Consider the following 57,671-nt stretch of genomic DNA (forward strand, 5'->3'; position numbering starts at 1 on the left):
GGGTTGGGAGGGGTCTTATAACAACATTTCGTGGCTTGGAGGTTGGGGAACGCCTTTTTACAGCTATCCTGCGATCAACCCAGAAGCGACCATTGAAAATAGAAGACACAATGTCGCTTTTCTTGATACAGAGAATGAGTTTCTAGTGCTTGGTTTTGAGGATATCTATCGACCGAGCGGAGACAATGATTTCAATGATTTGATCTTCACGGTTGATGTTACCCCGTTTTCTGCTGTTGATGGGGTCAATGAAGATGGCACAACAGACTCAAAATATGAGGTGCTTGTTCAAGAGAACAATGAAGATGTGACAGTGACAACTGTCTACCCAAGTTCCAATAGCTACGCAACGATTGCTTTTGAGGATAACTGGCCACTAAAAGGTGACTACGACTTCAATGATGTGGTTTGGCGTTATCAAGTCACGGAGCAGCTCAATGGACAGCGAGCACTTAAAAATTTGACCGTAGACTACACACTCCAAGCCATGGGAGCAGGCTACTCTAATGGCTATGCCGTTAAGCTACCGAACGTTCTGCCTGCCAATGTGGCATCTATAACCTTGACTCGAAATGGTGTGGCGGTTGCTCATACTATTCTCAAGGAAGGGGACAGTGAGACGATTCTGATGGTATCTGAGGATCTAAGGGCGGACCTCGATAACCTAGGAGAACTTTCAGAAAGTTGCGTTTTCTACCGAACCCAAAGTGCGTGTTCTGATCAGCAAAATGCTGATGTTCTCAACTATCAGTTGTATGTGGAGTTTACGACTCCTGTGTCTCGTGATGACATCGGTTATCCGCCTTATGATTCATTCATTTTTGCCGCTGACGGAATTTATCACGGTGACTTTGTTGGAACGCCACCGGGCATGACTTGGCAAACTCACCTCAAAACATTTTCTGGTACCAGTGACATGAATAACACCTTATTCAACAGCCATGATGATAGCTCTTCAGGTTCTGAGTCCTTCAAAACCAGCAACAACATGCCATGGGTTATTAATATTCGTGACGAATGGGATCACCCTGTAGAACTGGTTGATATCAGTGATGCGTATACATCATTCCCTACATGGGTAACCAGCAGCGGTGAGACTGAGGGTGAATGGTACAAAGCATCAACCACCAACAAAGTTATATCAGCGACGGATGAGTAGGAGAGTACCATGAATAAGATAAGTAAATTAATCACCATGACATCCTTCTCACTCATACTTGGTGCTTGTGGCGGTGGAGGAGGAGGTGGCGGTGGTAACACCAGTGCATCACCTGCGCAGACTCCAGCTGTTACCCCAACGCCGGTTCAATCACCCGCAACGCCCTCTCAACCTGTTGCGGCTGCGGCAATCAACACCTCGGATATTGTAGCCCCTGTCGGCTTCTCGTTTGATATCGGTGAGAAAATCAGTTTGTCGATAGATTACACCGGTGTGACGCTCGGTGCCTTGCACTTGTACTCTGAATCAGCATTCGTCATGAGTAATGGCGATGTGGTGGCAGAACCCACTTCCAGAATTACCACGGTTTACCCAACTCATACTGATGTCGTGGAGTTGGAGGTCAATGGTAATTGGGAGCAAATCTATGCCCGTTGGGTACCGATGAGCAGCAAAGTACAAGAGCAGAGTTGGGTAATTAAACTGGACCAAGCGAGCAACAGTTACCACCTAGCGTTTTAGATGTTTTGAGTCAGTCAATCATTGCCTATTGATGGCGCACTTAGAGCTATTGCATCCGAATAAGTGAGGGTGCTCTAGTTCTTTTTATTCTACTTCTCCTATCTGTTCTCATTCTTGTTGTTTGGTCTTCAATTCCTACCCTAAAAGCCAGTTGTACATCACTCACCCCAAGTTTTTCGGGAGTAGGTGTGGTTGAATTTTGTGCTTATTGAGTAAAAACATTTGACCAATAACTATCACACCTCAAATCTTTAATTGTTTTCGTTAGTGCTCTAAATGATATTTAATTTATTGTTTTATAATGATTTTTGTTGTTTTGAATGCTGTGTTGTTACGAGTTTGTTTTAAATAATCATTTGAACCCTAACTAAATTTCTGTCATTTTATATTTAACTGAACGTTCAATATAAAATAAAAGGACTAAGAAATGCCGAAGGTTGGGATGCCTGATATACGTAAACCACAGCTTGTTCAAGCCACCATGACGGTGATTGATCGAGTGGGTTTGCATGCCGCGAGTATTGCGTTGATCAGCAAAGAAGCGGGAGTCTCCACTGGCATTATTAATCACTATTTTGGTGGAAAGCATGGGCTGCTCGAAGAGACCATGCGTGAAATCCTTCGCCAACTTTCCAATACCATCACCACTTCACTAAAAGCACTTCCTGTTGATGCTCACCAACAGAGAATTAACGCGATCATCGATGGTAACTTCGAAGGTTACCAAGCAGAAAATAAGGTCGCGAAGGCGTGGTTGGCATTTTGGTCATATTCAATGCATGACGAGCAACTGAAAAGACTGCAGCGTGTGAATGAAAAACGTTTGATTTCACACTTACGTCTTGAGTTGAAAGGTATTTTGAATTATGAACAAGCGGATCTCGTTGCTCACGGGATTGCGTCTCTGATTGATGGTTTGTGGCTGAGAGGCACACTAAACCCAGATGGTATCGATGCTCAAAAGGCGCGTGCCATCATCAATGATTATCTAGATAAACAACTTACGTTCTACTCGTGTCACAGCAAATAGATCGCAGTGGTAGCGTTAGACCTAGATCAAGATAAAGAACTAGAACGACCACTATTCGCACCTAATACTCACATATAGACCAGTAGAGTCTAATAACAATAATTAAGTCAGAATCTCAAATGGAAATGAACTCGTTATACATCGATGGCGCAGCGGTTAAAGCAACCTCTGGTGAAACCTTTGATAGCATTAACCCTGCAAACGGCGAACCTATCGCGACGTTAGGCCAAGCATCTTCAGCGGATGTCGACAGTGCTATTGAATCTGCGAAGCGCGGATTTGCGGTATGGTCAGCAATGACCGCTGTGGAACGCAGCCGCATTCTTTTGAAGGCAGTGGAAATACTTAGAGCTCGAAATAATGACCTTGCAAATCTTGAGGTTGTTGATACGGGCAAGCCGCTGCAAGAAGCGATTGAAGTGGATGTGGCGTCTGGCGCTGATGTTATTGAATACTTTGCTGGTTTGGCTCCAACGCTACAAGGCGACCAACAGCCGCTGAGCGAATCTCAATTTTTCTACACTCGCCGCGAGCCGCTAGGCATTTGTGCGGGCATTGGCGCGTGGAACTACCCCATTCAAATCGCGATGTGGAAATCGGCTCCGGCATTGGCCGCGGGTAACGCGATGATTTTCAAACCTTCAGAAGAAACGCCGCTAACGGCGCTCAAGCTTGCAGAAATCTTTACTGAAGCTGGTCTTCCTGATGGCGTGTTTAACGTGGTTCAGGGCGATTACCGTGTTGGTCAGATGCTAACGGCTCACCCAGACATCGCGAAAGTGTCGTTCACGGGCGAAACCGGTACCGGTAAAGCGGTAATGGCAGACAGCGCTGAGACGCTGAAATCAGTCACAATGGAACTTGGCGGCAAGTCACCAATGATCGTGTTTGATGATGCGAAATTGGACGATGCGGTTTCCGCTTCGATGGTTGCTAACTTCTACACCCAAGGCGAAGTGTGTACTAACGGTACTCGTGTCTATGTACACGAAAACATCTACGACGCATTTATCGACCAACTCAAAACACGCACTGAGAAGCTGATCATTGGTGACCCGATGGATATGGAGACTCAGATCGGCGCGTTGATTTCTAAAGAACACCTTTCAAAAGTTCTTGAAGCAATTGAGCTGGCTAAACAGTCTGGCGCTACATTGCTGACTGGCGGTTATCAAGTGGCGGACAACGGCTTAGCAAACGGCAACTTTGTTATTCCTACGGTATTCACAGATTGCCATGACGACATGCCTCACGTTCAACAAGAGATCTTTGGCCCTGTCATGTCAGTGTTGAAGTTTACGGACGAAGACGATGTGATTCGTCGTGCTAACGATACTAAGTACGGCCTCGCTGCTGGTGTGTTCACGCAAAACCTTTCTCGCGCTCACCGTGTTATTCATCAAATGCAGGCGGGTATTTGTTGGGTTAATACATGGGGTGACTCACCTGCAGAAATGCCTGTTGGTGGCTACAAACTTTCAGGGGTTGGCCGTGAAAACGGGCCAGAGACTCTACTCCACTATACGCAGACTAAGAGCATTCTTATTGAACTTGGCGACTACGCCAGCCCTTATGCCTAACGCGTAACACTCAATTTTATGGGTTAGCTTAACAGAGCTAGCCCTACTGACTCATCTCAGGGAAATCAAAACATGGAACAACGCTACGATTATATTATCGTCGGCGCGGGTTCGGCCGGCTGTGTGTTAGCGGATAGGCTAACGGAAAGCGGTGAACATAGCGTTTTATTACTGGAAGCTGGTGGCACGGATAAGAGCATTTTTATCCAGATGCCAACCGCACTTTCTTACCCAATGAATACTGAAAAGTACGCTTGGCAATTTGAAACAGAGCAAGAACCGGGCCTTGATGGACGTGAACTGCATTGCCCACGTGGCAAGGTATTAGGTGGTAGTTCATCAATCAATGGCATGGTTTATGTGCGAGGCCACGCTTGTGACTTCGACCAATGGGAAGAAGAGGGCGCTGCTGGTTGGAATTACCAAGCTTGCTTGCCTTACTTCCGCCGCGCTGAATCATGGAATAAAGGTGGTGACGAATATCGTGGTGACAATGGCCCTGTAGGTACTTGTAATGGTAACGATATGGAGCTTAACCCGCTTTACCAAGCATTCATAGATGCAGGTAAAGATGCCGGTTACCCAGAAACACAAGACTATAACGGCTACCAGCAAGAAGGCTTCGGCACCATGCATATGACGGTAGACAAGGGTGTTAGAGCCTCAACCTCTAACGCTTACCTACGCCGTGCATTGAAGCGTTCAAACCTAACATTGAAGAAAGGCATCGTGGCGCGTCGTTTCTTACTTGAAGCACAAAACTCAACAGGCCAATCAGGCTTGAAAGCCGTTGGTGTCGAGTTTGAAAAGTCAGGCAATACCCAAGTGGCGGTAGCGAACAAAGAAGTGATCTCTTCTGCGGGCTCTATCGGTTCTGTTCAACTGCTTCAATTATCTGGTATCGGCCCGAAAGCGGTGCTTGAAAAGGCGGGTGTTGAGCTGAAACACGAACTGAGCGGCGTCGGTGAAAACCTACAAGATCACTTAGAAGTGTACTTCCAATATCACTGTAACGAACCCATCACGCTCAACAGCAAGCTGGGCTTAGTCAGCAAGGGCATGATTGGCGCAGAGTGGATTCTGACTCGCAAAGGTTTGGGTGCCACTAACCACTTTGAATCGTGCGCGTTCATTCGTTCTCGCAAAGGATTGAAGTGGCCAAACATTCAATATCACTTCCTGCCAGCAGCGATGCGTTACGACGGACAAGCAGCCTTTGATGGCCATGGCTTCCAAGTACACGTTGGACCTAACAAGCCAGAGAGTCGCGGTACGGTGGCGATCACTTCGGCTGATCCGCATGCCAAGCCAGAGATCATTTTCAACTACATCTCGACTGAGCAAGACCGCCAAGATTGGCGCGATTGTATTCGTCTTACGCGTGAGATTTTGTCGCAACCTGCGATGGATGTTTACCGTGGCGAAGAGATTCAGCCGGGTCTGAGTGTAACTTCTGATGAGGCGATCGACGAATGGGTTAAGCAAAATGTTGAAAGTGCTTATCACCCTTCTTGTGGCTGCAAAATGGGCGCTGATGATGACCCTATGGCTGTACTTGATGAAGAGTGTCGTGTTCGCGGCATTGATAGCCTGCGTGTTGTCGACTCGTCTGTTTTCCCTGTTATTCCAAACGGCAACCTTAACGCACCGACCATCATGGTTGCCGAGCGCGCATCCGATTTGATTTTGGGTAAACCAATGCTCAAAGCGCAAGACGTTCCAGTGTGGATTGCACCTGAGTGGGAAGAGAAGCAAAGAATAAATAAACCAGCAAGAGATGCGTAAGCCTCTGTTATTGAGATAAAAATAGCAAAATTAGTCAAAAGTCAGCAAAACAGCCCCGATGAGTATGAGTTAGGGCAGAAAAAGGAAAGATAAAAAGGAATCATTATGACGACTCAACATAAACAAACCGCTACAAAAAAGGCGCTCGCAACGCTAGCAATCAGTTCATTCGCGTTCAGTGCTTACGCCAACGCTTCAGTAGAACCACAGCAATGTGAAAACGTTCGCTTCGCTGATGTAGGCTGGACTGACATTACCGCAACAACCGCCGTTACTTCAGAACTATTAAAAGGCCTTGGTTACCAAACCAAAACCGACCTACTTTCAGTACCGGTGACTTACTCTTCAATGGCGAACGGCGATATTGACGTATTCCTAGGTAACTGGATGCCAACTATGGAAGGCGACATCGCTAAGTACCGCGAAGCGGGAACGGTTGAGACAGTGCGTGCCAACCTTGAAGGGGCAAAATACACACTAGCCGTACCAAAATACGTGTACGACTCTGGCGTGAAAAGCTTCGCAGACCTAGCAAAACATGCCGACAAATTTAAAGACCGCATCTACGGCATCGAACCGGGTAACGACGGTAACCGCTTAATCCAATCAATGATTGATTCTGACGCGTTTGGCTTGAAAGATTTCAGCCTAGTGGAATCAAGTGAAGCGGGCATGGTATCGCAAGTATCTCGCGCTGCTCGTCGTAGCCAGTGGATTGTTTACCTTGGTTGGGCACCGCACCCAATGAACAGCAATGTTGAGATGGAATACCTATCAGGTGGTGACGATTTCTTTGGCCCTAACTACGGTGGCGCGAATGTTTACACTAACGTTCGTTCAAACTACCTGTCTGAGTGTGCAAACGTCGGTCAACTTCTACAAAACTTAGAATTCACTCTAGAGATGGAAAACCAGTTGATGGAAGAGATTCTTAACCAAAAAGTGAAGCCAGAAAAAGCGGCTCAACAATGGTTGAACAATAACCCTCAACAAGTTGAAGCTTGGTTAGACAATGTAAAAACACATAAAGGTGAATCAGCAACTCAAGCCGTTACTGAATACCTAAAGCAAGTAAAAGCTTAGTTCTACCTATCTCAACAGCTACATAAATAATAAAGGTGGGCTTGCCAACTTATCGATTGGTTTGAAGTAGCCCACCCATAATAAAAGGCAATATTGTGAATTTTATTACGGAAAACAAAATCCCTGTCGGACAATGGATGGAAGCGGGTGTTGATTGGCTAACAATCAATGCAGCAGGCTTTTTTGATGCTATTTCTATCTTTTTAGAAACCGTCATTATGTTTTTAGTCGATGTATTTAAGTGGATGCCGCCTGCACTGCCAATCGTGATGACTGCTGCGATTGCATGGTACTTACACCGTAAACCTTCGCTAGTGATCTTTGTGGTTGCAGCACTGCTGACTATTCTTAACCTTGGCTATTGGCAAGAAATGCTGGAAACCTTTGTTCTCGTCTTTGCGGCGACAACGATTTCCGTATTAATTGGCGTACCGGTTGGCATCATGGCTGCTCACCGTCCTTGGCTCTATACAGTTTTGCGTCCAATCCTTGATTTGATGCAGACAGTCCCAACTTTCGTTTATCTGATTCCAACTCTGGTTCTATTTGGCTTGGGCATCGTTCCTGGCTTAATCTCGACCATTATTTTCGCGATAGCTGCTCCGATTCGTTTGACCTACTTAGGGGTAACGAAAGTCCCTGAAGAGTTGATTGAAGCGGGTAAAGCCTTTGGTGCAAGTCGCATGAAGTTACTGCTCAAAGTTGAATTACCTGCCGCTCTGCCAAGCATCATGGCGGGTGTAACCCAATGTATTATGTTGTCGCTTTCGATGGTGGTTATCGCCGCTCTTGTCGGTGCTGACGGACTTGGTAAACCTGTTGTTCGTGCATTGAATACAGTGAATATCTCACAAGGTTTTGAAGCCGGATTAGCGATTGTTTTAGTCGCAATCATCCTTGACCGCTTGTGCAAAACACCAAACCAGAAGGAAGCTTAATCATGTCTACCTCTCAAGAACAAAAGCCAATGGACGCGATTACCATTAAAAACCTTGATGTTGTGTTCGGTAACAAAGCCAATCAAGCGCTTGATCTACTCGACCAAGGTAAAACTCGCCAAGAGATCATCGATGAAACTGGGCAAGTTGTTGGTGTGGATAATGTGTCGCTGACGGTGGAAGAAGGCGAGATCTGTGTATTGATGGGTTTGTCTGGTTCTGGTAAATCATCTTTGCTTCGCGCAGTTAACGGTTTGAATGAGATCAGCCGTGGTTCACTAACAATCAAAGACGGTGACCAGCAAGTCGATTTAGCGCAATGTGATGAAGCGACTCTGCGTCACCTTCGTACTCACCGCGTATCTATGGTGTTCCAAAAGTTTGCTTTGATGCCATGGCTTAACGTATTAGACAACGTGGCATTTGGTCTTGAAATGCAGGGCGTGGCGAAAGATATTCGTCGTGCCAAAGCGCGTGAACAATTAGAAATGGTCGGCCTAGCAGAGTGGGAAACCAAATTTCCACATGAGCTTTCTGGCGGTATGCAGCAACGTGTTGGTTTGGCGCGTGCGTTTGCAATGGACACCGATATCCTGTTGATGGATGAACCATTTTCGGCGCTTGACCCATTGATTCGAGCTCAACTGCAAGATGAACTGATCACGCTGCAAAACAAACTCAACAAGACGATTCTGTTCGTGAGTCACGACCTAGATGAAGCTCTGAAGATTGGCAATAACATTGCGATCATGGAGTCAGGCAAACTGATTCAACACGGTAAGCCTGAAGAGATCGTACTGACGCCAAAAACCGAATACGTAAAAGACTTCGTTGCTCACACCAATCCATTGAATGTGCTTAAAGGTCGTTCTTTAATGCAGCCTCTTGATTCACTGACACAAGAGAATGAAAGCTGGAAGATCTGCGATTCTAAAGACCTCTGGATTGAACAGAGTGAAGGTGCTTTATCAGTAAAAGGTGAATCTACTTTGGCGCTTGTCGAGTGGAGCGAGTCAGATGGCTTAGCTGCGATCAGCGCGTCGAGTGTGGTCGTGGCAAGCCCGGAAATTGGCATGCGTGATGCGATTAAGCTCAAGCAGATCAGTAACCACCCAATTCTTCTCGTTGAAGACAACCAATTGGTGGGCATTCTGGATAACAGCGAGTTTTACAACGCGCTAACGGGTAATTTTCAACTCAATAATGCCGCTTAGTGGTTTGAACTGAAATAATTCGTTCTCTAACGAATAAAATAGGTAGTGAGGTGTTCAAATCTCGCTACCTAGATGAATCTATACTCTTCATACTTGAAGCTACAGCGTTGTAACTGCTTAAGTGCACCCTAATCACATAGAACTTCTATGCTCATAAGGATGAACTTACTTGTTGCCTAGCAGCAAATCCAATTATTTTGAGTATGCGGCTTTTTATTTACCGACAATATCTCGCTTTTTCTTGCCTTGTTTGCCACTTTAAGACTGAAGATCGCTACTCATTGTACAAAAGTGTTGCCATGCGCAAATTCAGAGGCATATAAAAGATTGAGAATAGTATGAACATCAGTACAATGCGGAAAAATCAATGAAGTAATTTATCAATTTACAGTGTAATCCGAGCTCACCTGACGTAAATAATCAGGATATTTCATCGCTTCGACGCTGTAAAACCATTCACAGTATATTAGTACAAAGGTCTGCATCTTGGACAAACATGACGAAATCCTGGTCGCTATTCGCCAAATTATTCGCGCTATCGATTTACACTCGAAAAAGCTGAGTAAAGAGTATGGTTTGACTGGCCCTCAATTAATCTTAATGAGAGCAATCCAAGAAATGGGTAATGTGACGATCAAAGAATTGTCTAATCACACCAATGTAAGCCAAGCCACCACAACCACGATCATCGATCGCTTGGAACTGAACGGCTATGTACAACGTGTTCGCAGCTCGTCAGATCGCCGCAAAGTACACGCAAATCTGACTGAAAAAGGCCAAGAGCTGCTAAACAATGCGCCACCGCCGCTGCAAGATAACTTCGTTAAAAAATTCCAAAACCTAGAGCCGTGGGAACAAAGCCTACTGCTTTCTTCGATGCAACGCGTGTCGTCAATGATGAATGCAGAAGACATCGACGCAGCCCCAGTACTTCAGCTTGAAGGCATTGCAAACGTAGCCAAGAGCTAACGTTATTTTTAAATTGTTTACTTATAACAACAACTTAAATAATTATTAAATGGTCGCATTAAGCGGCCATTTTTGATCTTGGCCTCCCTACTGCTCAGATTTTACTGGTACAAATCACCTTTTAGTTGTGGCCTGTCGATAAAAATTGGGACTGAGAAAGACCGATTATCAGCGAGAGTATCTGTATAGGGTATTGCATCAAGTTTATGCTGACATATGATGATTATCTTCTCGTTGTGTCTCATATTATATACTCCTTCTAAGCGACAAAACTTTTTTCAAGATAAGCGCATGCTATAAAATGAAAATAACACCCTTAAAGAGCTTGTTTGATGCCTTAAATTGGCCAAAATAGGGTGTTTTAAGTTGCTGTTTTTGTTGGTTTTTAATTTGGTGTTTTCTTAAGATCGCAATGGTAGTCTTAGCTTGATTTCTTTAGGGGGCTAAATGGACACCAATAACAGCACTTATCATCACCACAGTTTTGCTCAGCAAGACTTATCAGAGTTTACATTTACAGCCTGCACGTTTATCCGTTGTGATTTCAGACGTTCGAACTTACGTGATGCAACGTTCATTAACTGTAAGTTTATTGAGCAAGGCGATCTTGAGGGATGCCACTTTGATATTGCCGACTTACGAGATGCAAGCTTCCAGAATTGCCAGTTGGCGATGGCGAATTTTAGCAACGCGAATTGTTACGGTATTGAGTTACGTGATTGCGACTTAAAAGGGGCGAACTTCACTCGTGCTAACTTTGCCAATCAGGTAAGCAATAGAATGTATTTTTGCTCTGCGTATATCACGGGCTGCAACCTGTCATACGCCAATTTTGAACAAGCTTGTTTAGAGAAGTGCGAGCTGTTTGAGAACCGTTGGATAGGGACTTACCTTGGCGGCGCGTCACTGAAAGAGTCTGATCTCAGCCGAGGCGTGTTCTCGGAAGATGTATGGGGGCAATTCAGTATGCAAGGTGCTAATTTATGCCATGCTGAATTAGAAGGGTTAGATCCTCGCAAGGTAGATACATCGGGGATTAAAATCGTCGCGTGGCAGCAAGAGCAACTGCTTGAAAGTATGGGTATTGTTGTAATGCCTGATTGATTCTTATCATTCGGTTGGAATCAAACACAGTCGCTAGAAGAAAAGCCCAAAGCTAATAACTTTGGGCTTTTCCGTATTTGGAGTTTCGTCTGACTTTTTTATGCAGGTCGTTTGCATGTTGTGAGGCTGGATGAGTGAGTTAGCAGTTTGTTATGTCGTAAACTTTCAGTTGAGTGGTGTTTGGATTTCACACGCGATCTAGGTCACTCATTTTGACGTGCTACATTTAATTATCATTAGATATAAACCTAATCATCATCACGTTTAATTTATGGTCAACAGGGTTAATTTGAGTTTTGTCACGTTTTATGGATTTTTAAATAATATCAAATTTGAGGGCTATATCTAATTAAGATTATTGACTTGTTGTTAATGTTAAATTTGTAATTAAATAACATGTGATTACCGTGATGTTCAGCGTTAATTGGTGATTGACTCGATATTTTTAGTGACCCCTGTCTACATTATTGGTCATTTCTCTAATTCTATACTTCCATTGATAATAAACCCAACAACAACGAAGATGAATAACTGGGATTTATTATGCTTTATGACCTTATTGACCATGACTTAATTGACGTCATTAACCACTCAGAATATCAGTGGGAAGATGCAGTTAAAGAAACGACACGTTATTTGCAGGATAAAGGTTATGTAACCGATAAGTATGCAGACGCGATCATTCAGTCAACGCATGATAATGGACCTTATTACGTTCTTTGTCCAGGTATTGCTATGCCTCATGCCCGCCCGGAAGCCGGAGTATTAAAGACAGGTCTTGGTATTCATGTCTTTTCTAACCCTGTGGATTTCGGCTCTGATATGGGACCGGCCAATGTTCTATTAACATTAGCTGCAAAGGATTCAGATACACACATTGAGGTTATTCAAGCGCTGAGCGAAATGCTGGTCGATGAAGAAAATATTGCCAAACTGGCAGCCTCTTCTTCAAAAGCTGAAGTGCTTGAAATTATTAAAAGTTACTAATAATAACCTTTGAAAATAAGGAATATAACGTGTCTACAAATATAAGAGCCAAAGTGCAAGCTTTTGGTGGTCACTTGACTGCCATGGTATTGCCAAATATCGGAGCCTTCATTGCTTGGGGCTTTATTACCGCATTATTTATCCCAACAGGTTGGATGCCGAATGAATATTTCGGTGAGCTTGTTGGGCCAATGATCACTTATTTGTTGCCATTATTGATTGGTTACACTGGTGGTCAGATTGTCGGTGACAAGCGTGGCGCCGTAGCTGGTGCCATCGGTACTATGGGTGTTATCGCTGGTGCGGAAATACCAATGTTTGTTGGTGCAATGATCATGGGTCCATTGAGTGGCTGGGTGATTGTACAAATCGATAAACGCCTGCAAGACAAGATCCCTTCTGGCTTTGAGATGGTGGTAAACAACTTCTCGCTAGGTATCTTCGGCATGTTGATGTGTCTGTTTGCTTACGCGATTGTTGGCCCTGCGGTTACTGCAGCAAACCTATTCGTAAAATCGGGCATCGAAGCGCTTGTAGCGACTGGTTTCCTCCCTTTGCTTGCGATTATTAACGAGCCAGCAAAAGTTCTCTTCCTGAATAACGCAATCGACCAAGGTATTTATTACCCACTAGGCCTGCAAGCAGCAGCTGAAACGGGCAAATCTATCTTCTTTATGGTGGCGTCTAACCCTGGTCCTGGTCTAGGTATGCTTTTGGCTTACGCTAAGTTTGGTCAAGGTCTAAGTAAGAAATCAGCACCAAGTGCAATCATCATCCACTTCTTCGGTGGTATTCATGAGCTGTACTTCCCATACGTGCTAATGAAGCCAATCATGATTCTAGCGATGATTGCAGGTGCAGCGACAGGTATTGCAACGTTCAACCTGCTTGACGGTGGTCTGGTTGCGGGTCCAAGCCCGGGCTCAATCTTCTCTTACCTAGCATTAACACCAAAAGGCAGCTTCTTCGCAACCATCGCAGGTGTAGCAACAGCAACGATTGTGTCTTTCCTAGTGGCAAGTGCAATCCTGAAAGTGAGCAAGAAGACAGAATCTGAAGATGAGTTTGAGCAATCCGTGACTGACATGAAGGACATGAAAGCAGAAGGCGTAGTGGCTAAAGCTCCAACAGCAGCGGTAAAAGCAGAAGCAAAAGACATCAAATTTGTAGCCTTTGCATGTGATGCAGGCATGGGGTCAAGCGCGATGGGGGCATCAACCTTCAAGCGTAAACTCGAAAAAGCCGGCTTTAATGTTGAAGTAAAGAACTTCGCAATCGAGAAAGTTCCAAGTAACGCAGATGTGGTTGTGACCCACGAAAGCCTAGAAAGTCGAGCAATCAAAGCAACAGGCCTTCCTGTGGTGACTATCAAGAACTTCCTACATGACCCTGCATTAGACAACCTAATGGACACCATCGGTCAGCAAGCTTAATCAATATTCAGGGGTCAGATACTGGCCCCACTTTTCGGAGAAAAAATCATGGTTCAAACAACTGCAGCAGTAATTTGTGGTGAGAAAGACGTTCAACTGAGAACCTTCGATCTACCAAAGATTTCAGATGATGAACTGCTGGTTAAAAACGTTTCAAACAGCATCTGTCTATCTACTTACAAAGCGGCGTTACTTGGTAGCAACCACAAGCGTGTACCAGAGAACATTGCAGAAGTTCCTGTGATGACGGGGCATGAATATGCAGGCGTGATTGTAGAAGTGGGCGCTAACTTACAAGACCGTTTTAAACCAGGTGAACCATTCGTACTGCAGCCAGCAATGGGCCTACCTACAGGCTATTCAGCAGGCTACAGCTACGAAACATTTGGTGGTAACGCGACCTACTCAATCATCCCTAAAGTTGCGATTGATTTAGACTGTGTGCTGCCATATAAGAGTTCTTACTACGCAAATGCATCACTTGCTGAGCCAATGTCTTGCATCATCGGTGCCTTCCATGCGAGCTACCACACCACGCCTTACGTGTACGAGCACCAAATGGGTATTAAAGAAGGCGGCGCTCTCGCTCTTCTAGCGTGTGCTGGCCCTATGGGTATTGGCGCGATTGATTACGCGATTAATGGACCTGTGAAACCAAGCTTGATTGTAGTGACTGACATTGATGAAGCACGTCTAGCGCGCGCTGAAAGCCTTATTCCAGTATCAAAAGCTGCGGAAAACGGTATTGAATTACATTATGTGAATACTGCTAAAGTTGATGACCCGGTTACCTACCTAAAAAGTTTGAATAAAGATAAAGGCTATGACGATGTCATGGTATACGCTGCAGTTGCACAGGTGCTAGAGCAAGCCGATGAGCTACTCGGTAATGATGGCTGTTTAAACTTCTTTGCTGGTCCTACGGATAAACAATTCAAAGTACCGTTTAATTTCTACAACGTTCACTATGAATCAACTCATATTGTCGGAACATCTGGCGGTTCAACGGGGGATATGGTTGAATCCATTGAACTTTCTGAAGCGGGTAAGATCAACCCATCATTTATGTTAACTCATGTTGGTGGTCTAGAAGCGGCACCTCACACTATCCTAAATCAATTGGATATCCCTGGTGGTAAAAAGTTAATCTACCCGCACATTGACCTGCCACTGACGGCAATTGATGAATTCCACAAGCTAGCAGACCAAGACCCGTTCTTCGGTGAACTAGATCGAATTTTGAAAGACAACAACTACGTTTGGAATGAATTGGCAGAGAAAGCGCTGCTTGAGTTCTACGGCGTTAGCCTAACGGCTTAATCGATGATTTCGTGGCAGCGTGACTGCTGCCACGACAAATAAGGAACATGTTATTACGGTGCAAGACGAATTATTAGATGCCTTAGAAGAGTGCGAAACTGCCACTTGTTTTATCCAAGCGTCTCATAAGCTGATTAGCGTTAGATTAAAGCATTTGTTACCAAGGGTATTTGTTCAAGATCCTTTGGTGATTGAGTATGCCGTGACTCCTCTACTCAAAGAAGATGGTCCTTTGGTCGAGATAGATGTGGTCTCAAAGCTGATGTTTGCGATGGGTAAGATCTCACTAGAGAGTTACGCTGATATTAACTTGTTTGACCAAATGTACGGTTTCGTGGCTCAGCAACAACAGCCGATTTCGTTTAGTGATGATGTCATTTATGACTTTATCAACAACCAATCAACGCTCTCAAAGTCAGATGGCAGCATCTATCTTGATTCGATTAACCAATTAAAATTTTCATCATTCGACTCCTTTTCTCAAGCTCGCTACGAGTCACTGGTCAAAACCGTGTTGAAACTTGCTTGTGAGGGTTTGCTAGAAACCGTGGAGAACGAAATTTTAAATTAAGGCTTTTCACATGAAAGTTTCCCTAAATGTCAGTGGCTTTGAGACTGAAGCTGTATTCCCAGATAACAACATCGAACAAATTCATAAGCCATTGGTTGAAAAATTTTCTCGCCTTTACCAAGAAAAAAACGAACGAACGGTGATATTCTTGGCTGCGCCTCCCGGCAGCGGGAAATCGACCTTAGCGGCATTTTGGGAGCATCTATCCCAAACCATTCCTAATGCCGTGCCATTACAGGTTTTACCTTTTGATGGTTTCCACTACCCAAATGAGATTCTTGATTCGAATTACACGATACGCGGCGACGAGAAGATAAAGCTGCGTAGTATTAAAGGTGCCCACGAGACTTTTAATCTCACATCTCTGATAGACAAGCTAAAAAAGCTCAAAGTCCAAGATCCGAAATGGCCATACTACGACCGTAACCTACATGATCCGGTTGATGATGCTATTACGGTAGAGAAAGAAATTGTCGTGATTGAAGGTAACTGGTTACTGCTCAATGAGCCTGTATGGAATGGGCTTAATGAACTTGCTGATTTCACCATCTTCATCGATACCGATCCTAAATTTTTAGAAGAGCGTTTGGTGAACCGAAAGATCCGCGGTGGTTCAACACCAGAAGAGGCACTCGCGTTTTATCAAAGCTCCGATTCTAAGAATGTAGACATGGTTTTGAATCACTCCGTAAAAGCAGATCTGACACTGTACATGAACCAAGATGGTTCTTTTGACATTAATTGATTTTAGGAGGTCGCTATGAAGATCGTCGTCGACAGCCATACTCATACTCTTGCTAGCGGCCATGCTTACAGCACTATTATAGAGAATGCGAAAGCAGCTCAGGAGAAGGGGCTAAAACTTCTTTGCACAACGGATCATGCTCCAGAAATGCCGGGAGCCCCCCACTACTGGTTTTTCAATAACCAAAGAATTTTGCCCCGTTTCCTTCACTGTGTTGGAATCCTGCGTGGAGTGGAAGCTAACACCCTGAATATTGAAGGTGACTTAGATCTAGCCCCTTCAACCTATCAGCACCTTGATTGGACCATTACTAGCTTCCATGAACCTGTGTTTCCACCCTCAACTGAAGAGGTACATACTCAAGCGCTAATCAATGTGATTAAAAGAGGGAAAGTCGATGTGCTTGGACACCTTGGCAACCCGAATTACCCATTTGATATTCGTGCCGTGCTTGAGTGTGCCAAAGAACACAATGTGGCAATAGAAGTGAACAATACCTCTTTGACGGGAAAAAGCCGTAAAGGCAGTGATGTTCGCTGCAGTAACATTGTGGAAATCGGTAAAGAAGTAGGCGTTTACTTCTCGACAGGATCTGATGCTCACTTCTGTGAGGAGATCGCGCGCTTAGAGCTCGCCATTGCACTACTTGAAAAGCACGGAGTTGCTGAAGATAAAGTGATAACGACATCTACATCGCGATTTCTTAACTTTCTGTTGTTGAGAGGAAAGAATCGAATTGAAGAGTTTAGAGATTTCTATTGAGTACTATTTCTGATGTCATGTGTCGCTAAAGCAAAAACGCCCAAAGTGAATAACGCTGGGCGTTTTTCTTTAAATTCTCTAAAGGCTTAAAAGTAACCAGTATCTGAAATTAATGCATACCTGAACGCATTTTGTCGGCAAGAGCAAAGAAGACAAACAGCACGAAACAGACTAAAGCGATACATAGTGAAACTAAGATCGTAGTCGCGTCTTTTGAAATCAATGGAACAACGATAGAAGCTAACGCTACCAACATAACAAAGATATGAACGATTCGTCCGGGAATTGGGTTTTTATGACAGAATGAAGCCCATAGATAACGCATTTTTAACACCAGTATAATATTAGTGGGTTTATTCTATTTTCTTAGTGAGTGTTTTGTAAATAATGTTTTGTTACAGGTTTCTGTAAATATGATCTGAGTCGTTTTAGTATAAAACTGATTAAATAACAGAAGCTTATTGCTCTTTTATAGAATGTGTATCATTTTAATGGTAATCATAGTATTCCGTATCCTTTGGAATGATAAGTCAAAAATTGTTCGGTTTTTAGTTTCTTGACTGAGGATCTCATTTATTGAGTATTCTATTAAGAAATCGTTTGCTTATTGCTATTCATTTAGAAAATATTAATTAGATTGGAATTGGCTTTAGATAGGTGATTCGTTTTATTGTATTTATCCAAATAGAGTTTTCGAATTGAGATCGCGGTAATCTTGTGTAAGATTCTGTTTGATATACTCAATATTCACTCGATAAAGATGATGGAGATGACATGTCGAAAACCGCAAAAATCATTAATGAAGATAAGCTGGTAAAAAAAGCAGTTGAAGTCGGTTTTAAGATGGCAAAACTACAAGGTTTTGATTTGCCGAATTCATCTCAACCGATAAAGGTTAAAGCGGTGTACTTGTTCCTTGTTGAGGTTAATCAGATCACTCCTCTCCCGGAGAGCAAGCTTGATGGGGCCAATATTAAGAAGCGACTAGCGTTATGGCTACACAATGCATTACCCGATAACGACCCTCTGAAGTAAGCTGACAATATCTCGTTTTTATTATTGAAACCTAGCGACTATTCGCTAGGTTTTTTGTTTTATGGTGCGGCCATTTACTATTTGAGCGTCAGCCAATGTTCTAAGTGTAGTCAATAGTAATATCTACCTTCTGTTTGCGGTTATTCCTGATGTTGAGCGGTGTTCACTCTACGTAAAACGGCGTGTTATTTGCTTCATTGAGTAGGGACAGCGATCTGTTAGTTACGAGAACTTGACAGTTTGGAGCTTACTAACAAGTATTAAGTTGATGATTTTAAATCCGTAATCCATAGATTTGCTGATGTTGAATGCTTTAGGGCGTAGGTGTGGATATTCATTCTGACGTTCAATATGACTGAACTTGATAAATAGCGAGGGAATACCTCTTATGATGTCTTTACTGTTTCTACTATTACTCGTGGCGATGTTATGCGCTTTTTTCGAAAAGAAGACCGCGGCTTATGGCTTTTTTGCGGGCTCCGTGATCCTTGGGTTGTATTGGTTTAATCACCATGCGACTGATTCACTACCTATCTTATTGTAAGGAGCTAACATGAATCGAAATCAGTTAACGCTCCTAAATACGCTTGGCCTACTCGGCATGACAGCCGTTCTGTTGATAGGCTTTATCCTTCAGTTTGTTCTTCATGAGTTGCCTTGCCCACTGTGTTTATTGCAACGTATCGGTTTTGTAATGGTTGCATTTGGTTTTATGTTGAATGTGGTTTATGGACCTCAATCTCGGCACTATGGCATTGTTTTGATTGGCGCCTTATACGGTGTCGCTACCTCGCTAAGACAGGTCTCATTACATGTGATTCCAGGCACGCCCGGCTATGGTAGTCCTATCTTTGGCATGCACTACTACACGTGGGCTTTCGTATTATTTGCCGCGACCATATTAGCGGTTGCCGTCATTTTAATATTGACCAACAAAGAGCAGTCGCAAGAAGCTTATAAGATGAGTAACTTGGGGCGTGTGGCGTGCTTATTAGCCATCGTTGTGGTTGCACTCAATGCTATCGCTACCTTTGTTGAGTGTGGGCCTTATCAGTGCCCTGATAACCCCGTGAGCTATTGGATGCTCAACTAATTGATTCGTCAGTTCATAGCAAAAACAAAAGCCACAGCAATTGCTGTGGCTTTGTTGTTCTAATATTTGCCTTTAATGGTGTAGGTGAAAGGTTCGATGTGGCTTTATGCTACACGACTTGCACTGGTTTTGTTGGCTCCGAAGTTTCTCCAGTGCTTGAGCCACCATTTGTAACGTGGTCGTATTTCTCGGTTAAGTGATCTTGAATTTTTTGATGGTAAGCACCGTTCAACTTGTAGAAGCGGAAGTAGATGATTAACGCGATGGCAAAGAAGAAAGCAGGTAGGCCGACCATGATGCATTGCATGCCGAATACGGTTTCAGGGCTTTGCGTTACGTTGGGCACATAGTCAACAGCGGTGAGTGCGATACCGATAAAGAAAGCGGCAAATGCAGAACCTGCTTTCACAACCAGTGTTTGCACGGAGTAGGCGATACTTTCACAGCGAGCCCCCAGTTTGAACTCACCGTAATCGACCGTGTCAGCGACCATGATGACGTTAAGCACCCAGAATAGAGCTGTACCAATTTGTAGGAAGACGCCTGCCGTTGATATCAGGAGAATGCTTTGTGTGTCATACATGCCAACGTAGATGAGTACCGCACTACCTAAGATAGGGAAAGTGGATGCACATGCCCACAGAACTCGGCGTGAAAACATCTGAGCAAGTTTAGGGAACAACACTAGCGTGATTAGGTTAGCAATACCCGCATAAGCCATGTAGTAAGGGAATAGTTCTTCATTACCAACAACATAAGTGAAGTAGTAAACAGCAAAGGCGGTAATAATGTTGGTCGCGAGGTTATAAGACAACGCCATGCACAGAACGCTAGTCAATTGGTCGTTTTTGTAGATAAGCGCGAGAAGCTTTTTCAGTGAAACCTTTTCTTCCGGTTGTGTTGTGTCGAGGTTAGCCGTTGAATAGCGCTCTTTCACATTGCGTAAAGTAATGAAAGTAGAGACTAAGAAACAAGCGATCAACAAGAGGGTGAAAATCTGGAAGCCGAACCCTTTATCGTCCCCACCTACGTAGTTCACGAAAGGCATAGCGATAGCTGCGGTTACTATCCATGCAAGGCTCGCGAAAAATCGAGGGTATGGCACAAGCTCTTCACGTTCACGCTTGTCCAAAGTCAGTGTTGGGACCAGTGACCAAAAAGGGATATCCATTAGTGTGTAAGTCATGCCCCACAAGATATAGGTGACAGCGGCGTATGCGATTAACCAAGGACCTTCGATGTAATGCGCACTAAACACCATCAGAAGAACCACGGAGTTAGCGAGTGTGCCAATTAAAATCCAAGGTTTGAACTTGCCCCATCGAGTACGTGTATTGTTGACCAACCACCCCATAATAGGGTCATTGACGGCATCCCAGATGCGTGCGACGAGGAAAATAGTTCCGACTGTAGCAGCAGAAATACCGACTACATCCGTGTAGTAAAACATTAGGTACATATAGACGATGGTGATTGCGAAGTCCTTACCAAATGCGCCAAAGCCATAACTTAGCTTGGTATTCATTGAGATACTCATTATCACTCCTTACGCCTCCTCACTGAGAAGGCGTTAATATTCACGTTATTGTATGTTTTTATTAGTATGAAATTACTTGTTAACCCACTCTGGTAACCAACCCTGATGGGCTTCAATCAAGTCATCAACCAGCGCGTATATCTCTTCTATTCCAAGTACAGCTGCAGTATGAGGGTCAAGCATCGCAGCATGATAGATACGGTCACGGTTTTCGGTGAGAATCGCTTCTGTGAGTAGAGTCTGAACATTAATGTTGGTTTGCATCAATGCAGCTAAGTGGTTTGGTAGACGCCCTGCTTTGATTGGTTGAACACCATTAGCATCCACTAAACAGGCGACTTCAACACAGCAACCTTGAGGTAAATTGTCGATTAAGGCTTCGTTTTTAACGTTTCCATAAATGACGCTCGGTATACCTGTCCAGATAGAGTTCATGATGGTACTAGCGTATTCATGAGACTCCTCAACAGTGATCTTGTCCGCTGTTTTAAACTCTTGAAGGTCGCGCTTCCAATCTGCAATTTGTTCGACACAACGTTTAGGGTATTCATCAAGTGGCACTTTATAACGTTCGATTAAATCTGGACGATTTGGCTTGATAAAATAGGGGGTGTATTCAGAAAAATGTTCAGAAGACTCTGTCACGAAGTAACCAAGCTTCTTAAACATTTCATAGCGAACTAAGTTAGTGCAGCGACCATTGTGATAGATGCCTGGTTTAGGCGCTTTGCCACTCTCAAAAGCTTCAAGTAGGTCTGGATAAATGTCGACGTACTCACCGCTTTCTGTCTTCTTCTCGAGGGTTAGGTAATAAGCCATGTGGTTGATGCCTGCGCAGGTATAGCGAAGATCTGCGTAATCTAAGTCTAGGTCGCGTGCGAGCTCTTCAGCTGTGCCTTGTACTGAGTGACACAAACCGACTTGTTTAATGTGCGGATACTTCTCGTACATTGCCCATGTGTTCATTGCCATTGGGTTAACATAGTTGAGCATGGTGGCATTCGGGCAAACTTCGGTCATGTCTTCACAGACACTCCAAAGGTGCGGTACCGTGCGTAGTGAACGCATAATGCCGCCCGGGCCGAGTGTGTCTGCGATGGTTTGTTCCAGACCGTGGCGCTTACACACTTCAAAATCTGTGACAGTGCATGGCTCGTAGCCACCGATTTGAAAGGCAATGACAACAAAATCTGCGCCTTGCAGTGCCTCTTTTTGATTTAAATGGCATGAAATCGAGCCAGTCGCACCGGATGATTCCATCAATTTACTGACGACAAGGTGAGACTCTTCCAGTCGAACCTCATCAATGTCCATTAACGCGACATGAGCGTTTTTTAAAGCTGGACGGTGGAAAACATCACCAAGAATGTTTTTTACAAAAATGGTGGAGCCTGCACCAATGAATGTGATTTTAGGGCTTTGCATAGTGGAATCCTTTATCTCTCTGAGTTCTTTGTTGATGCAGATAAATTACACCTAGAACCCATGTCGATTCGTCTCAGATAACTTAATAGCTCTCCTGTTTTCTAATATTTTTAAATTAGTGAATGGAAATCTTAGGAAATGGGATAATTTCTTGGGTTTTAAGGAGAGGTGTCGTGCAATGAAGGCAGTTTTACACTTAAGGTTTGAACTCTAATCACAGAGTTCTGATCTTATGAAATGGGCTATTACGGCTCTATGATCGCCTTCTGAGTTTTATTATCGAGGAGCTGATAAAAGTCTGGTATACGATTTCCTAAGGAGCGAGACATGCCGCAATCAGCCCCAGATACGGTGAGAATTATCACTTTAGACAAGTACTCGTCCGAGACCGTGTCGGTAAGCCCGCTGTCTCTATATTCTTCCTATGAGAAAATCGATATCGAACTCAGAGCCCCTCACTCCATGCCTGGCTATCATTGGCATGGTCAAATTGAGGTGAATATACCCTTTGGGGATGATGTGGAGTACATTATTAACGGCAGTCCGGTTGTGGTTAAAAGCGGATCGATTGGCTTGTTTTGGGCATCGGTACCGCATCGACTTACGAATCCAGGCCAATGCCATAATATGGGGATCATTAACATACCGATTCACCATTTTATGTCGTGGGCTCTCAGTCGGGATTTAGTTAACCAGATCACTCACGGCAGTGTGTTGCAATCGAATTCTTGTTCGCTGATCAGTGAGTTTGAAATCTCCCGTTGGGCACAAGAGATAAAGCATTCGTCCGAAAGTCGTCAACAGTTGGCTATGGATGAAATTGGCTTGATGCTTAAACGAATCTGCCTTGATGGCTGGCAACAACTGTTGGTAAATCGACAAGATAAGTCGACTAAGAAAGGGGTATCGAAACACTCCCAATTCTATGTCAGCCAGATGTTGGAATATATTGCGACTCACCATAATCAGCCATTGACCGTTAAAGATATCGCTGAACATATCGGGTTACACAGCAACTACGCGATGAACGTATTTCAGCGCACGATGCAGATGACCATTAAGCAGTACATTACTGCGATGCGTATCAACCACGCTCGTGCTTTGCTGAGTGATACGGATAGAACCATTCTCGATATATCACTCACGGTGGGCTTTAATTCGAGCAGCCGATTCTATGAAACCTTCCAAACGTACATTGGTGTCACGCCGACTCAATATAGAAAATTAGCTAGAGAAGATCACCGATGGAGCAGCCACGGAGCCAGCCCGTTATACGACCTTGAGAAAGGGGCGTGTGACGGTAAAAGGCCATTAACGACGACGGACAGTTAGCGATATTGATACAACCCGATAAAGAAAAGCCACAGCTTCTGCTGTGGCTTTGTTGCTATGGAATCAAGAGAATTTGTGCTCTCTAGATCGTTATCGACTAGCGATTCACTTGCTCAACAATCTCGCGTGTTAGGCGGGCAATTTCGTCCCACTCTCCATTTGCAACGAGTTTCTTGTCGACCATCCATGTGCCACCGCAGGCTAATACCTGAGGTACAGCCAAGTAATTATCGATGTTTGATGACGTAATGCCGCCTGTAGGCATTAGCCGAATATCGCCGTATGGGCCAACTAACGACTTAACCATACTGATGCCGCCCGATGCTTCTGCTGGGAAGAACTTGAGAGTCGTTAATCCCATTTCTAATGCCGCTTCAACGGTGCTTGGATTGTTCACACCTGGAATGATATCGATGCCGATTTCCTGGCATGCTTTAACTGTGTTTGGATTGAATCCTGGTGATACCACAAACGTTGCGCCCGCTTCTTTTGCTGCGAGTGCTTGCTCACGGTTCAAAATCGTTCCGGCACCAATCAGCATGTTAGGCTGAGCTTCTCGTAGAAGTCGGATAGCTTCAACAGCGGCGTCTGAACGGAACGTAATTTCAGCCGCTGGAAGCCCATTCTCAGCCAATACTTTGCCTAGAGGGATAATATCCTCTGCGTTATCAATGGCGATAACAGGGATAACTTTAAGTGCTTTTAGCTGTTCGTTAATTGTAGACATGTGTGCTTCTTAATATCAGTTTGAAAGAGTGTCGGTGATGTATTTTGGGATGATTGCGCCATGATGTTGAATCACCAATCTGGCTAATGCATTACCTTGGTGGCAAGCTTCTTCAATAGAACCTCCAGCGAGATAGCAAGATAAGAAACCGCCGTTAAAAGAGTCGCCAGCAGAGGTGCTATCAACCACAGTCTCGACAGGTGTCGTTGTGATTATTACGGGATCATTTTCGGGTTTTTCGCTGATCAAGCAGCCTTCAGCACCCAGCTTGACAACAACGGTTTTGACACCGAGTGCATGCAGCCTTCTTATAGTGTCTTGTGGCGTTTGATCGCTCCACAACAGTTGTTCATCATCGAACGTGACTAGGGCTATATCGGTCGTTTTATAGCCCAATAGATAGCATTCTTTAGTTGCGGCCTCTGAGCTCCACAACTTTGGTCGATAGTTACTATCAAAGGCGATAGTAACGCCACGTTCACGTAGGCCTTCGATGATAGTGAGCAACTTTAGCTGATCGCTGTGTGGCAGTATCGCGAGGGAAATGCCACTCAGAAACACCATATCAACATCACGAAGTTGGTTGGCTATCTTATCGAAATCGGGGTGCTGTACCATGTAGCGAGCCGCTGAATCGTTGCGCCAGTACAGGAAGGTGCGCTCACCAACATCGTCGAGTTGAATGAGATAGAGTCCGGGTGAACGCTGCTCGTCAATCAGCACGAAATCGGTTGATAGTCCTTCATCTTGCCATCGGTTAAGCATCTGCTGACTGATAGCGTCTGAGCCTAGAGCTGAGACGTAACTGGTGCGTACCGCAGAAGTGCCTGTTTGGTTAGCATAGCTGGTGGCACTTCGGTTCAAGTAAACAGCGGCGTTGAGCGTGTCTCCGCCATAGCTTTGCTGCATGGTGCCAAATGGAGCGCCGTTCAGTTCAATCATGCACTCGCCGATAATCGCAATGTGGCTCATAATGTGCCCTTACAGAAAGTTTGGTATTGCTAGGTATAAATGATGGAACGTGGCTACAAGGAAGGTAGCCACGTTGCTTCTTTTCCCATTAGCTTGGGAGGAAGTGTTACTTGTTGTCTAGCTTTACGAATAACAGTGTTAATACGTAAGACAGTACAAACACACCAACCACACCCATAATCGCTTGGATAAAGTTTTGTGTACCGCCTGCAAGATAAGCCGGCAAGCTGAAGACAGAAGAAAGAATGTAGCTTGTTAGGTGCGTATCGATTGTTACCGAGATTGCACCGAATACACCAGCAGCCAAACTCGCGGTCATCATCGCTTTGGTGTACTTCGTTAGTACACCAAATAGAGCTGGCTCCGTGATGCCTAAGATAGCGGTAACACTTGAGCCCATCGTAATTGAAGATTGCTCTTTAGAAACTGTCTTACGTTGCTTATGCCAGATAGCCATTGTCGCGCCTGCAATTGCCATGTTACCCAAGCACATGATCGGCATAAGTAAATCCTTACCATACAGTGCAAAGTTGTTCAGGCTGATTGGTGTCATGCTGTGGTGAATACCAAACACAATCGTAATCGGGCGAGTTAGACCAAACACAAAGCCCGTTAACGTCGGAGAGATTTCCAGTAGTGAACTCATTACCCAACCCGCGCCGTTACTTAGCCAGATACCAGCAGGGCCAACAAATGATAGCGTGATGGTCGAAGTTACCGTAAAAGCAAGCAGTGGTGTAAATACAGGCTTCGCAGAAGAAGGAACTAGACGGTCAACTAACGGAGTCACTTTGGACAATAACCAGATTGCTAGAATCGCAGGAACAATTGCGCCGCCGTAGTTGAGCAGTTCAATCGGAACTACGCCAAGAACCGTCAGCTCAGGAGCAGCGCCAGCATCTTTTAGCATCGCCGCTTTATCTACTAGTTTGGGTGCTAACATTGCGGAGGAAACAGCAAGCGCAATGTATTCGTTTACTTTGAATACTTTAGCTGCAGAGAAAGAAACCAGCATAGGTAAGAAGAAGAACACAGCAACAGAGATTGAGCGGAAGAAATAAACTGTGTCTGAGGTTTCAGAGATAACATTGGTCGCAATAAGACCAGACAACAGACCCATCAACATACCAGCGCCAGCAATTGCAGGCACGACAGGGCCAAAGATGCCTGCGACAATGCGCATTACGCCCTGGAACAGCTTGCCTTTCTCTAGCTCATCAGCCGGATTAGCGTCAGCTTGTTGAGTGTTTGATAGCGCGTTGAACCACTTCTCGACCTCAACACCGATGATGACTTGGGTTTGGCCTTGTTGAAGTACCACACCTTTCACACCAGCGATCTGCTTGATAGCCTCTTCGTCTACCAGAGACTCGTCGGCTAATTTGAATCTCAGCCTTGTCATACAGTGCGTGATACTCACGATATTGTCTTCACCACCAAGTGCAGTGATTAATAACTGTATATTTTCTTTGAAATTTTTCTTCTTCGATGATGACTTCGAGTTATTAATAACGGCATCATTCTTTTCTACCATTTGCATACTACACCTGTTATTGGAATATATTTAACTCGAGCAATCATAACGACAACCAATTTAAATCCAACGGAGTAAAAAGAGATCTCAATCACACTTAAAATCCGAAAAATTATTTTTTCACCGTTTTTGGCCAATTGGTATGTTTTGTTTATCAAAAAAAATCACTTAACGTACCAATTATTTTTACGCAAAATTAGCGCTTGAAATGTGGTTTTTAAAGCGGTTAGATAATAGGAGTTGACTTAAGTTTAGGTTATTTAATTGTGAAAGAAACTATTATATCTGATATCCACTGTATTATTACTAAACCAGACAGGCACAATCTCATTACCGTGGTAGTTGAAACGAATGAAGGCGTGACTGGGTTTGGTTGTGCGACATTCCAACAAAGACCGCTTGCTGTAAAAACAATGGTCGATGAATATTTAAAACCTATTCTTATTGGTAAAAACGCCAATAATATTGAAGACTTATGGCAAATGATGATGGTCAACGCTTATTGGCGAAATGGCCCTGTTATCAATAATGCAATTTCCGGTGTTGATATGGCACTGTGGGATATTAAAGCCAAATTGGCGGGTATGCCGTTACATCAATTATTTGGTGGTAAGTCTCGTGATGCTATTCCTGTATACACACACGCGACTAGCGACACGATGGAAGGCATTTATGAGCTGGTGGAATCTTTCCTAGACAAAGGCTACAAGCACATTCGTTGTCAGCTTGGTTTCTATGGCGGTGTTCCAACCGATTTGCATACCACTGAAAATCCGACTGAAGGTTCGTACTACGATCAAGATCAGTACATGGACAATACTCTAACGATGTTTAAGTCGCTGAGAGAGAAATATGGTAATCAATTCCATATTCTTCACGATGTGCATGAGCGCCTTTTCCCAAATCAGGCAATACAATTTGCGAAGGAAGTCGAGCAATATAAGCCGTACTTCATTGAAGATATTCTGCCGCCAAATCAAACGGAATGGTTGGATAACATTCGTAGCCAAAGCTCGGTATCATTAGGTTTAGGTGAGTTATTTAATAACCCTGAAGAGTGGAAATCTCTGATCGCGAATCGTCGTATCGACTTTATCCGCTGCCATGTTTCACAAATCGGTGGTATTACGCCAGCTCTGAAACTTGGCCATCTATGTCAGAACTTTGGTGTTCGTATTGCATGGCATTGCCCACCAGATATGACGCCAATTGGTGCAGCGGTAAACACGCATTTGAATGTGCATTTACACAATGCCGCCATTCAAGAACATGTCGAGTACAACGAGAATACGCACAAGGTATTCCCGAACGCTGCAGAGCCAATTAATGGCTACTTATACGCGTCGGAAATCGCAGGTATTGGTGTTGAAATCGACCGAGAGGTTGCTGCCGAGTTCCCTGTTATGTATCGCCCCCACGAGTGGACTCAAAGTCGCCTTCCTGATGGCGCGATTCACACTCCATAACTCATTGAGTTAACCAAAATGGCCGCAGATAGCGGCCATTTTTTTTGTCTGAAACTTATCGTTAGTTTTAGCTTCTTTGTCAGTCTTCGTTCCCGATGTGTTGCTGTTTCTGGCCTAGCTAATCAATCAGCAAGTAATCAGAATTTTCATATCCAAACTATTAGTATTACCTCTCACATGCCTTCAATTAACTGACTTTAAATAGTTCAGTAATAATAAGCTGACTATCATGAAAATACTTCATTATAAGTGCACATTAATTTACCCACTTACTAGGGTTTTCTTTTCGATAAAAGTTTAAGTTTAAGTTTAAGTTTTATTTGATCGGTTCATGGAAAAGTAATGATGTACATTAATTATCACTGTTAATATTTATAATATGGCTTCGTTAACCTTTAATTAATTTARATAAATAGCCTGATAGTTATTAAAACGGTTTAATATGATTTTAAATTAAGTAGTTGAGCGTATTGCTATAAATTCATCCAAGTTTGACTGTTATTTAACCTGTGTTGTGCAATAGAGGTTATTTTAGCTTTTAACTTTGCGTTTTACATTTAAAGTGTTGAATTTAAAGGTTATTTTAATAAATATAAAACAGTGATTTAGGTCTGCAATTCCAGATGGATAATATTGTGAGTGAGGAGTTAATTAGTCAATATATGCCCTAGAAATCGAGTCGAATACTGTCCATATATTTCAACTTGAAATTCAAAAAGTTGCTATGCAACTAATAACAATAAAATAATATTAGGGTTTATATGAAAAGCACATTCAAACTGTCTTTAGCTGCTGTTTTAGTTTCTTCTGCAATGGGGGCTCATGCAGGCATTGCCATTGTTGATACAGAAGAAGGTAACTTCTCTGTTGGTGGTAACGTTGAGCTGAACTTCAACTACCAAGATAGAGAGTCGAATGATAATGGTAACGCAGAGTTCAACCAAGATGGTCGAGTTCTGATTGAGTTCGCTGGCGAAAAGTACACCAGTAATGGTCACTATGTTGGGGTTAAAGCGCAGCCTCTATTTGAAAGCACAGGCAATGTCGCACTCGATGATGCCTACTTTGAGTTCGGCAAAAAAGACGGGTGGGCGATCAAAGCGGGTCGTTTTGAAGCCTACGATATGTTCCCTGTAGGCCTCGATGTTTTCCTAGAGTATTCAGGTGATACCTCAAATGAGCTTTATACGGGTGGCAGCGCTTATGTGTACCAGGTGAAAGAAGCTCGCGGTCGTGGTTCTGATGGTCAGTTGATGTATAGCCAAAGTTTTGGGGATCTGTATGTCGAAGTAGGAACGATGATCGGCGATCGCTCTGACTTGTTCTCTGATAGTTACCATGGTGTGGACGTAGACCACGACAACGCCAAAGATGCCTTCCTTGTTCGCCCGGTTGTGTCATATAAAATGGGTGATTTTACTGTTGCAGCCTCAATGGAAACTAACTTAGTTAGCGATGCAGTTGTCGACACCTCGGGTAAAGATATCTCTGACCGAACTGGCTACGGTCTAACAGGTAATTGGTCTAATGATTCTTGGAGCGTTAACGCTAACTTTGCTTACTTAGATGCTGTCGATGAAACCAATGCAACTGCGGGTTTGAACGCGCTTTATAACAACTTCGGTATCGGTTACATCTATGGTGCGAACGAATATGATTCCACATGGGCGAAAGGTGATGTGACGGTTAACACGGGTTACGCATCTTATGAGTTCCAGAATGTGCTCGAAGTACAAGACTTCTCTGTTCTTCTTGGTACTTACTACACGACGGTCGACAACAAAACGACCAATACATCTGCGTTCTCTGAAGACGATGATTTTGGTGCTCGCGTACGTTTGTACTACGAATTCTAATAACAGTTGATTCAATTCTCCTGACAACCCGCCACTGTGCGGGTTGTTGTTTTTAGGGAGATACGGAAACTAGAGAAATTAAACGTGGGAAGACAAAGTAGCTGAATACAAATCAAACTGTTACTTTTTGTCTCGGAAGCTCATGCTCTCATTGTTAAAAGGCGTGTGGTAGGTGCATTGGTAGTTGATGTCAATGATATCGCTGACGATGAACAGCTCACCCGATGCTAAGAAACCTCGGTTGGTGATATTCATCGCTGCCGCATTTTTTTTGCAGCCGAGCAACTCTGCATCTTCTTTAGAAACGTTGATCGCTTGATACGTTGTTAAGTAGCTATCGATCTGAAGGCCTTTCGCCAATGCATGTTTCTGGATTGAACTTTCAATGATCTCGGCATTCATTTCTGGAAAGACGCTAACAGGGATCTTGGCTTCTTCTATCTGAACTACTTTGTTGTTAATCAATCGAAGCCGTCTAATTTTCCAAATGTAGTCATTGTCGTCTAAAGAGAAAATCTGCTGTTCGTGGTTATCGGGTAGCGCTTTATTTAGCTGGAGCTTTTTATAAGAGATCTCTTCAAAACTGTTTTCAGTAATGGAGTTGTACACCAGTGGTGTGCCAATGAGAGAAGTGTTGACGAAGTAACCAGAACCCACTTTAGATTTCACCATGCCAATAGCTTCTAGCTTGGCTAGTGCTTTACGAATCGTGAAACGAGATAATCCATATATTTCAGACAGTTCTCTTTCTGCAGGAAGCTTATGGCTGATACTGTTTTGACAAATTTTGCTCACAATATCTTGAACAACTAATTCATATTTTTTCATTCTAAAAACTTAAAAAAGCACTCATGGTGATTAAATTATAGTTAACTAAATCAGAGACTCAGCGCATTCCGAACTAGCCGATAATTCTAACATAGAAGGCTGATTAGATGATGAGAAATAGGGTGTTTTGGAGGGTGAATTCGAGGGTTATATCTAGGGGTGTGACTTCATTCTCTTTCTCGATTAGATAAGGGGGAGATAGAGGTATTAGGCAAGCAGATAATAAAAAGCCACAGCATTTACTGTGACTTTTAAACCTGACTTGAAGAGGCTTAAGCGGTTGCAGATGCTAGGGGGATCATCTGCAACGCCTAATATCTAATGAGTGTGGCTGCTATTTGCCCACGAAACCGTTGTACAACATGTAAAGGTGCGCTGCACTCCAAGAGAAGTTATTCGCGCCCTGAACCTCACCCGTTTCTGGGTTGTAGTTTTCCTGAATCGGGGTAGCCTCTGTTAGGCCTTGCGCATTTTGGAATAGCTTGTCGACCATTTGACGCGCTTCTACACCGTACCCATAGTTGTCCATACCGCGCACACCAAAGTAGAACTGATCTAGCCACACGCGACCACGCCAGTAAATATCTGGGCCGTAAGCCGGGTTGTCCATTGATGCCGTACCTAGCGGAATCTTAGGTGAGTTAAACTTGCTAGTATTTAGCATGTTTTCCACGACTTTGTCCGCGTGTTCTTGCGTCGCTGCGTTGTTGAATAGCGGTGACCAACCTTCAGGGCCCATACCGCGTTTCACCAACACCGGACCTGCACATTGATTAGGGAGTCCATTTGGTATTACTTCGATATCGTAGTAGAAGCCCGTTGACTCATCGTACATACAACGGTTGATGTACTCTTTGGTGTCAGCAGCTTTTTCTGCAAACCCAGCGGCTTTGTCTGCTTTACCCAGTACGTCGGCGATTTGCGATAGGTATAGGTTGTCTGAGTACCAGTAAGACGCTTGGTCTACCGACTCTTGCATCAATGAGTAACCAGATAAGCTGTTTGAATCATCCGTGTTTTCGTTGAACTTCACCTCCCAGTCTTTCTTCGCCTGAGCCAGCTTGTTCATATTCTCAACTGAATCATCGAGGTAAGTCACCACTGAACCGTCTGTGCCCATAGTGATGTCATACGTATTGTCGAAACCATTAGTGTCATGAGCGTAACGACCCATTTGGTCTATCTCTTCCGCTTTTTCTTGTGTCGGTTGTTCAGATAATCCTTGTAGGTTATCGATAGTGTCGATAAAGCCGAATACGCCTGCGTTATCACGCCCTGATTCCCAACCCGCTGCAACTTTCGCAGGTATGCTCATTGCTGTGTAATCACCAGAAGTCAGTAATTCATTGTACTTCTCGATACTCGTTTCTTTGATCCACGTATCGCCATTCGCTTCGTCTTTATATTGGAACTTCATGTCGTCCACAGACGCATCTGGTCCCCAAGAACCGTCATTCACATCATCTTCGAAAACGGTATGAATTGGATCTTTCGCTGCGCCATATTCCGGTATTCCGTTCTTGTTGGTATCACGAGCGCGTAACCACCAATCGTGGAATGCCACTAGCTTCGGATACATTTCTTCTAGCCACTTTTGTGCTTCTTCGGGACGGTTATGTTCGTCTTTCAGTGCCGTATACACTTCCCAAACAGCCCATGCAGCCAGTGATGGCTTAGTATTACGCTCGTTCCAGTTCAGGCCATCGGTCGCTTGAGGGAACACTTTTTTGTATTCTGCAGACATGCCTTCCCAGCGTTCAGCTGGTAGGTTGTAAGTCACGACATCAAGTAGGTAGCCCTCATCCCAAGGACGGACTGGGTCATCAGACTGCACTTGGTATTGGAATACAGTGCGAATGTTTTCCATCGCTACATCTGGGTTGAAGTGTGACATTGCGTAAGCTTGTTTCCACGTATCCCATGGCCATGTCATGTTGCCTGAGAAGTAAGGGGCCGTAACGGAAGGCGTAACTGTGTCGTGGTCAATCGCACCCGCAGCACCACGCCAGTTCGCGTTCAATGTTTCCATTGCTTTTACTGCAACAAACTCATGCTCTTTTGAAGCCGCATCGTTGGTGAGACCGTTTTCTAGGTATTCTTCCCAGCGCATTGCTGAATCGTGCATGTAACCTTTTGGATCGGCCATCACTTTATCCAGTTTTGCAAACTCAGACGCTTGTTCTTTGGTGTTTTGAACGTGAGTGTAAGCCGTGTATAACGTGATCTCTTCGCCATCACCTAGAGAGGCCGTTTGCACGAAACCTTTCTTGTCGTCATTGATGGTAGAAGTTTCTGGTTTGATAGAACGCGTTACTTCGAACTTTGAATCGCCAGATGTCAACAATGACCATGAATCACGAACTGCGCCAAAAGAGACTTCTACACCACTGTCTGTCGCTGCAATTTCACGGGAGTAAGTTGGGTAAGCTTCTTCAACACTACGGACTGTGCTGTCTTCATTCTTGTATGCCGTGCCATCATCCGCACGATAGTTTTGCATCAACTCACCATCCCATTCACCTTGAATATCTAGCTTATTTGGGTTTTTGATGGTGGTTTTTACAAGAGAAGTACGATTAGTCACAAAACGCATTTCTAGCTCGGCTTCGATACCGTTATCGCCTGTATACGTTTGAATCAACGCACCTGGTTGTGAGTATGCGTTTGTCAGTTCTAGCGGCATTGGCTGGCCGTCGACAGTCAGAGCCAAACGGTCAAAACGTGCAGCCATGAATGATACGTATTCTTCGGTCAATAGCGCTGTACCACCTAGCGTGATTTCACCACCTTTGGTGTCTAACGTGTGGCCATGCCATGAGCCGTTATCGAACATTGGAATGTAGCGCAGGTGGCCGCCGTGCAAATCACGTAACGCCACTGGTACACCTGCACGATCGATGGTGTTGTGGAATTCGGTTGCTTTAAGTGGAGCATCCACATTCGAGCTATTATCACTACTGTTGCATCCGCTTAGTGTTAGAGCAACCCCGACAGCAATCGCACATAAAGACGTTTTAAACTGCATGTTATATCCTTTATTTATTGGTTTTTGAATCTGATCAGGCGAAAAAAGGTCGAGACATGCCCTGCCGAGTTTCGTGAAGAAGATTCAGCCTTATTTATTTCACTTATTGGTATGAGAAAAGAGCGCTATTTGCGTCTATTCTTTCTTTATTCAACTTGTTTAAATAACAAGTTATTAATTATTGAATAATATTGTAGCCTTGATGGATTACGACTAGATTCTTTCTCAATCAAATATAATTTGTTATTAGTGCGTGTTAATCATTATTCGTTTGCCATCGATATGGCTTTTAATAATTCACCGTCAATATTTGGAATCGTATCAGAAAGAAATATCTGATTGCCTGGTGTGTAGGTCATTAACACATTTCTGAGCCGTTCACTGCCTTCTCCATTCTTGTTTTGTACATCAAACTCAATCAGTTTGTTGTACACCTCGTTCGCCAGCTTCTCTTCTTGTTCTTCAGTAATAGCAATGCGTCCTATACAGATCGGAGGGCGCACGTCATGGCTGAATACTTCATCTCTAAAGCGCTTAGCAAACAACGTATCAAGCTTAGAACCTTCTTCAAAAATAAAACGGCCTTGATCTTTGAAGCGGTATTGATCTTCGCCTTTTAATTCTACGTAGTCCATCATTTCTAATGCTCGAAAATATATGGCTACTGACGTATGACTCAGTTGATATTTATTGGCAATATCTTGTGGTGACCATTTTTTTCGTCGCAATAGATACAAAAAATCAAACAAGTACGGATATTGATGGAATATTTCACTATTTATATCAGTAATAAACTGTTCGTTCTCTTGCTGTAACTGTTTGCCTCGCATAGATAATTCTACTAAGTCAGTATCTAAATGAGTCGCGTACGAGAGTATTTTATCCAGCCCTAAAGACGTGTTGTGCAGTTGTCTTTTAATGGTTGAGAGAGGAATTCCCATCCCAGCAGAGAGATCGGAATAACAAATCCCCTTCTCTTTGATTTTTTCTCGTAAAGCAGCAAGTAAATACGTTGCAGAATTATTCATCTAACAATGCCTGTTCTATTTTTGTCAGCATCCCTGATAATAAATTCAAGAGAATCCTACCCTTGTGATTTTGGTTCCAAATATTTTCAATATTAACTATGAGTTGAGTTTTGCAAATTTGAGAATTTTACTTGTTGTTTATTGAACAAGTTTTACTCAATGTTACTAACGTTTAACTCATTATCAGTATGGGGGTGAGTATAATTGTTTTGATGCGTAAAATTAAGTTCATATCGGTTTTTAGTAAAAATTTTCTTACGAGAGATTAATTTGTTGGGTGGGAAGTATCAATAAGTTGTACTTGGGAATTTAGTCTAGATTGATATCACAAAGTATTCTTGATTAACTGGTATTTTATTGAGGAGGTGACCAGTAAAAATATTGTTATAAGGAGTAAGGAGGTTAGTTAAATGGAGAGTGTAATTATTGAAGCGTAATCATATTATATAGTTATTCCCCAAACTTCCTATATATTTATCCTATTTATTACTCGATCTTAAAATTATTTGGTATCTCACCTTTCTCTCTTTGCTTGATAGGCGGAAGGGCGAAATTGTCTGCAAGCAGATAAGAAAAAAGCACATCCAATAGGACGTGCTTTGAGTGTTTGAGCTTTCTTAGTCGCGAGCTACATGGCTAAGTTTTCATTTCTTAACTTGGTGAGTTCTTTAAGGCGTTTTGCATACTCTTTTTGGAATTCGTCAGGGTCTGCGCCTTCAGATACCTGAGCATAAACTCGCATCTTGTTGCCGCCGTAGATCTTAGCAAGATCATCGTTGCTGTAACCACGTTTCCACAGTTCATCAGTAATCGCCGCTAGGATTTTCGACAGCTCACCATTACCGGTAGCACCTTTGTTGAACGCTTCAATCATGTAGCCGCCATCGTCGTACATTTTCGCGTTCTTGGTTGCGAAATCCACAACCATTGCTGTAGAGAACATATCATCAGTGGCGATACCTACGTGGTCAACGCCTACCAATTTCACGTAGTAATCGATCATATCCGCAGCTTGAACAGGAGATATATCTTCAGGCCACACGCCATCCATCATCCATTCAGTGAAGGTTGGAGCAACGTAACCACCAGATTTAGCCGCGCGTATCGCTTCATCATCGGGAATAGCACGATAGCAACCTTGTGGCGTTGCATCGGGCTCACTCTTATAAAGCCCAGCAGGCACTGAGTGCGTGTAAACAAATGGGGTCCCAGGATACTTCTCTTCCATGTAATCCATTGCGTCATTTGCTGTCTTTGAGCCTGTGTGGCTGAGATCGAGAATGACCTGATACTCGACCATCGAATCAATAACAGACTCTCCCCAAGGTGTTAGGCCAATATCTCTACCGTTAAATGCTGCTAACTGTCCTGAACCTGTTCTGAAAATGTCGTTATACGCCAAGATCATGCTTTTTAAGCCCATGTCTTTGAGAATCGCCATCTTAGTGACATCTTCTTCCAAAATCGTTGCAGTTTGGCTGTTCCAAAGCACGGCGGTTTTGCCTTCAGTGTGCGCTTTTTCAATGTCATTATTAGAATGCGCGATGATGAAATTGTCAGGTTGTTTTGCCATCGCAGAGCGGTGTTTATGATGGTGAAACAAGAAGTCATCAAAGTTGTGGTCAGCAGCGGTAATAGTGTATTCATGCCCTGTAATACCTGCATCACGAGCATCTTGGAAGTAATCCAATAGTTGTTGCTCATCTTGCCAGCCTGCACCATAAGGGCTCGCGAGCATACCAATGACAATGGTGTCTTGAACAAATGTTTTAGCCTTGTCTGATGCAGGCCAGGTCTTACTCTCAACACTTGCCTGTGTACCACCAACACTCATTGCAATGCTTGCTGCTACTAACGTTATCTTTTTAAACATGAAAACCTCTCAATTACGGGCTTAAGTCCATTTATATTTATGCCTAGATTTAATAGTAGACCCTGACGGTATCGTCGAGTTATTTAAAATTGATAACCCTGTCATACTTTGTAATCAAAGCGTTACGTCCTGAATTGTGATTTCGCCTTAATGCCAAAAACTTAAAGCGCCTCTTGTTAACTTGAGGTAATAGTAGCTAAGCTAGAAAAGTAAAATGTGCATTTTGTGCCACAGAGCTTAGAGCTAGTATTGGTGAAGAAATTGTGTCGATATGGGGTTGAGTTGTGGATTTAACCTGTTTGAACAAGACAAAGGAATTTTGAAGTGATGCTTGAGTTACCGTTGATTGCGAAGAGTGTAGTGAGTCATTTTCTGCAGTGCGTGCGAGAACGTAAGGCATTAGAGCTCGATCATGCCGGAATAGAAGCACTCGCTGTTCAAGTGAGCATGCCATTCTCAATGGATACCTCACCTGCTCAATATGTCTCGTTCAATGTGTTTACTCAGTTCTTAGAGGGTTTGAGGAAGGTATTACCATCTGATGTATTTGTTTCTTCGTTATTGGACAGTGCTCAACGAGCTGCTCTTGAACTCGATTTTTCCAACTTATCAGGTCAAGGTTTTCTCTCCCTTTTTCCGTTTGAACAATGGTCAGTCGAGTCGTCTTCACAGTCATTAAAGCTTTCATTTCTAGTAGCTAATAGCTCGCTTAATTGTATTGAAGCCGAACTGTTTTTGATCGTTTATAGCCACGCTTATTTTAAAGCTCAGCAGACGGATATTGATAAGCCGATTCGTTACGACTTAGTTTCAGTGTCGGCTAGCGCGTTAAGCGAGTTGAGAATACAAACGGAAACGCCACAGTACTTAGGTCAAACTGAGACGTGCATTTCATATAACCCCATTGATCTAGATTGTTCTATCAAAGCGCTGTCAGCGGCTACGACTTCTGCCTTCAAGGTGACACAAGCATTACTTCCTTATATCGGCCGAGTAGATGTAGATTTGGTGATGTTTGGTCAGATAAACCGAATTGGTAAGCGCACAATCCAAAGGGCGCTTAGTGAAGAGGGGACGACCTTCCGAACCATCAAAGAGGCTTTGTCTTTTGAATTCGCCAAGCGCGTTATGGCTGAGCAAGATTATTCGGTCTCAGATATTGCGCTTCACTTGGGATACGCAGATGCCTCACAATTTATAAGAGCGTTTAAGCGAGCGAACGGAATAACACCGCATCAGTGGAGAAAGAGTAATAAAGGTATGGTTGATGGTATAAATTCATAACCTTCCAATATATACTGTCTCTCATTCTATAACTTCAGATGTTGACTATGAAAAGAATAAGTGGATTTACTCTGATTGAGCTAGTCGTAGCTATTGTGATCCTTGGTATTTTATCTGTGGTAGCAGCACCAAAATTTTTAGGGCTTCAATCCGATGCCAGAGCGGCAGCGTTAAAAGGACTTAGAGGTTCGATGGAAGGCGCTGCGGCAATTGTCTACGGTAAAGCTGCCGTAGCCGGTGTTGAAAATTTACCAGTTTCAAGTGGACAAGTCACAACAGTGGATGGCGTTGAAATCGATTTTGGTTATCCAACTGCTTCAGAAAGCGGTATTGGAACTGCGGTTCAAGGGCTTAGTGGTGATAATAACGATTGGAAGCAGCTAGGTGCTCATACTGAGGCTGTTCCAAATGAAGTCATTGTCTATTCGTTTGAAAATGCACAAGAAAACGAAACTTGCGTTGTGATCTATCGTTCGAATGCTTCTGCGGGCGCACCCACCATTTTGTCGTCTGAAGCTGACTTGTGTTAATGACTTAAGCTTACAAAATACTGAGAAAGGCCATCTTTATGATGGCCTTTTTTGTGCTTACTCGGTGACATATTGTGATTTCACTCCTCATTTTGTAAATCAATATTATGAACTTTAACGTGCGGCACTTAATGTTTGTGTTGTTGCTATTTTGTGTGGCTATTTCAGGAGTAAGGTATGAGTTCGAATCAAATCAAAAATGTCGTGTTTGATGTGGGTAATGTCATTGTGCGTTGGTCACCTTTAGAAATTACTCACCTTACGTTTGGAAGCATCGCCGACCTGGAAACTCGCGCGCGTTCAATCTTTCAAAGTGCTATTTGGTTGGATTTGAATAAAGGATTTTTGACCGAAAATGAGGCTAAGCTTCGTTATCAACAAGAACTCGACTTATCTTCATTAGAGTGTGACCGCTTGTTTTATTACGTTAAGAAAACGCAGATCTTACTGCATGGCTCTGTCGATCTCATCAAGCGAGTAAAGTCTGCAGGTTACGGTGTTTACGCTCTGACCGACAATGTGGTCGAGATTGTTGAGTTCCTAAAAAATACCTACGAATTTTGGCCGCTATTTGATGGTGCGGCGGTTTCTGCTGAACTTGGCATGCTCAAGCCACAACCCGAAATCTACCAAGCGCTTTTATCTAATTATGGGCTTAAAGCTTCAGAAACCGTCTTCCTCGATGATATGCCTTATAACGTTGAAGGTGCGAGATCTGTGGGTATGGCTGCTATCCAGTTTACTGATGCCGTTCAGTGTGAAAACAGCTTGCAGGCGCTTGGCGTTAATTTAATAGATTGACACCTTGGCAAATGAGTTAAATTTGAGGATGTAGAAAATGAAAAGATACCCATCTAAATCCATCGTTACATTTTTGTTTTTAACATTGTCGGTGCTGGTTTTAGTGGTTGCTGCCGTACTTCAAATTCGCGGTGAGCAAGCATGTGATGGTTGCTATGAATCAGATAAAGGACAGTTCAAGTTTGTCCTTTACGATGGAACTTCACCTGCGATAATTCCAAGTATTCACAACGAGCTATTACTCAAGCAGGCTCCTTTGATGAAGAGCTTCGGCCTGGACTCAATACCGGTCATAACAGTGAGAGTATGGCAAAGCCAAAAGGCCTACTTAGATGAGCAAGAGCGTAGCATTGGACAGCGATATGCGTTTTCTACAGGCTACATCGAGCCTAAAAGTAATGAAATCAGGCTGCTTTATTTTGGTGGTGAAATTCAACGAACAGCATTGCATGAATTTGTGCACTTACTGACACTTCAAATCAACCCCAATTTTGCGAATAACCCTCGTTGGTTGTGGGAAGCGGTGGCTATCTATAAATCTGAAGATTATTGGTTCCACATGAATAACAGGAATGCCATCAAAGCCCGTTTTGATGGGCTTGTTCAAGAGTTATATATCAACCCTAATGGTGGTTCAACAATCTATGAAGTCGGTTATACCATCGGTGAGTTTATCGAGCGTTCTTGGGGGGAGGAGGCTTTTATCAAGCTCATAAAGAGTAACGGTGATGTATCTGGAATAACGAATGAGCCGATAGAGTCGCTATTTTCAGGGTGGAAGGGTTTTGTGAAAAATACCTATCTTAGTTCACCACAAAGCGAGTATGAGAAGGCTTTAGATCGGAGCCCATTACAGGCCTCAGAGCAGTGAATGAGATGAACTGTGTAGAAAGTTAATCGTACGATAGAACAACGCTGTTTATTAGATTAAGAGCCATGTTATTGAAACATGGCTCTTTTTGTTTTTAGATTTGGATACGCAACTTGCTTGTTTAGTCGTGGGCTTGTTCGGCATTCAAGTGTCGAATCAGCTTTGCTGGTGTGCCGCCGTACAAGCAGTCTGGTGGTACATCACTGTTGACCACAGAGTTGGCTGCGATCACAGAGCGAGCACCAATGGTCACGCCTTGGTTAATCACCGAGTTTCCACCAATCCAGACATCATCTTCGATTGCGATAGGTAGACAGAAAGTTTCCCACTTGCGACGACTGAGGTGGTTCAGTGAGTGAGAGGCAGTGTAAAACTGGACACTTGGTCCCACCAATACATTGTTGCCAATTTTGATGTTGGAGCCGTCAAGCATCACCACATTCATGTTGATGAAGGTGTCGTCACCAATCTCGATGGTTTTGCCAAACTCACAATGAAAAGGGGGCTGGATTAAGCTGCTGCTACCAACCTTACCAAATAGCTGCTCTTGCAATGTGTGTTGCTGGTCTGGGTCTTGGTGGCTGTTGAAAGCCATTAGCGACTTTCTGGCATTGGAACGCACGGTTTCAATTTCTTGGTCTGCACCATCATATACTTGCCCAGATAGCATCTTTTCTAGTTCAGTTTTAACGTTTGTATTACTCATGCTTGCCCACTTTCCGAGAGTCTCGGTCTAAATGACGAATACTGCAAGATTAGCGATTTTCGGGCATAAAAAAAGAGAAAAGCCTCAGCCTTTCTCTTCCTGTTTTTCTACTTAGCAATCAAGATTGCTTAAATTAGATTTGCTCAACGAAACCCATTAGGTGCTGTTTCACTTCGTCTGAAGCAAAAGCGCTTTCTACAGAGTACTTGTAGATTTCTGCGTAATCTTCTTTTGTTAGACCGAATGTTTCACACACACGTTTCACTTCGTTAGTCATGGTTGTGTTCGACACAGTACGGTTATCTGTGTTGATCGTTACAACGATGCCGTCTTTCTTGAACTCAGCAATTGGGTGGTCGCTGAATTTGTGAATACACTTAGTTTGCACGTTACTTGTTGGGCAAGTTTCAAGTGCAACTTGCTTCTCTTTAACGATGTTGTATGCGTCTTCGTTTCCTTGGATGTGAACGCCGTGGCCGATACGTTCAGCGTCAAGCAGTGTTACGGCATCGTAAACGTTTTGACCATGCCATTGCTCACCAGCGTGCACGGTAATGCGGTAGCCTTTTTCAAGAGCGTATTGCGTGTACTCCGGGAACTCAGCACAGAAACCAGGCTTTTCGCCGCCAGCGATATCAAATGCAACCACGCCTTTACCTAGGTAAGGTTGGCCTGCGTCGATTACGTTTTTGATAGAATCTTTAGGGAACATACGCAGTACAGACATGATGTAGTTGCCCTTGATGTCGTATTTCTCTTCAGCACGCTTCATGCCTTTAACTGCGCTTGCAATGATCGTATCAAGAGACAGACCTTTATTTACGTGCAGGATTGGTGCAAAGCGAACTTCTAGGTACTTAACGTTTTCTAGTGCAGCGTCTTCGTAAAGCTCGAAAGAGATACGTTCAATCGCTTCTTCAGTCTGCATCACTTGCAGTGGCAAGCTGAAACAAGCTAGGTACTCATCTAAGTTTTTGCAATCTTCTGGCACCGTTAGAGATTGAACAACCGCATCGCGATCTTCAGGCAGTTCGATTCCGTACTGTTTCGCCAGATCAATAATGGTGTCTGGACGAACACTTCCGTCTAGGTGGCAGTGCAAATCAATCTTAGGGAGTGCTAGAAAATTCATGAGTATTCCTTAGGTCTATTATTTTTTGAGTTATTAACTCATAGGTTACATGGGCTTAAATTAACAAGTTTGTGATATGATTTAAAGTGACATAAAGTCATCATTAATCTGAATCTAAGGAATATCATGGTAGATGTTAAGAGCTTACTCAAATGTGATATGAATTTACTGCTGTGTTTACACGTGTTGCTTGAAGAGCGCAGTGTGAGCAAAACGGCAGAGCGATTGTTCCTTAGTCAGTCTGCGGTGAGTAAGCAACTCACCAAGCTACGCTCTTTGTTTGATGACCCTTTGTTTGAACGCGAGTCAAAAGGTCTGTTTCCAACCCCGAAAGCCACCTCTTTAGCGCCTAAGATTCATCAGATCCTTCTGCAAGTTGAACAGCTAACCGTGCCGGACATCTTTGAACCGAAAGATAGCGAACGCACTTTTAATATCGATCTTGTTGAAACCGCTTATACCGCGATTTACCCTAAATTTATGCCTAACGCGCTGGCAGATGCGCCGAACATTACGGTAAACAGCACTACTTGGAGCAGCGAAACTTTTAAGCGCTTACTAAAGCGTGAGGTCGATTTTGGGATTGGAATTTTTGAGCTCGATGAAAGGGCGAGTACCCACATTCAAAACATTCCTGCCGAGCTGAACCATGTCGAATTGCTGCAAGATTACTCTGTGTGTTTGATGCGCAATGATCACCCAGTGCTTCAAGAAGAGTGGAATCTGCAAGCCTTCCTTAAATACCGTCATATTCAGTTAGTGACCGGTGGCGTTGGCGACTGGTTGCTACTGGAAATCTTACAAGCCAAACAGCTTCAAATTAACAAAGCCGCCAACGTGTCGGACATCACCAGTGCAGTAAAGCTTTGTAAGCAAAGCGATTTGCTGATGTGTTATCCGTACAACTCGGTTCGTGACTATATTGAGAGTGGCGAGCTGGTGATGAAGCCGATTCCCATTGAGTTGGTTCCCGGTGGTTTGTTTTTGCTTTGGCATCGTTACTTTGACTCTGAACCAAGCCACAAATGGCTTCGCGACCTCATTGTTAATAAGACTCAAGAACCTCAGCTGTAAACTTCAAGCTACGATGATCAAAGCGGCGAAATAACTTTTTGAAATTTATTTCGTCTTTTTAGAATGAGCATCGTCTTACTACGGGTGCTAAATGCCCGCCAAGAATGAGATATCTAAATGAATTCAATGCCATTGATTCCGCAGCAAGTAATTGAAGAGGCTTGTGAGTGGGCCATTATGCACGGTGTCGCTTTTCGTCAGTCTGACAATGCCGCGAGACATTGCCCTTTTAGCCTTGCTCCAATGAGTATTGAGCGTGAGGTTTTTGAACACCTGTTGAAGGTGACGCCGCTGATCACCAAGCTCATCAATAATGTTTCTGAAGACCACGACTTTTTACAGTCATCATTGAGCGATATGGCGAAAGCCGCCCCGTTTTTTGGTCGCTTGATGGAGTTGCACCGACAAGCACACGGCAGTGCGGATGAGCGCTTGAATCCAGCGCGACAACCTTTGTTGTTGATGCGTACTGATTTTATGGACGATCGCCAACACGGTGCAAAAGTGATTGAGTTTAATGGCATTGCGGCAGGAATGGCGCCTTTTGGTCAACGCGCTACAGAGTTCCACTCATTCATGCAAAACCAATGGCCAAACGTTTATAACCATTGGTTGGAAGAATTGTCAGCAACACCAGCTGAAAACCAAGGCTTAACGCAGTTGGCTTATGGTATCGCTAATGCTGCAAGGCAAGTGAAAACCGATTTCGATGAGCAAGATAAACCAGTTTTCTTGATGGTGGTTCAGAAGAACGAAGACAATGTATATGACCAACATTTGCTTGAAGTTGAGCTGCAAAAACAGGGCATTCGCACGGTTCGTCGTACCTTTGAACAATTGAGCTGTCAGCTTTCAACAGGAGATAACCAACGTTTGTTGCTGCAAGATGTTGGTGCGGTCGATGTGGTTTATCTAAGAGCTGGCTATCAGTATTCAGATTACTGGGCTCCAGAACTCAACGAATCGATTTGTTGCCACACACTAAGTCAGACTCGCTTGTTTATGGAACAACACCATGTCGCAATGAACGCGACCATCAGCCAACAGTTAGCGACCAGTAAAACCATGCAAATGCTGCTGACCATGATGCCAGCAACAGAATACACACGCTGGAGTTTAACGTTAGAAGAAGCCGAATTGGCCAAGAGTGTATTAGCCGATATGAAGCCAATCACCAGTGAATCAATAGAGTGGTTTAACACGCAAGCTAATAAGCAAGAGTGGGTGTTGAAAAACCAAGGTGAGGGCGGCGGTCACTGCGTATTTGGTGATGACATCAGTGAACAATTGAACCAGCTTAAACCGGAAGAATACGACGCTTGGGCTCTGATGCAGCGCTTGTACCCACATGAGCGAGACGTGCCGAACATTGCAGTGCGTGATACCCAACAAACGCTCGTGACAGACTTAGTCAGCGAAGTGGGTTTGTTCACCGCTTACTACAAAGGTGAGCCAGTAACAGAGCTAGACGGCTACGCGGGCTATTTAATCCGCAGCAAACCCGCTAGTGAAAATGAAGGTGGAATCCACAGTGGCAAAGGCATTCTCGATTCGCTGGTGTTGATTAATTAACTCCTGATTCTGACAGATAGCAGATAAAACAAAGGCCAGCATGTGAACGTTGGCCTTTTTGTTGGTCGCGATTTTGTGGTTTGAACGAGTGCTTAGTCGCGTTATGCCGGAACCTTAAAACAAGAATCTTGATTGCTGTATTTTGGTACGAAGCACAGTTTGTCTGCCGACATCTTTAAGCCGTTTTGCATCTGGATATGTGTTACCGCCCAGATCACGCAGCCGTGAGGTAAATTGAATAGCGAGCGAGTTTGAGTGAACAACACGCCGTCATCATAGGCCGGTGTAATGTTCGTCGCTTTACCTTGCCACGCTTTATGAGTGGTTTGCACATCAATATTTGGAACAATCAATGAGAGCATTTCTGGCTCAACGTCCTTTACGACTTTCAAGCAGATACGACACCCATCGTAGTATTGTTCTATCCAGATCTTATGTGGAATAGCGTGATCATCCCAACTCAGTTGTAAGATATGTTCCATGACTTTGTCCTTGGTATCTAAGAAGGAAAGGCAGTGCTCAACACTGCCTGAATTAGCTCAAATATTATTCGTAACTTAAACCATGTCCGAACGGGTAAAGGGTGTCGGCTTGATCATACCCAGGGTAGTCTGAGTCTTGGTTTTGAATGGCTTGGGCACTGTTCGCTAGAGCAAATGGCAGTTTTCCTTGAGGAGCAAAGTTGCCTGAAAGCACTTCCATTAGGTTACTGTCCGAGACACCAAATGTCGCTATCACGGCGCCGGCTTGCTTAAGGTTACTTTGATCGTCTAGCACGAAGGGTTGTCTAAAGTTGATGGACAATACCGTTTTGTCAGCGCCCACTTCGTTCATGACGGCTTTAATGTCGCTTAGGCTTGGTTCGATATGCCAAGAGGCGGCAGTAGCCATTTCGCTGAACGCAAGAATATCGAGTTCATCTGGGTTTGCACCACCAAAGATAAGGTCAGGATCTGAACCTTCGTTAGATACGCGAACACGAATAACCGCATAGTCCGTATCGGCTGGAACTGGTGGACGTGTTTCTCCCGTTTCGTAATCACCAGAAGTCACGGTAAAGTTGTACTTGTCGTCTCCTGCAATGTTTTCGTCCATTCCCATGACATACAGAGCAACAGGAGCTTGTGCGGTTGATTCAGCTAAAGGTAAAGTCTTATTGGTATTTTGAAGTAAGACGACAGATTTTTTCTGTGCGTAATCAGCGCGTTCTTGGTACTTCTCGTTGCCTAAAATCTCTTGGGCTTTTTTCTCATCAACGTAAGTGTTTTCGAAAAGGCCAAGCTTGAATTGTTCTTCAAGTAAGCGCGTTACGGATAGGTCGACACGCTCTTCGGTGAGCAGATCCTTTTCGACCAGTTTCACGATGACTTCTTTATCATGGAAACCTGAAAGCACATCAACGCCTGCTTCGACCGCCATTGCAACCTGTTCATCAATCGTTTTGTGTTCCACACCCCATGCTCGATCGCCAATAATGCCGGTATCTGAGTTCACGTTACCTGTGTAGCCTAATTCGTCTCTGAGCAAATCGGTGACAATGCCTTTTGAAAAGGACATGCCCACATCATTTGGCATCCACTTTTGATCTACAGGGATGCCGTAGTAAGGCATGATTGAAGAAGCGCCAGCCTCAATTGCGGCAATAAACGGTTTTAGGTGATAATCAAAATTGTTCTTTGGATAGACTTGGTTCTTACCGAAGTCATAGTGTGGGTCACCGCCGTTTTCTTGTGGACCGCCGCCAGGGAAGTGTTTGATGGTTAGCGCGATACTGTCTTCGTTTACCTCACCGCCATCCTGCAACCCTTTGATCAGTGAGCGCATAATGTCAGACGCTAAATCTGCATCTTCGGTAAAGGTCTCATGCACTCGATACCAGCGAGGTTCTGTCGCCAAATCCATCATGTATCCGTACATACTGCGCAGGCCGATTGAAGACCATTCGTCATTCATGATGCCAGCAAATTCAGTGATCAAATCCATGTCACGAGTGGCTGCTAAACCTGCCTCTTTAGGCCAAGCAGAAAAGGCACCTGAAGAAACGTTGATCCCTGCTTTAGCTGATGGATCTATGTGGTTACGAGCATTGGATTTGAATAGAGCGGGGATACCCATTCGCGTCTGTTCACGCAGTTCTTGAACACTATTCATGAACTGGGCAGCTTCTGTTGGGGTTATCTGACAGCCTGAACGGCCAGCATCACAATCAGGTGTGTTAGTTGGGGTTTCAACTACGCTGTTACGGAAGATAAAGCGCGTCATTTGGGCATCGGCAATCATGTCTTGTCCGGCACTGCTAACAAGTCCACCCTCGGCTGAGTTTAAGGTGTCAATGAGCATCATGCCGGCTTTCTCATCTAGCGTCATTCGGCTAACCAAGTCTGCTGCTCGTTCTTCTGGAGATAATCGCCAGTCTTCAAAGGGTTCCAGTTTTCCATTGCCGTTAGAATCTCGGAATTGGTAACCCTCAACGTTCAATACATCATGAACACGAGAGTGAACTTGGGGTTGCTGGAGGTTATTGTCGCTATCAGATGAGTTGCATCCTGCAAGAAGCAACGCGATTGCTATAGGTGTCAGGGTAAGACGCTTCATGGTCACGATCCTATTGTTAGTATAATAATAAGTACATGACCAATTTTAATAATTAACGGATTATTGGTTAACCAAAATAAAGCAAACTAAAGATTTGGATCACCATATAAATTTAATTGGTGATTTAATTCAATTTAGTACTGGAAATATATTGACGACGTTTAAATAACGTAAACTTAATTAGATTTGATTTTTTGATATCCAATTAATTCTCCATTTAATTAGTGGTGTATTACTTCCATATTTTAAATCTAGAATAAAAAATTTATTGCCTATTTTATAGTTAACAATCTGCGCTGATGTAAACGATAGATAGTGACTATGTTGGTGACTATAAAGGTGATTTCGACAAAGGAGCCTCCAATTGAACCAATCCAAATGTTATGGCTAGCCCAACAGAAGGAATTGAATAAGATTAATGATCTCAAGGCGATGCCTTGTCTTGAAAAGAGTGCCCATGTCGCAACGGACGAACCAACAACCGTAATAAACTCAAAGAAATGGTTCATGTTGGGCAAAGTCATGCACCACATCAAGCCAATAAAGAACCACATCACTTTGCGCGATTGAGTTTTTATCGATACGTAACTGCGAATAGCATTAATAATTACGCCTATAGCAGCCACTATGGCACCCATTAATATGAAATGGATACTCATAACAAAACAAAAGATCATCATCTGGTAGCGAAAACGCATATCATCTTTTTGCCAAAAGGCCATTACACCGATACAAAAAGCCAGGCCGCCAACTCCTTGTGTTATCCAGTTTTCCATATTTAGCCTTTATTTTTAGATGCTATCGAGCACGATTAAATAATTAACTTTAAGAGAATAATGCTCAACCATAAAATAACCCTCCAAAAGGAGGGCTAGATATAACGCTAAAGGTGCTATTGCATTAGGTTTAATTGACTAACTTAACGGCTTCACGAGTTAAATGAGCCAGCTGTTCCCAATTACCTTCTTCAATTAGCTTCTTATCCACCATCCAAGTACCACCACATGCGAGCACTCGAGGTATCGCTAGGTAGTCTTTGATGTTGTTTGGGTTAATGCCACCTGTCGGCATGATCTCAATATCCGTGTAAGGCGCAAGAAGTGACTTAACCATGTTGATGCCACCTGATGCTTCAGCTGGGAAGAACTTCAATGTGGTTAAGCCCATTTCTAGAGCGGCTTCTACTGTACTCGGGTTGTTGACCCCAGGAATGATATCAATACCAATCTCTTGGCAGGCTCTTACCGTATTTGGGTTAAAGCCAGGAGAGACTACAAACGTTGCGCCTGCTTCTTTAGCGGCGATCGCCTGCTCACGATTGAGCACAGTGCCAGCGCCGATCAACATGTTTGGTTGCGATTCACGAAGTAGACGAATTGCTTCGACAGCCGCTTCAGAACGGAAAGTGATTTCTGCCGCTGGTAGGCCATTTTCGGCTAAAACTTTACCTAGAGGGATGATGTCTTCTGCCTTGTCGATAGCGATAACAGGAATGACTTTCAGTGCTTTTAGTTGTTCTTTAATACTAGACATGTGTGGTCCTTAAGCGACGCCAAGCGCCGGTTGTGTGAATGCTTTTGGAATGATAGCGCCGCGATGTTGAATCACCGCGCCAGCCATTGCGTTGCCTCTTTGGCATGCGGTCGCTAAATCTGCGCCTACAAGGTATGCCGATAAGAAGCCACCATTAAATGAATCGCCTGCGGAGGTGGTGTCCACCACTTGTGCGACAGGTTGGGTTGGCACGGGTTGTGGAGCCAAAACCGTACCTGAACCCTGATTCGTGGAATCTTGAACTAGGCAGCCATCAGCGCCTAATTTTATGATGCATTTGTTTACGCCTAATGTCTTCAGGCGGTTTATCGTTTGTTCTGGGGAGCTGTCACCCCAAATCAGCTGTTCATCATCAAACGTTACCAGTGCAACATCAGTGAGTTGATACATGGCTTGGTAAATGTTTTTTACGGTCTGATTGTCGTCTTGTGGCCATAGCGCTGGGCGGAAGTTACTATCAAAAGCGACTTCAACCCCTTGTGTTTTGAGTTCGACCAACAGATTGAGCAACGAGATACGATCTTCTTCCGGTAAAATAGCTAAGGTAATGCCACTTAAGAAAACCACGTCTACTTGAGTTAATGCTTGCTTGATCTGTGCGAAACTTGGATGTTGAAGCAGGTATCGCGCTGCAGATTGGTTGCGCCAGTATAAGAATGTACGCTCACCTTGGTCATCAAGTTGGATTAGGTATAAGCCGGGTGTGCGAGTTTCATCAAGGAGTACTAAATCCGTCGCAACGCCCTCATCTTGCCAGCGAGACAGCATACCTTTACTAATGGGGTCGGTACCAAGAGCAGTGACATAAGAGACTTTAACGTCCCCAAGGTTTACATTGGCTTCACAGCCACGACTTAGATAAATCGCGGCATTCAGTGTGTCACCACCGAATGTTTGATGCATTGAGCCAAATGGTTTTCCGTTCAGCTCAATCATACATTCACCAATAATGGCGATATGTTTCATCAGTTATGCCCTCTCTTCAAAGTAACGCTTAGCATTACCAAAGCAGATGTCTTCAATCATTGGACCAAGCAGTGACATATCATTTGGTACTTCACCATTTTCAGCCCAGCGGCCAACCATGTCACATAAGATACGGCGGAAATATTCGTGACGAGTGTAAGACAGGAAGCTGCGAGAATCGGTCAGCATGCCGACAAACTGGCTGAGCAGGCCAAGTTGAGATAACTGCTCCATTTGGCGTTGCATGCCGTCTTTCTGATCGTTGAACCACCAACCAGAACCGAACTGGACTTTGCCCGCGATGCCGCCACCTTGGAAGTTACCAATTATGGTTGCCATCATCTCGTTATCGCGAGGGTTTAAGCAGTAAAGGATGGTGCGAGGCAATTCATTGCTTTGATCCATCTCGTCTAATAGGTGAGCCAATTCGAATGCAAACGTCTTATCGCTAATCGAATCAAACCCTGCATCTGCGCCTAACAGTTGGAACATACGCGTGTTGTTATTGCGCTGAGCACCAATGTGAAGCTGCATTACCCAACCCATTGCGGCGTAACGCTTGCCTAACCACACTTGAACCGCTGTTGAAAACTGTGCACATTCTAGTTCTGTGAGCGTTTCGCCATCGCGGCGTCGAGCTAATAGGGAATCTAAATCTGATTCCGATGGAATAGGTGCGTAGCGAACCACTTCAATACCGTGGTCTGCTGCACGGCAACCATGAGCGTTGAAATGTGCTAAGCGGCTATCTAAAGCACTTAGTAGATGATGGAAGCGAGTGATCTCAATGTCAGCAACCATACTTAACTTTTGCAGGTAATCAGCAAAGCCATCAAGCTCAATTTTGAACGCTTTATCTGGGCGCCAACTCGGTAGAACTTTCACATCAAATGAACTGTCTTGAGCGATCGCTTTATGGTGTTCAAGAGAATCAATCGGATCGTCTGTCGTACCTGCCATCACAACGTTCATCTGTTGCATGATGCCGCGAGCACTAAATTCCGGTGTCGCTAATAGCTCGTTGCCTTCATGCCAAATTTGGTCGGCTGCCTCTGGGCCAAATAGAGTGCCAGTAATACCAAATGGGCGGCGTAGCTCTAAGTGCGTCCAGTGGTAAAGAGGATTACCTAAGGTTTGAGGGACAGTTTTAGCCCATGCCATGAACTTATCATAATCGCTTGCATCTCCGGTGATCAGACGCTCGTCAATTCCTGCTGAACGCATGCCACGCCATTTATAGTGGTCACCTTCAAGCCAAATCTTAGACATATTTTCGAACTGACGGTCTTGAGCCACTTCTGCCGGGTTTAGGTGGCAGTGATAGTCATAAATAGGCTGGTGGCTTGCGTGTTCATGGTACAAACGGCGTGCAGTCTCATTAGACAGTAAAAAGTCTTCACATAAGAAATTCTTCATTGTTTGTACTCCTTATAACGCAGCCACGGTCGCAACGGCACCGTGTTCAATTAGTGATTGGTACGCTGAACATACCGCATCTATGACTTGCGGGTTTTTGCCTAGCTCGGCAGGGAAAATCGCTTCAACAGCAAGCAATGCCGGAACCACAGAAACATTGAGTCCATGCTGGTCGCAGATCTGGCGTAGTGTATCCGCCATTGGATCGCGAACATCAATCTCCTTACCTTGCTCATCAACACCAGATACATAGCGCATCCAGCCAGCAATAGCGGTTGCAAGCCATGTGAAATCTGAGCCTTGCTCTAAATGGAATCGTAAGCTGCCACCCATACGTTGAGGGATCTTCTGGCTGCCATCCATCGCAATCTGCCAGGTCTTATGCTTCAAGCTTGGGTTAGTGAAACGGTTGATCAGCAAGCTTGCGTAACCTTCTAAATCAGTCCCTTCAGGCATCGTTAACGACGGCGCTTGTGATTTCATCATCATGTCAAAAGCGGCTTTTCGGTAGCCTGCATCTGTCATGGTGTCGGAAATATGGTCGTAGCCACCAAGGTATCCAAGGTAAGCAAGGAAAGAGTGACTGCCATTGAGCATGCGCAGTTTCATCTCTTCGTAAGGCACTACATCTTCTACGAACTCTGCACCAGCAACATTCCAGTCTGGACGCCCCGCAACAAAATTATCTTCAATCACCCATTGGCGGAAGGGTTCACAGGCGATACCGCATGGGTCTTCACAACCAAGCAGTTCTGCAATTTCAGTTAGTGTCTCTTCGGTTGCTGCAGGTACGATGCGGTCAACCATGGTGCATGGGAAGGTGACATTGGTTTCAATCCAATCACGTAATTCTGGGTCAAGCAGTTGAGCAAACTCAATGATCGCTGCTTTTGCTACATGACCGTTCTCTTGCACGTTGTCGCAAGACATCACCGTGAATGGTGTTAAGCCACGTTCGCGGCGAATTTTTAGGGCTTGGACAATATAGCCAAGCGCAGATTTTGGTTGAGTTGGGTTAGCTAGGTCAGCGATGACTAATGGGTTATTTTTGTCGAGTTTTCCGGTCGCTGGGTCAGCGCAGTAGCCTTTTTCTGTGATGGTCATAGACACGATAGCGACTTGAGGCTCTGCCATTTTTTTTAATACGGTTTCGATGCCGTCTAGGCTTGGGTGAAGAGATTCTGTCACTGAGCCGATCACTTTAACGTCTGTGGATTCAGCGCCTTTTTCAGCTACGGTGTAAAGGTGGTCTTGCGCGCGAAGTGATTTAATTAGGTCTTCGCCGCCGAATAGGTTTATCTCACTAATGCCCCAATCAGTGTTGGTTTTGCTGAGCATTTCATTGGTGAATAGCGCTTGGTGAGCTCGGTGAAATGCACCAAAACCTAGGTGCACAATACGGCTTTGGAGTGCTGAACGGTCGTAGTCAGGTCGTAATACAGTGTTTGGCAGCGTAGAGTTAGCAACAGTCTTCATTATTCAGTTCCTTTTCCCGCCAGCGAGCCAACGGGATTTTATTATTTGATTATACGTTTGAGTGTTTAGCAGTCTTAGAATATCTCTGTGACCAAATTACGAACCGTAGCCCAGTACCAATTCAGGTAGGAACAAGCTCAGCTCAGGGATAAAAGTAACGGCCATTAGGGCAGCAATCAGTGCTGCATAGAATGGCAGTAACGGCTTGATGACTTTGTCGATAGCGATGTTGGCAACCGAACAACCGATGAATAGAGCACTACCTACTGGCGGCGTACAGATACCGATAGCTAGGTTGAATGTCATCATGATGCCGAAGTGAACAGGATCGATGCCTAGATCCAATGCGATTGGCAAGAAGATTGGAGTGAAGATCAGTACCGCTGGCGTCATATCCATGAAGATACCCACAATCAGCAGGATGATGTTGATGATCAATAGAATCATTAGCGGGTTATCAGAAACCGCCAATAATGCATCAGCAATCATGTAAGGCACATCGGCGTTCGCCATTGCCCAAGACATCCCCATTGATGCGCCAACAAGTAAGAGAACGATAGATGTTGTTACTGCAGACTCAAGGATAATCTTTGGAATATCACCCCATTTCACTTCACGGTAGACAAGCACAGCTAAAACAAACGTGTATACCACAGCAATTGCGGAAGCCTCAGTTGCAGTAAAGATACCGCCAATGATGCCGCCCATGATGATGCCGATCAGTGCTAAAGAAGGTGCCGCTTTTAGGAAGGTATCCCAAACCATTGATAATGAAGGACGCGCTGCCACTGGGTAACCGCGACGTTTCGCAATGATACCCGCCACAATCATGATACTTAATCCCATCAAGATACCTGGGATGTAGCCCGCTAAGAACAGCGCCGCAATTGAAGTACCACCAGAAACCAATGAGAAAACGATCAGCGTGTTACTTGGCGGAATCAATAGACCAGTAGGGCACGAAGTAATGTTTACCGCAGCAGAGAAGTTTTCATCATAGCCGTCTTTCTTTTGTAGAGGAGACATGGTGCCACCAACTGCAGCAGCCGATGCTACCGCTGAGCCAGAGATAGAACCAAACATCATGTTTGCCATCACGTTTACGTGTGCCAATGAACCCGGTAGACGACCACCCAACACTTTCGCGAAGTTGATCAAACGCAGCGCGATGCCGCCTTGGTTCATGATGTTGCCCGCCAAAATGAAGAACGGGATTGCCAGTAGAGCAAAGTTATCAAGGCCAGCTGCCATACGTTGAGCAACTACAGCGATTGCAGGCTCAAGCGGTAAGCTCATCAAGATGGTTGCCAGTGACGATAAACCAATCGCAAAAGAGACCGGTACACCGATTGTAAGCAGTACAGCGAAACTACCGAATAAGGTCAGTATTACTTGCCATTCCATTGTGAAATCCTTCTATCAATCAAGTTGTGAGTCGGTGATCAAATCGTCACCTGACATTAATTGTTTAACGCGTTCGTAGGTAAATACGACGGAGTAAAAAATCATCAAAGCGCCACTAATCGGTAAGCAGAAGTAGATGTAGCCCATTTCTAAACCTAGAGCGGGAGTCAGCTGTCCCATCGCAAGCGTTTTAGCAGCAAGTTGGCTTCCACCGTGTACCAGAACGATATAAGAGAAAGAAGCGATGGCTATTTGGATAACGATTTCGTTGATTAATTTGCGTTTGCCAGTCAGCTTCATCGTAAGCAGGTCGATGGCAAGGTGGCGTTTCAGACCCGTAGTGTAAGCAGCACCAATTAAGGCTACCCACATAAAGAGATAACGCGCGAGCTCGTCGGTAACAGTACTTGGTTTGCCAATAACATAGCGGGATAAGACCTGCCATATCACACACAGTACTAAGAAAGACGATAGAGACACTGTAAAGGCGGCCAACCCTCTATTTATGTAACTGACCAATTTATTCATGTTTATTTCCTTTCAACAAAATTGCGTATCTCATAACAATTGGTTTACCAATGTAAGAAATTGTTTCTATGTAGGGATGGGATGTTCAAAAATCTGGCTGAATCATAAGCTATTCATTTTTTGGTTGGCGTGAGCAACTTCACAAATGATTTTGGTTGACCAATTTGTGGGTTTTTATTGTGATATTGGTCAATCAATTTTAAATTTCGCTTTGACGGTTCCTTTCTTGAGCCCCAATATGAGCCCATAACAAAAAACACCCTACATTTTGGATAACCAATCCACGGAGAATAAGAATGATGATGACGCGTAAAACTTTGATTAGTGCGGTTGTCGGTGCTGCTTTCACTTTTGGAGCAACAGCTTCTGCTTATGCAGCGACAACATTGAAACTGAGCCATAACCACCCTCGTGACCATGCAGTACATGAAGCGATGACGTTTATGGCGAAAGAAGTACGTGAATTGACGGATGGTGAGGTGCGTATTCGTATTTACCCTGATGCTCAATTGGGTACACAGCGTGAATCTATGGAGCTGATGCAGAACGGCGCTTTAGATATGGTGAAAAGTAATGCTGCTGAGCTAGAAGCTTTTTCTCCCGCTTATTCATCATTCAACATGCCTTACTTATTCCGCGATCAAGCGCACTACTACAGTGTGACTGATGGTGAAGTAGGCCGTGACATTCTTAACTCTTCTCGTGATAGCGGCTTTATTGGTGTGACTTACTACGACGCTGGTGCGCGTAGCTTCTATACCAACAAGCCAATTAACACACCAGAAGATCTGAAAGGTTTGAAAGTTCGTGTTCAACCAAGCCCATCAGCAATTGCGATGGTGAAAGCGTTAGGCGGTAACCCAACGCCACTAGCTTACGGTGAGTTGTACACAGCACTGCAGCAAGGTGTAGTGGATGCGGCTGAAAATAACATTCCTTCTTTCAGCTTGAGCCGTCACAGTGAAGTATCTAAATACTTCAGCTTAGATGAGCACACGATGGTTCCGGATGTGTTGGTTATCTCAACCAAAGCATACGACAAACTGACTACAGAGCAACAAGATGCGCTAATGAAAGCGGCAAGTGATTCATCTGAATTGATGAAAAAATTGTGGGCTGAATCGGAAGCAAAAGAGCGTGCTAAAGCCGAGGAAATGGGTGTTACTTTTGTGGAACCAGACAAGGCTGCGTTCGCACTAGCGGTTCAACCTATGTACGACGCGCTAGATAAAGCGGACCCAGAATTGAGTGCATTGATTGACCGTATTCAGGCTGTTGAATAACGAGCAAATATAGAAAAAAGAGTAATACAAAAACAAGGTGTTACTGCATTTTAGGATATAGAGGTTGACCAATTATATTTGGTCATTATGATGGCGAGAGAAATACAATGGAAAGAAGTGACAATATCATCATGATGCCTTTCGAGCCGAAAAGACCTTATCAGGAGATAGGGTTAGTACTAAGAAAAGAACTTATTGAAGGCCTGTATAAGGTCGGAGATAGGTTACCTCCAGAACGCGATATTGCTGATCGTCTAGATGTAAGCCGCACTGTGGTGCGTGAAGCGATCATCATGCTGGAGCTTGAAAACTTAGTTGAGGTAAAAAAAGGGTCAGGTGTTTATGTCCTGAACATTCCTACTCATTCTCGCGAGAATGTGGTCAGCGATGATGCTGGTCCATTCGAGATGCTGCAAGCCCGTCAATTGCTGGAAAGTAATATTGCGGAGTTTGCGGCAACTCAGGTCACTCCGGGCGACATCATTAAGATGCGCTCTGCACTCGAACTCGAGCGCGAAGAGCTTGCAAGCGGCACCACCGATTGTAGCGGAGATGAAAAATTTCACATGTGTATTGCAGAGGCTACTCAAAACTCTGTGCTAGTAGACATGTTGAAGCAATCCTGGGATCGACGCGAAAAGAGTCCAATGTGGAATAAACTCCACTCTCACATCAGTGGTCAAGATTACCGTGAAGAATGGTTAGATGATCACGCTCGTATCCTCGCTGCCTTACAGCGCAAAGACCCTGTCGCTGCTAAGAACGCAATGTGGCAACACCTTGAGAATGTTAAACAGCGTTTGTTAGCGCTGTCAGACATTGATGACCCAAACTTTGATGGCTACTTATTTAGTTCTAACCCAGTGGTACTGCTTAGCACAGAAAGTTAGTTCTGAAAGCTAACGTTGAATTTAGCGACAAGGTTCCTCTTGAAAGCTGATTCATTCACTAGGTTGTAGATAGGTAATCGTCTTTAGACCGGCGTAGACCGGTGCTATCTCGGGCAGTAATTGTCATTGCTGCCATTAAGAAGTCGTTATTGCATTTAGCTTGATTAATTCGAGCCGGCTAAGTGCGTCTTAAAGAAAGGTAAGTCTCATGGAACAAACGTGGCGTTGGTACGGCCCTAATGATCAAGTTTCGCTAGACGATATTCGTCAAGCGGGCGCAACTGGTATTGTGAATGCACTGCACCATATTCCAAATGGTGAAGTTTGGACAAAAGAAGAAATCCTGAAGCGTAAAGCCATCATCGAAGAGAAAGGTTTAACGTGGTCGGTAGTAGAAAGTGTGCCTGTTCATGAAGAGATCAAAACTCAAACTGGCAACTATCAGCAATGGATTGATAACTATAAGCAAACTCTGGCTAACCTTGCTGAGTGTGGCATTGACACAGTTTGCTATAACTTCATGCCAGTGTTGGACTGGACGCGCACTGATTTAGAATTTGAAATGCCAGATGGCTCTCGCGCACTGCGTTTTGACCAAATCGCGTTTGCGGCATTTGAGCTGCATATCTTGAAGCGTCCGGGGGCAGAATCGGACT

General features: G+C 44.1%; 52 protein-coding genes (1 of these 52 running past the window's edge). 31 read left to right on the top strand and 21 right to left on the bottom strand.

What is annotated here, in order from left to right; translation table 11 throughout:
• From L4C44_RS11035 to L4C44_RS11110, 16 genes are all read left to right on the top strand, one after another.
• Positions 1–1,159 (top strand): LruC domain-containing protein (locus L4C44_RS11035; RefSeq protein WP_428805018.1); only part of this gene is annotated, 1,159 nt, incomplete at its 5' end.
• Positions 1,160–1,168: 9 nt separating this feature from the next.
• Positions 1,169–1,681 carry a hypothetical protein gene (locus tag L4C44_RS11040; protein WP_428805019.1) on the top strand — a complete coding sequence of 171 codons (513 nt, stop codon included), beginning with the start codon at positions 1,169–1,171 and terminating at the stop codon, positions 1,679–1,681.
• 427 nt (positions 1,682–2,108) lie between these two features.
• Positions 2,109–2,711 (top strand): transcriptional regulator BetI, encoded by a 603-nt coding sequence (gene betI / locus L4C44_RS11045; RefSeq protein ID WP_017084912.1) that lies wholly within the window; start codon positions 2,109–2,111, stop codon positions 2,709–2,711.
• A gap of 119 nt (positions 2,712–2,830) precedes the next feature.
• Complete coding sequence (gene betB, locus L4C44_RS11050) at positions 2,831–4,291, top strand: betaine-aldehyde dehydrogenase (protein ID WP_428805020.1); 1,461 nt, start codon at positions 2,831–2,833, stop codon at positions 4,289–4,291.
• Positions 4,292–4,363: 72 nt separating this feature from the next.
• Complete coding sequence (betA, locus tag L4C44_RS11055) at positions 4,364–6,076, top strand: choline dehydrogenase (protein WP_146491144.1); 1,713 nt, start codon at positions 4,364–4,366, stop codon at positions 6,074–6,076.
• A 105-nt stretch (positions 6,077–6,181) separates the two neighbouring features.
• Positions 6,182–7,159, top strand: coding sequence for a choline ABC transporter substrate-binding protein (locus L4C44_RS11060; protein WP_146491143.1), 978 nt, complete (start codon positions 6,182–6,184; stop codon positions 7,157–7,159).
• Positions 7,160–7,254: 95 nt separating this feature from the next.
• A complete protein-coding gene (choW, locus tag L4C44_RS11065; RefSeq protein ID WP_048610272.1) occupies positions 7,255–8,097 on the top strand; it encodes a choline ABC transporter permease subunit in 843 nt (280 codons plus the stop codon).
• 2 nt (positions 8,098–8,099) lie between these two features.
• A complete protein-coding gene (choV, locus tag L4C44_RS11070; protein WP_146491142.1) occupies positions 8,100–9,311 on the top strand; it encodes a choline ABC transporter ATP-binding protein in 1,212 nt (403 codons plus the stop codon).
• A 486-nt stretch (positions 9,312–9,797) separates the two neighbouring features.
• A complete protein-coding gene (locus L4C44_RS11075; protein ID WP_017061075.1) occupies positions 9,798–10,280 on the top strand; it encodes a MarR family winged helix-turn-helix transcriptional regulator in 483 nt (160 codons plus the stop codon).
• Between the two features lie 447 nt (positions 10,281–10,727).
• Positions 10,728–11,384 carry a Qnr family pentapeptide repeat protein gene (locus L4C44_RS11080; RefSeq protein WP_428805021.1) on the top strand — a complete coding sequence of 219 codons (657 nt, stop codon included), beginning with the start codon at positions 10,728–10,730 and terminating at the stop codon, positions 11,382–11,384.
• Positions 11,385–11,927: 543 nt separating this feature from the next.
• Complete coding sequence (locus L4C44_RS11085; protein ID WP_428805022.1) at positions 11,928–12,371, top strand: PTS sugar transporter subunit IIA; 444 nt, start codon at positions 11,928–11,930, stop codon at positions 12,369–12,371.
• Between the two features lie 29 nt (positions 12,372–12,400).
• Positions 12,401–13,804 carry a PTS mannitol transporter subunit IIBC gene (locus tag L4C44_RS11090; RefSeq protein WP_428805023.1) on the top strand — a complete coding sequence of 468 codons (1,404 nt, stop codon included), beginning with the start codon at positions 12,401–12,403 and terminating at the stop codon, positions 13,802–13,804.
• A 48-nt stretch (positions 13,805–13,852) separates the two neighbouring features.
• On the top strand, positions 13,853–15,124 hold the full coding sequence (locus tag L4C44_RS11095; RefSeq protein WP_428805024.1) for a zinc-binding dehydrogenase: 1,272 nt from the start codon (positions 13,853–13,855) through the stop codon (positions 15,122–15,124).
• A 58-nt stretch (positions 15,125–15,182) separates the two neighbouring features.
• Complete coding sequence (locus L4C44_RS11100; protein WP_428805025.1) at positions 15,183–15,695, top strand: MltR family transcriptional regulator; 513 nt, start codon at positions 15,183–15,185, stop codon at positions 15,693–15,695.
• Between the two features lie 10 nt (positions 15,696–15,705).
• Positions 15,706–16,440, top strand: a complete 735-nt coding sequence (locus L4C44_RS11105) for a nucleoside/nucleotide kinase family protein (protein ID WP_146491130.1) — start codon at positions 15,706–15,708, stop codon at positions 16,438–16,440.
• A 15-nt stretch (positions 16,441–16,455) separates the two neighbouring features.
• Complete coding sequence (locus L4C44_RS11110) at positions 16,456–17,202, top strand: phosphatase (protein ID WP_428805026.1); 747 nt, start codon at positions 16,456–16,458, stop codon at positions 17,200–17,202.
• Between the two features lie 109 nt (positions 17,203–17,311).
• Here L4C44_RS11110 and L4C44_RS11115 read toward each other — a convergent pair whose 3' ends face one another.
• Positions 17,312–17,527: a hypothetical protein gene (locus L4C44_RS11115; protein ID WP_086714724.1), complete on the bottom strand. Its 216-nt coding sequence runs from the start codon at positions 17,525–17,527 to the stop codon at positions 17,312–17,314.
• A 449-nt stretch (positions 17,528–17,976) separates the two neighbouring features.
• Here L4C44_RS11115 and L4C44_RS11120 point away from each other — a divergent pair, with 449 nt between their 5' ends.
• The 3 genes from L4C44_RS11120 to L4C44_RS11130 all read left to right on the top strand — a co-directional run bounded on the left by L4C44_RS11120 (position 17,977) and on the right by L4C44_RS11130 (position 19,330).
• A complete protein-coding gene (locus L4C44_RS11120; RefSeq protein WP_065677671.1) occupies positions 17,977–18,237 on the top strand; it encodes a DUF5062 family protein in 261 nt (86 codons plus the stop codon).
• A gap of 388 nt (positions 18,238–18,625) precedes the next feature.
• Positions 18,626–18,781 carry a DUF5993 family protein gene (locus tag L4C44_RS11125; protein ID WP_162884309.1) on the top strand — a complete coding sequence of 52 codons (156 nt, stop codon included), beginning with the start codon at positions 18,626–18,628 and terminating at the stop codon, positions 18,779–18,781.
• Positions 18,782–18,790: 9 nt separating this feature from the next.
• The gene (locus L4C44_RS11130; RefSeq protein WP_428805027.1) at positions 18,791–19,330 is read left to right on the top strand and encodes a disulfide bond formation protein B; all 540 of its coding nucleotides are present in this window, start codon (positions 18,791–18,793) and stop codon (positions 19,328–19,330) included.
• A gap of 109 nt (positions 19,331–19,439) precedes the next feature.
• Here L4C44_RS11130 and melB read toward each other — a convergent pair whose 3' ends face one another.
• A complete protein-coding gene (gene melB, locus L4C44_RS11135; protein WP_428805028.1) occupies positions 19,440–20,867 on the bottom strand; it encodes a melibiose:sodium transporter MelB in 1,428 nt (475 codons plus the stop codon).
• Between the two features lie 72 nt (positions 20,868–20,939).
• Complete coding sequence (locus L4C44_RS11140) at positions 20,940–22,292, bottom strand: alpha-glucosidase/alpha-galactosidase (RefSeq protein WP_428805029.1); 1,353 nt, start codon at positions 22,290–22,292, stop codon at positions 20,940–20,942.
• Between the two features lie 327 nt (positions 22,293–22,619).
• On the opposite strand from L4C44_RS11140, the gene melR reads away from it, so the two are divergent.
• On the top strand, positions 22,620–23,624 hold the full coding sequence (gene melR, locus L4C44_RS11145) for a transcriptional regulator MelR (RefSeq protein ID WP_146491125.1): 1,005 nt from the start codon (positions 22,620–22,622) through the stop codon (positions 23,622–23,624).
• 97 nt (positions 23,625–23,721) lie between these two features.
• Here the strand turns inward: melR and L4C44_RS11150 are convergent, their stop codons facing one another.
• The 3 genes from L4C44_RS11150 to L4C44_RS11160 form a co-directional block, all read right to left on the bottom strand.
• Positions 23,722–24,351: a bifunctional 4-hydroxy-2-oxoglutarate aldolase/2-dehydro-3-deoxy-phosphogluconate aldolase gene (locus L4C44_RS11150; RefSeq protein WP_327784677.1), complete on the bottom strand. Its 630-nt coding sequence runs from the start codon at positions 24,349–24,351 to the stop codon at positions 23,722–23,724.
• 15 nt (positions 24,352–24,366) lie between these two features.
• The gene (locus L4C44_RS11155; RefSeq protein WP_428805030.1) at positions 24,367–25,323 is read right to left on the bottom strand and encodes a sugar kinase; all 957 of its coding nucleotides are present in this window, start codon (positions 25,321–25,323) and stop codon (positions 24,367–24,369) included.
• 106 nt (positions 25,324–25,429) lie between these two features.
• Positions 25,430–26,863: a PTS transporter subunit EIIC gene (locus L4C44_RS11160; protein WP_428805031.1), complete on the bottom strand. Its 1,434-nt coding sequence runs from the start codon at positions 26,861–26,863 to the stop codon at positions 25,430–25,432.
• Between the two features lie 260 nt (positions 26,864–27,123).
• Between L4C44_RS11160 and L4C44_RS11165 the strand changes: the two genes are divergently transcribed.
• The gene (locus L4C44_RS11165; RefSeq protein ID WP_146491121.1) at positions 27,124–28,323 is read left to right on the top strand and encodes an enolase C-terminal domain-like protein; all 1,200 of its coding nucleotides are present in this window, start codon (positions 27,124–27,126) and stop codon (positions 28,321–28,323) included.
• A 761-nt stretch (positions 28,324–29,084) separates the two neighbouring features.
• Complete coding sequence (locus tag L4C44_RS11170; RefSeq protein WP_428805032.1) at positions 29,085–30,179, top strand: carbohydrate porin; 1,095 nt, start codon at positions 29,085–29,087, stop codon at positions 30,177–30,179.
• 120 nt (positions 30,180–30,299) lie between these two features.
• Here the strand turns inward: L4C44_RS11170 and L4C44_RS11175 are convergent, their stop codons facing one another.
• The 4 genes from L4C44_RS11175 to L4C44_RS11190 all read right to left on the bottom strand — a co-directional run bounded on the left by L4C44_RS11175 (position 30,300) and on the right by L4C44_RS11190 (position 36,933).
• On the bottom strand, positions 30,300–31,007 hold the full coding sequence (locus L4C44_RS11175) for a GntR family transcriptional regulator (RefSeq protein WP_050052609.1): 708 nt from the start codon (positions 31,005–31,007) through the stop codon (positions 30,300–30,302).
• A gap of 334 nt (positions 31,008–31,341) precedes the next feature.
• Complete coding sequence (ygjK, locus tag L4C44_RS11180; protein WP_428805033.1) at positions 31,342–34,032, bottom strand: alpha-glucosidase; 2,691 nt, start codon at positions 34,030–34,032, stop codon at positions 31,342–31,344.
• 263 nt (positions 34,033–34,295) lie between these two features.
• Complete coding sequence (locus L4C44_RS11185; protein WP_086714731.1) at positions 34,296–35,060, bottom strand: transcriptional regulator; 765 nt, start codon at positions 35,058–35,060, stop codon at positions 34,296–34,298.
• Between the two features lie 628 nt (positions 35,061–35,688).
• Complete coding sequence (locus L4C44_RS11190; protein ID WP_428778618.1) at positions 35,689–36,933, bottom strand: membrane dipeptidase; 1,245 nt, start codon at positions 36,931–36,933, stop codon at positions 35,689–35,691.
• A gap of 327 nt (positions 36,934–37,260) precedes the next feature.
• Here L4C44_RS11190 and L4C44_RS11195 point away from each other — a divergent pair, with 327 nt between their 5' ends.
• The 4 genes from L4C44_RS11195 (at position 37,261) to L4C44_RS11210 (ending at position 40,419) form a co-directional block, all read left to right on the top strand.
• Positions 37,261–38,217, top strand: a complete 957-nt coding sequence (locus L4C44_RS11195) for a helix-turn-helix domain-containing protein (protein WP_428778779.1) — start codon at positions 37,261–37,263, stop codon at positions 38,215–38,217.
• Between the two features lie 47 nt (positions 38,218–38,264).
• The gene (locus L4C44_RS11200; protein WP_428778620.1) at positions 38,265–38,747 is read left to right on the top strand and encodes a type II secretion system protein; all 483 of its coding nucleotides are present in this window, start codon (positions 38,265–38,267) and stop codon (positions 38,745–38,747) included.
• A gap of 177 nt (positions 38,748–38,924) precedes the next feature.
• Positions 38,925–39,548 carry an HAD family hydrolase gene (locus tag L4C44_RS11205; protein WP_428805034.1) on the top strand — a complete coding sequence of 208 codons (624 nt, stop codon included), beginning with the start codon at positions 38,925–38,927 and terminating at the stop codon, positions 39,546–39,548.
• 37 nt (positions 39,549–39,585) lie between these two features.
• The gene (locus L4C44_RS11210) at positions 39,586–40,419 is read left to right on the top strand and encodes a hypothetical protein (RefSeq protein WP_428805035.1); all 834 of its coding nucleotides are present in this window, start codon (positions 39,586–39,588) and stop codon (positions 40,417–40,419) included.
• 121 nt (positions 40,420–40,540) lie between these two features.
• Here L4C44_RS11210 and L4C44_RS11215 read toward each other — a convergent pair whose 3' ends face one another.
• Both L4C44_RS11215 and add read right to left on the bottom strand, forming a co-directional pair.
• Positions 40,541–41,125, bottom strand: coding sequence for a sugar O-acetyltransferase (locus tag L4C44_RS11215; RefSeq protein WP_146491115.1), 585 nt, complete (start codon positions 41,123–41,125; stop codon positions 40,541–40,543).
• Between the two features lie 133 nt (positions 41,126–41,258).
• Complete coding sequence (gene add / locus L4C44_RS11220; RefSeq protein ID WP_327784681.1) at positions 41,259–42,257, bottom strand: adenosine deaminase; 999 nt, start codon at positions 42,255–42,257, stop codon at positions 41,259–41,261.
• A 126-nt stretch (positions 42,258–42,383) separates the two neighbouring features.
• Here add and L4C44_RS11225 point away from each other — a divergent pair, with 126 nt between their 5' ends.
• Both L4C44_RS11225 and L4C44_RS11230 read left to right on the top strand, forming a co-directional pair.
• A complete protein-coding gene (locus L4C44_RS11225) occupies positions 42,384–43,331 on the top strand; it encodes a LysR family transcriptional regulator (RefSeq protein WP_017061092.1) in 948 nt (315 codons plus the stop codon).
• 117 nt (positions 43,332–43,448) lie between these two features.
• A complete protein-coding gene (locus tag L4C44_RS11230; RefSeq protein WP_428805036.1) occupies positions 43,449–44,903 on the top strand; it encodes a glutathione synthase in 1,455 nt (484 codons plus the stop codon).
• Between the two features lie 101 nt (positions 44,904–45,004).
• Here the strand turns inward: L4C44_RS11230 and L4C44_RS11235 are convergent, their stop codons facing one another.
• From L4C44_RS11235 to L4C44_RS11275, 9 genes are all read right to left on the bottom strand, one after another.
• On the bottom strand, positions 45,005–45,385 hold the full coding sequence (locus L4C44_RS11235; RefSeq protein WP_054545967.1) for a hypothetical protein: 381 nt from the start codon (positions 45,383–45,385) through the stop codon (positions 45,005–45,007).
• A 64-nt stretch (positions 45,386–45,449) separates the two neighbouring features.
• Positions 45,450–47,498, bottom strand: a complete 2,049-nt coding sequence (locus L4C44_RS11240) for a glycoside hydrolase family 3 protein (RefSeq protein WP_146491110.1) — start codon at positions 47,496–47,498, stop codon at positions 45,450–45,452.
• A gap of 272 nt (positions 47,499–47,770) precedes the next feature.
• Positions 47,771–48,274, bottom strand: coding sequence for a YgjV family protein (locus L4C44_RS11245; RefSeq protein ID WP_146491109.1), 504 nt, complete (start codon positions 48,272–48,274; stop codon positions 47,771–47,773).
• 130 nt (positions 48,275–48,404) lie between these two features.
• The gene (locus L4C44_RS11250) at positions 48,405–49,031 is read right to left on the bottom strand and encodes a bifunctional 4-hydroxy-2-oxoglutarate aldolase/2-dehydro-3-deoxy-phosphogluconate aldolase (RefSeq protein WP_060980716.1); all 627 of its coding nucleotides are present in this window, start codon (positions 49,029–49,031) and stop codon (positions 48,405–48,407) included.
• A 9-nt stretch (positions 49,032–49,040) separates the two neighbouring features.
• Complete coding sequence (locus L4C44_RS11255) at positions 49,041–50,018, bottom strand: sugar kinase (protein WP_428805037.1); 978 nt, start codon at positions 50,016–50,018, stop codon at positions 49,041–49,043.
• Positions 50,019–50,021: 3 nt separating this feature from the next.
• Positions 50,022–51,434 carry a glucuronate isomerase gene (gene uxaC / locus L4C44_RS11260; RefSeq protein WP_428805038.1) on the bottom strand — a complete coding sequence of 471 codons (1,413 nt, stop codon included), beginning with the start codon at positions 51,432–51,434 and terminating at the stop codon, positions 50,022–50,024.
• A gap of 12 nt (positions 51,435–51,446) precedes the next feature.
• The gene (locus L4C44_RS11265) at positions 51,447–52,910 is read right to left on the bottom strand and encodes a fructuronate reductase (protein WP_146491106.1); all 1,464 of its coding nucleotides are present in this window, start codon (positions 52,908–52,910) and stop codon (positions 51,447–51,449) included.
• A gap of 96 nt (positions 52,911–53,006) precedes the next feature.
• Positions 53,007–54,314, bottom strand: a complete 1,308-nt coding sequence (locus tag L4C44_RS11270) for a TRAP transporter large permease (RefSeq protein WP_048609953.1) — start codon at positions 54,312–54,314, stop codon at positions 53,007–53,009.
• Positions 54,315–54,329: 15 nt separating this feature from the next.
• Positions 54,330–54,842 carry a TRAP transporter small permease gene (locus L4C44_RS11275; protein ID WP_048609952.1) on the bottom strand — a complete coding sequence of 171 codons (513 nt, stop codon included), beginning with the start codon at positions 54,840–54,842 and terminating at the stop codon, positions 54,330–54,332.
• Between the two features lie 299 nt (positions 54,843–55,141).
• Between L4C44_RS11275 and L4C44_RS11280 the strand changes: the two genes are divergently transcribed.
• The 3 genes from L4C44_RS11280 to uxuA form a co-directional block, all read left to right on the top strand.
• Positions 55,142–56,125 carry a TRAP transporter substrate-binding protein gene (locus L4C44_RS11280; protein WP_048610358.1) on the top strand — a complete coding sequence of 328 codons (984 nt, stop codon included), beginning with the start codon at positions 55,142–55,144 and terminating at the stop codon, positions 56,123–56,125.
• Between the two features lie 107 nt (positions 56,126–56,232).
• Positions 56,233–57,015 carry an FCD domain-containing protein gene (locus L4C44_RS11285; RefSeq protein WP_146491105.1) on the top strand — a complete coding sequence of 261 codons (783 nt, stop codon included), beginning with the start codon at positions 56,233–56,235 and terminating at the stop codon, positions 57,013–57,015.
• 208 nt (positions 57,016–57,223) lie between these two features.
• A protein-coding gene (gene uxuA, locus L4C44_RS11290; RefSeq protein ID WP_327784687.1) for a mannonate dehydratase crosses the window boundary here: on the top strand, positions 57,224–57,671 show its 5' end (the start). The gene runs 740 nt beyond the window's last position; only the first 448 of its 1,188 coding nucleotides appear in the window; it begins with the start codon at positions 57,224–57,226; its stop codon lies off the right edge, out of view.

Source organism: Vibrio satsumensis (assembly GCF_050337435.1).
Classification (GTDB): domain Bacteria; phylum Pseudomonadota; class Gammaproteobacteria; order Enterobacterales; family Vibrionaceae; genus Vibrio; species Vibrio satsumensis.

Excerpts from the sequence above, each read along its gene's own strand:
- L4C44_RS11040 (WP_428805019.1), top strand. The coding sequence starts at position 1,169 with ATGAATAAGATAAGTAAATTAATCACCATGACATCCTTCTCACTCATA.
- betI (WP_017084912.1), top strand. The coding sequence starts at position 2,109 with ATGCCGAAGGTTGGGATGCCTGATATACGTAAACCACAGCTTGTTCAA.
- betB (WP_428805020.1), top strand. The coding sequence starts at position 2,831 with ATGGAAATGAACTCGTTATACATCGATGGCGCAGCGGTTAAAGCAACC.
- betA (WP_146491144.1), top strand. The coding sequence starts at position 4,364 with ATGGAACAACGCTACGATTATATTATCGTCGGCGCGGGTTCGGCCGGC.
- L4C44_RS11060 (WP_146491143.1), top strand. The coding sequence starts at position 6,182 with ATGACGACTCAACATAAACAAACCGCTACAAAAAAGGCGCTCGCAACG.
- choV (WP_146491142.1), top strand. The coding sequence starts at position 8,100 with ATGTCTACCTCTCAAGAACAAAAGCCAATGGACGCGATTACCATTAAA.
- L4C44_RS11080 (WP_428805021.1), top strand. The coding sequence starts at position 10,728 with ATGGACACCAATAACAGCACTTATCATCACCACAGTTTTGCTCAGCAA.
- L4C44_RS11085 (WP_428805022.1), top strand. The coding sequence starts at position 11,928 with ATGCTTTATGACCTTATTGACCATGACTTAATTGACGTCATTAACCAC.
- L4C44_RS11095 (WP_428805024.1), top strand. The coding sequence starts at position 13,853 with ATGGTTCAAACAACTGCAGCAGTAATTTGTGGTGAGAAAGACGTTCAA.
- L4C44_RS11105 (WP_146491130.1), top strand. The coding sequence starts at position 15,706 with ATGAAAGTTTCCCTAAATGTCAGTGGCTTTGAGACTGAAGCTGTATTC.
- L4C44_RS11110 (WP_428805026.1), top strand. The coding sequence starts at position 16,456 with ATGAAGATCGTCGTCGACAGCCATACTCATACTCTTGCTAGCGGCCAT.
- L4C44_RS11115 (WP_086714724.1), bottom strand. The coding sequence starts at position 17,527 with ATGCGTTATCTATGGGCTTCATTCTGTCATAAAAACCCAATTCCCGGA.
- L4C44_RS11120 (WP_065677671.1), top strand. The coding sequence starts at position 17,977 with ATGTCGAAAACCGCAAAAATCATTAATGAAGATAAGCTGGTAAAAAAA.
- L4C44_RS11125 (WP_162884309.1), top strand. The coding sequence starts at position 18,626 with ATGATGTCTTTACTGTTTCTACTATTACTCGTGGCGATGTTATGCGCT.
- L4C44_RS11130 (WP_428805027.1), top strand. The coding sequence starts at position 18,791 with ATGAATCGAAATCAGTTAACGCTCCTAAATACGCTTGGCCTACTCGGC.
- melB (WP_428805028.1), bottom strand. The coding sequence starts at position 20,867 with ATGAGTATCTCAATGAATACCAAGCTAAGTTATGGCTTTGGCGCATTT.
- L4C44_RS11140 (WP_428805029.1), bottom strand. The coding sequence starts at position 22,292 with ATGCAAAGCCCTAAAATCACATTCATTGGTGCAGGCTCCACCATTTTT.
- melR (WP_146491125.1), top strand. The coding sequence starts at position 22,620 with ATGCCGCAATCAGCCCCAGATACGGTGAGAATTATCACTTTAGACAAG.
- L4C44_RS11150 (WP_327784677.1), bottom strand. The coding sequence starts at position 24,351 with ATGTCTACAATTAACGAACAGCTAAAAGCACTTAAAGTTATCCCTGTT.
- L4C44_RS11155 (WP_428805030.1), bottom strand. The coding sequence starts at position 25,323 with ATGAGCCACATTGCGATTATCGGCGAGTGCATGATTGAACTGAACGGC.
- L4C44_RS11160 (WP_428805031.1), bottom strand. The coding sequence starts at position 26,863 with ATGCAAATGGTAGAAAAGAATGATGCCGTTATTAATAACTCGAAGTCA.
- L4C44_RS11170 (WP_428805032.1), top strand. The coding sequence starts at position 29,085 with ATGAAAAGCACATTCAAACTGTCTTTAGCTGCTGTTTTAGTTTCTTCT.
- L4C44_RS11175 (WP_050052609.1), bottom strand. The coding sequence starts at position 31,007 with ATGAAAAAATATGAATTAGTTGTTCAAGATATTGTGAGCAAAATTTGT.
- ygjK (WP_428805033.1), bottom strand. The coding sequence starts at position 34,032 with ATGCAGTTTAAAACGTCTTTATGTGCGATTGCTGTCGGGGTTGCTCTA.
- L4C44_RS11185 (WP_086714731.1), bottom strand. The coding sequence starts at position 35,060 with ATGAATAATTCTGCAACGTATTTACTTGCTGCTTTACGAGAAAAAATC.
- L4C44_RS11190 (WP_428778618.1), bottom strand. The coding sequence starts at position 36,933 with ATGTTTAAAAAGATAACGTTAGTAGCAGCAAGCATTGCAATGAGTGTT.
- L4C44_RS11195 (WP_428778779.1), top strand. The coding sequence starts at position 37,261 with ATGCTTGAGTTACCGTTGATTGCGAAGAGTGTAGTGAGTCATTTTCTG.
- L4C44_RS11200 (WP_428778620.1), top strand. The coding sequence starts at position 38,265 with ATGAAAAGAATAAGTGGATTTACTCTGATTGAGCTAGTCGTAGCTATT.
- L4C44_RS11205 (WP_428805034.1), top strand. The coding sequence starts at position 38,925 with ATGAGTTCGAATCAAATCAAAAATGTCGTGTTTGATGTGGGTAATGTC.
- L4C44_RS11210 (WP_428805035.1), top strand. The coding sequence starts at position 39,586 with ATGAAAAGATACCCATCTAAATCCATCGTTACATTTTTGTTTTTAACA.
- L4C44_RS11215 (WP_146491115.1), bottom strand. The coding sequence starts at position 41,125 with ATGAGTAATACAAACGTTAAAACTGAACTAGAAAAGATGCTATCTGGG.
- add (WP_327784681.1), bottom strand. The coding sequence starts at position 42,257 with ATGAATTTTCTAGCACTCCCTAAGATTGATTTGCACTGCCACCTAGAC.
- L4C44_RS11225 (WP_017061092.1), top strand. The coding sequence starts at position 42,384 with ATGGTAGATGTTAAGAGCTTACTCAAATGTGATATGAATTTACTGCTG.
- L4C44_RS11230 (WP_428805036.1), top strand. The coding sequence starts at position 43,449 with ATGAATTCAATGCCATTGATTCCGCAGCAAGTAATTGAAGAGGCTTGT.
- L4C44_RS11235 (WP_054545967.1), bottom strand. The coding sequence starts at position 45,385 with ATGGAACATATCTTACAACTGAGTTGGGATGATCACGCTATTCCACAT.
- L4C44_RS11240 (WP_146491110.1), bottom strand. The coding sequence starts at position 47,498 with ATGAAGCGTCTTACCCTGACACCTATAGCAATCGCGTTGCTTCTTGCA.
- L4C44_RS11245 (WP_146491109.1), bottom strand. The coding sequence starts at position 48,274 with ATGGAAAACTGGATAACACAAGGAGTTGGCGGCCTGGCTTTTTGTATC.
- L4C44_RS11250 (WP_060980716.1), bottom strand. The coding sequence starts at position 49,031 with ATGTCTAGTATTAAAGAACAACTAAAAGCACTGAAAGTCATTCCTGTT.
- L4C44_RS11255 (WP_428805037.1), bottom strand. The coding sequence starts at position 50,018 with ATGAAACATATCGCCATTATTGGTGAATGTATGATTGAGCTGAACGGA.
- uxaC (WP_428805038.1), bottom strand. The coding sequence starts at position 51,434 with ATGAAGAATTTCTTATGTGAAGACTTTTTACTGTCTAATGAGACTGCA.
- L4C44_RS11265 (WP_146491106.1), bottom strand. The coding sequence starts at position 52,910 with ATGAAGACTGTTGCTAACTCTACGCTGCCAAACACTGTATTACGACCT.
- L4C44_RS11270 (WP_048609953.1), bottom strand. The coding sequence starts at position 54,314 with ATGGAATGGCAAGTAATACTGACCTTATTCGGTAGTTTCGCTGTACTG.
- L4C44_RS11275 (WP_048609952.1), bottom strand. The coding sequence starts at position 54,842 with ATGAATAAATTGGTCAGTTACATAAATAGAGGGTTGGCCGCCTTTACA.
- L4C44_RS11280 (WP_048610358.1), top strand. The coding sequence starts at position 55,142 with ATGATGACGCGTAAAACTTTGATTAGTGCGGTTGTCGGTGCTGCTTTC.
- L4C44_RS11285 (WP_146491105.1), top strand. The coding sequence starts at position 56,233 with ATGGAAAGAAGTGACAATATCATCATGATGCCTTTCGAGCCGAAAAGA.